The organism is Verrucomicrobiota bacterium (genome assembly GCA_027622555.1).
Classification (GTDB): Bacteria; Verrucomicrobiota; Verrucomicrobiia; order Opitutales; family UBA2995; genus UBA2995.
The window spans coordinates 1-57671 of record JAQBYJ010000014.1 but is presented as its reverse complement, the minus strand read 5'-3'; the positions used below and the strand labels follow the sequence as shown (position 1 = coordinate 57671).

Genomic DNA, 57671 nt, shown 5'->3' with positions numbered 1-57671 from the left:
ATCTTTACCGCTACCTATAACAAAGTGGTAGGCCAGCCCGTTTTCCATGCCATGGGTACGATCCACTTTATCGTAGGAAGAGGCATTACCGTACGGGGTGGCGCTGTGATGGGCAATGATGTATTTCCACTTCGGACGGTTCAATTGAAGTTTGGTCGTTTGCGCTCTAACTCCCTCCAGAAATTGATGACCAGACGGAATCTTTAATTTTTGCCCAACAACGATTAGATCTTTTGTCAGGCCATTGTAACTTTTGAGTTGTTTTACCGTCATCCCTTGCTTTTGAGCGATTTGACTTAGAGTATCACCTTTACGAACCGTGTAAGTATGCTCAGAAACAGCAGCGCGAAGGATAGTAGGACCAGCCAGGATCATAGCTGCACTTCTAAGGAGGAATTTCTGCCGGTTCATTGGCCGTAAGGGTTATACAGGTTTAAGGATTTGAAAGGGGATAAGCGGTAAATTGCAGATTCTTATAACAATTAGGAGGTATATAAAGTTCCTCAAGCTAGTCAGTCAAGTAACCAACCTCAGAAAGACGCGCTCTTTACAATAAAGACAAATAACCAATAAAGTCATGGTATTGGAGGCCTGTATTGCTTTTCGCCATGGCATCCGGGAGAAATTGAGTTTCTCTAAATAGCAAAGCATCCAAAAGCAGGTTAAATTCGTAGTTGATCGAAGACAGCTAACACTATTCAGTGACACGCTTTTTCTAATTCCCGAAGCTATTTAACTCAAAGAAAGCATGTATCATAGGTTGAACGACGAGATGAGAGGTCAAGAATCCGAAGAGCCTCGAAACAAAGGACTAAATACTGTGTCCACGTTTTTTGGATTCTCCAGATATGCTGAAGAGTTAAACTTCCTGGGAAACTCCACCAATTTTGCATGTTAAAGCCAGCAAGACTTACCGACTTGATCACCGGTATCAACTGTGCTAGCAACCACGATTACTCATTTTTATGAAGCGTTTTATTTCTTGTGTCTGTTTCCTCATTAGCACCGCCTTTCAACTATCGGCATTCACTCCTAGTAGTGAAGGTATCTACGGAGTTATTGAAGTAACATACCGAGATCCTGACCCAGGTGAACAAGCTCAGGTGACTGAAGAGATTGTTTTTCAGTTCTTTTTTGCCGAGGCGCCAGTCACTTCAGCCAACTTTATCGGGCTAGCGGAGGGAAAGATCAAATGGTACGATTTTGAAACCCAAACGATTCGCGGAGGTCCAGATAACCCGGAACCCTACTTTGATGGTTTGATTTTTCACCGAATCGTACCGAATTTTGTGATTCAAACCGGTTCAAGAAACGGTTCGGGAAGCGATGGCCCTGGATGGCAAATTCCAGACGAAGTTTCCCCGGTACTCAATCATACCGGGGGCGGAGTCGTTTCCATGGCCAATTCTGCAAATGGTGCAATCAATCGAAATTCCGGTGGAAGCCAGTTTTTTATAACTATGGCTCAGTTTCCAGAAGGGCAACCACGTCTGGATAATTTAAATGGAAACCACTCAATTTTTGGTCAGATAGTAGAAGGACAACTTGTCGCGCAGAGAATTGCGCGAGCGCCATCATCAGGCAGCTTCCCCATTGAAGCCTGGACAGCGACCATTCAATCAGTGAAAATCATCCGTGAAGGTGCAGTAGCCAACAATTGGGATCCTTCAAAGTATTGGCCTCAGCCAACTTTTCGTTCTCCGCATCCAACTCTTTCAAATAATTTAGAAGATACGGATTCCAATCCCGATACACCCAAAACTCGTGTTTTGAAGGCCGTTTGGCTGCGCAATAGAAATAGCCAATACTTATTGGAAGATAGTAACGACCTGGAGTCCTGGAGAAAGACGGACTTCTTTGATCGAGGATTTAGTCCGGACAACGATAACTTGGAGGTAGGCGAGGAACCAACCTACATACAGAGATTTCCATCCTCGGATATTTCATCTGACAGACGTCATTTCTACAGAATGCTGGAGACAGTGTTCCCTGCAACTCCATCCCTAAGTGGCAAAAGACTCATTTTGAATTTTGATCCTAAAGAGCTTACGGAGAACGAACAATTATTTATCACCTTCCTTCCTGAACAACTCACTGTCGATTTCTACGATGAATTGACCGGAGGGGTGCAATTTACCCGCTCAGATCAAGCCAACATGAAACCATTCGGAACTGTGTTCGGCTACCAGAACTTCGATCTCGGCCCCGGGGAAATGGACCGAGATCAAGCGTTTATAACCTCAGACATATTCTCGCCTGTTCAAGCCTACCTGTCCTACGAAACAACAAGCTCAGGGTCGGCATACTTTTACTATCCAACGGGCAGACCTGAAGGTTTCACAGCGACTGGCACCTTTTCATTCGAAGATGGCCAACCAGAGCCCGTAAGAGAAAATAAAGATCTAACGAGGTTAACAATAATCACAACATTTGTCCCAACCAATACTAGCCAAGAGTCGGTTATTTCAACCTACAGAATCGATTTATTCGGACTTTTTGATTCAACTGATCAAACCCTTAGCAGATTACATGAAGGAAACTACAGACTCAGTCGTAATAATACTGAATTTATTCAAACGGGCGGGGTCCTGTACAGGTGGCAGGTTGTTAACGGGCAAACTTACGTTACTCTGGATTTTGATCAAATTGCGGATATACAAGTTTTGCTGGAGGGCGAAACCACTGGAAACGCTAAAGTATTCTTTCTAAACAATCGTCAATTCCAGGACGGTACATTTAAAATCGAGCCTGGTGAACCAAAGCCTCCGGCTTTAGATAAAGAAGGCGATAAGCTCATCCTGGTATTGGATGTATCGAATCCGGATCTGTCCACCATAGTTCAATCTACGATCAATATAGACTTCTACGACAATTTCGAAGGAGGTTACGAAACAACTAGAACGGATTCAGATGTTAATCAATTTGGCAACATAGTTGAATATGCCTGGATAAAAACAACAGATGAAACTCGGGTGGATATTGTATACGATGACAATGGGATACCCCCAATGCAGGTATATCTGACACCTCAACCCAATGGCGCCTCTTCCATGGGAACGGCGAAAGTTCATTTTCCATTCGCAGGCGCTGTCGGAGATGCCACTTATGAATACATTGTAGGGGGAGGGAATCCAAGGCTTGAAACAGTTGATAAAACCGGAACGCAATTGGTCTTAGCACTTGGGGGCCAGACCATTGATACGCTTACCATAGATATTTTTGATAACCTTTCAGGTGTTTACAGTTCTACACAGGCAAGCTCTATCGCCAAACCAACAGGAGTATTAAATCTCTACAATTGGTTCGAAAGACCGGACGGAACAGACCTAATGGCTTTCAGCTTCTCAAACATCTCACCCATACAGGTCATTCTTACGTATACGGGCACGGGAAAAACAACAGGAATGGCTGAAGTACTCTTTCTTGATAGCGGTAACGTTAGCACGGTTTCCTTCCAAATCGGAACAGCAAGCCCACCACGTGAATCTGTAAACAAGACAGGCGTAAAGTTGATTATCGATTTGGAGCTAGCCAATGGAAATTCTTTAATTGACAAAGAAGAGTTTACTTTTCTCACGAGTCGCACAGGAACGTATTCACGTTTCTTTCCGGACAATGCCACGCCAACTAATGGTTTGGTAACGGATTATCAGTGGTTTGAAAATATCGGCGGTGGGATTGACCAGGTAATCACTACGAACGACTTCCTCCTCGATCAGCAAATATTCCTAAAGTACAACACAGCTACTTCTGGAACAGTCGCCGTCTTCTTTCCTACAGCTCGAAATACGGTCAATGGTACATTCACTATAACAGGTCCATAAGAACCATAGCATACGGGATTTGCGTCACTGGAAATTACCCATCTCCAGCAAGTCCTCGCGAACATTAGCCAAACGTCCATCGAAGACCGGGAAACCTCTTCTTAATCTTTCGCCCTAATTCTCAGGAAACAGGGGAAGGTGTTGATAGCCGAATCCGAAACCAGGACCAACATGGTTGCGCTATCCGTGGTGGGGGTGGTTGGCAACGGATCCCATGTCTTCATATCTGTCGATTTCTCAATCGACAAAGTCACATCGGCGGACTTAGCAAATCGACTGATTGTAAATACCGCTCTCCCTAAAGAGTTAAAGGATAGTTCAGGAGCGTCAGGAACCGAGTCACCATCATTGGGAAGACTGCCCACAGCCCACTCAAAGAAATTATTCGCCCAGTCTCCGTCTGGATTGTCTGAGGCAACAGTTTCATCACCTACTTCGAAGCCATCAATCCAGGCGGCAAACCCCTCTAAAGCCTTGGTGTATGTCCGTGAAGCTGTGACACTCGGGTCGAGTTCGCTTTTAAAGACTTTGGCTTTTACGGTTGTGGTTTCGGTAATAGTGATGGCACCGGAATAGAGGGTTGAACTCGCTGTCGGTTCCGATCCATTCAAGGTGTACCTTATCTGAGCACCTTCGGCATCCGTGGTGATCGTTACATCAACAGAATCGCTGAATCCTCCAAAGGAAGGAGAAATAATCGGAGCAGCCAGCACTTCATCAGCAGCCTCCACAAGACCGGACTGCTTGATAAAGCCATCATCCTCATTATTAAAACGCCCTCCACCAGCAATGATGAATGAGTTGTTGAAAAAGATGACCGCATTTCCTTCTTCAGTCGCCTCGGCCTCGACTTCTTCCCATATCTTTCCGTCGCTGGATACCAAGTTCACCGTGGCATCCGCATTGTCCTCGTCTTCACCGATCGCGTAAAAAACCCCGGCTCCGAATCCAAAGGCGTGCACATCGTGTCGGTTTCCTTGCTGTAAAGTCTGCCAACTGATGCCACCATTTTCTGAAAATACGACTCGGGAGTTGAATCCGCTCCCGATAAAGATGTCATTAAAGTGGGCAATCGTATCTAACCCGGCATTCGAGTTCAGATCGCTATTGTCTTCCAGATCCGTCCAATTAACTCCATCGGAAGTACGGAATAGGTACAGTCCTTCCAGTTGATTGGTGAAATCGAACCCACCGACCACAAATACGCCTCCGCCGAATCCTATACCCAGTCTTGTGGAAACACTCAATCCAAGATCCACTGCGGTCCAGTCGCCTCCATCTTCCTGCTTGTATACCAGGTCTCGGTCTCCGACCAGAATGATCAAGCTGCCTTCTTCATTGCAGGCAACATCTACAAACCCGTTACTGGCCCCTCCTGCCAACGCTGAAGCCTCAAAATCTCGAGTCCAGGTCTCGCCATCCGACGAAGTGTAAATCACGCCCTGCCATCCATTCACATCGAAGTCATAGTCTTGGCCAACGGCCACAAACTCGGACCCGGTCCAGCAAATACTGTTAATGGAAACATTTAACATACCGCTTGGGCTCACATTGGTCCATGTCTCACCGTCAGTCGATCGGAGTAGAGTCGACTTCCCACCAGCCACAACATGAGTGCCATTTTTGGCCAGAGAAAACATATCTTTTGTAGAGCCAAAGCTTCGGTCTGTCCAGGTGTTCAATGGATCTGAAATGGTAATCTGCTCAGAGGCTGTCATGGTTCCGCCCTTCATATCACTTACAGTGACTGATACCGTATAAGTACCTCCTACCGTAAAAGACGCGTTGATAGAATCGGAACTTTCGTATACTTCTCCATTTCCGAGATCCCAGGAATAGGCAAGGGTATCGCCATTGGTGTCGTTACCCGTGGCAGAAAAAGCGATAGAAGCTCGCGCATCTCCAGTAGCCGGCGCGGTGATCGAAACGGTTGGGGCACTATTTCCAGTGAAGGCCCCTACATTTACCACGACATCCAGATACTCATTTGGTGAACTACCACCGACCGCGATGGGGGTGATGTGCACTTGAGCTGTCGTATCTGAATAGGTCCGACCGAGAGAAATCCCAGCATCCTGACGTTCCCCTTCCGACCCGGGAGTTGTATCAATAATCCAACCCTGGTTTCTATCAGTCCCGGATGGAGGTCGCTCCCACAAAATGTATGCCCCTCGATAATAATTGGCGTTCGATTCAAAAGCTCGACGGAAACCTACCCAGTAATTTTCGTTGTTGGTTTTTTTGATTTCCAGGCCCTGCAATCCGTCAGACTTGGCGTTCTCATGGTCGAAGCGAAAAATTGTGCGTTCATATGTCCCATCACTGTCGATGGTTTCAACCTGACTTTCCCCCAACCAACTTAGATAACGCTTCGCAGCCATATGGAAGTGCCCACGTGTGGAATCTCCATCACCCATAACATCCCAGAAGTCGCCGTATTCTTCATTCGCCCCAGAGGTATCGACTGGGTTAGTAGAGGCAGTATTTGTGCTGTTAAATACCCAGTAGTTTGAATGACTGAGTCCATAATTATGGCCAAACTCATGGATGATCGTTTCCGAGCTGGCTACGCCATTCAGCCAGTGGCGAGAATCGGCGCCACCGACGGTTCCCAGCCCAGCCCAGCCTACTCCATCAATTTTTGGGAAAACAACCCCTACGATATCATAAGTATTATACGGATCTCCGGGTACATCTACCTGATATAATGCGACAGCCTCATCGAACAGATCCGACTCATCGACACTATCACCACCTCCAGTGAAGGCATATTCCGTACTAACCATGCTCACCTCATAAATCGCCTCTGTAACGGTCGCCGTCATCGACGTTTGGTCGTAGGAGTAATTCACAAGTGCATCCGAAACAGGTCCATTAATCTGAGTTTCCAAATCCGACTTGCTGATCGGAGCATCGGGTTTGTCCGAGAAAACGACCCGGATAAACAGCGAGGTTTTATCCCCGGTCGTATCGTTTATGGAGAGTTGCAATTGACTATCCTGAATTTGTTTAATTGGAAATCCTTTTGCCTGAACATTCTGAACCTCCTCTGAATAGATGACCGAACTTCCTGTATATTTTCCAGGCAACTGATCAAACCCATGCACCAATTGCTCCAACTCAGCCAAAGTCTCTTCATTTGAGAAAAAGAAAACAAATCCACCGGCTACCGTGGTAACCGGGTTTGGTCCAAGCTCCTCTCCGGTTAAGAAGTCCAACTCAGGATCCGGATTCCCGATGGGTAAGGTTTCGTGAGCCCAATCTGCATCTTCCCCGTCCACGACATCAAATACTTTGGAATCGAGAACTGCCCAACCATCCAACTCTATTCCCTGGATGGGGACATCCAATTTGGAGAGACCGGTACGAGCCTCGTACTCGTCTCCAATTCGAAGCCGAGTTTTATCCTCGAGGTAAACACTCACATGATATTGAGGGGTATGGTCCTCATGGTCACAAATGGCAGTTACTTGAACATCGCCCGTTGTAGTAAACGGTTCTTCAACCATAGCCTTAATGTTTTGGGGCAGCGCAGCATAATCAGCATAGCCTATGGCGGCTCCCAATGCGGCAGCACTATTGGTTTGAATTAATTGAAGCATGGGAGACCGCCGTGCCTCGGCGATTTGCAACCCTTGCTGCAAGAATCCGTCCTCTCGATTACCTCCACGAAATTCAGACATCCAAGACTGAAAATCCAGGATTTCTTTAGTATCGATCGCTAAGCCTGCTGCCGGTGTTGAATCAGTGTTTCGGGCAACGCTTTCAACCGATTGGTTTGAAGCAGAATCCTGCTGCTCCACTACCGGCTGGAATCGAAGCCAAACCACTGAAGACAAAATTATTATTAAAAGAAACGAGAGAGAGAAACGTGTACTAAGGCGCATATCAGCTGAATAGAGTTTTGGTCGATTTCGTGGAAGTCAATCTGAGAGCTTTCCCATAATTTAGACAAGGAGCCGATTCCTTCTGAGTGGGTAATATTCATCCAAAACAAATGTAGGACCGACTTTAGTCGGGAAGCCGGGATTCACGAATCGCGGTTTCCATCCGTCGCCTAAGGGCAATGGCAAAACACGTTGGCGGACTGAAGAAAATTGTTTGTGCTCAAGACTGGAAAGAAGTGCAGTAAAATACAGCACAGACTTCCTAACCAGATCTTTATACCCCATTTTGCGGCGGATCAAAAATCCAACCCTATGATTTTGTTAACAATGATTCTGTCTCTTTTTTTAACAGAATAATGGGTACAGAATCATAGTTGTTTTGATCCCTTTGAAGGGGTGGCAGGTCGAATCCGATTCTTTCCAGGGGGTAGGCTGCCGAGTTCTATTCTCCAGACGGAGGTGAGAAATTGAATTTCTCTATGGGTGAAGGCGTGTTAGCTTCCTTCATTAAAGATTCGAGTTCAGCGATCACCTTTGGAAAACGAGCGGCCACATTGGTTTGCTCATACGGATCCTTGGACAAATCATAAAGCTCCAAAGCCGCACGTGGGACTTTGTCTATGTCGTACTTCACGCCCTTCCAATTACCTTTTAGAATCCCCTGACGACCGCCTCTTTCGTGGAACTCCCAGTACAAGTATTCATGTTCAAATTGCTCGCCATTTCCGGTCAGGGTTGGCAGAAATGAGATGCCATCGATTGATGCAGGTGAAGCAACTCCAGCTACCTCAGCCACGGTCGGGAATACATCCCAGAAAGCAGATTTGTGATCCGATTCTGACCCTGCTTCAACCACTCCTTTCCAGCTGGCAATCATCGGCACGCGAATTCCGCCTTCGTAAAGATCGCGCTTAACACCACGCAATCCACCATTGCTGTTGAAATAGGCGGGGTCGTGGCCGGCCTCCTGGTGTGGTCCGTTGTCTGATGTGAAAATAATGAGGGTGTTCTCCTCCAGCCCCAGCTCTTTGACCTTGGCAACAATTTGACCCACGTGCTCATCGAGCATGGTAACCATGGCGGCAAAAGCCGCATGTCCTTCTTTTTGTGAACCGTAGGAACCCACGCGATACATCGGGTGGCCTTCATCGGCCCCTTCGTACGATTTTTCTGGAGGAAATTTTCCGCGAAAACGAGCCATGTATTCCTCAGGAGCAAACATTTCGGCGTGTGGCACCACATGAGGCACATAACAGAAAAAAGGCTGATCCTTGTTTGCTTCAATAAACTCGAGTGTTTTTTCCTGAATCAATACCGGCGCGTAAACACCTTCGGCAGTTCCTGTATTTTCCGTCAGTTCAACCCGCTGCTCATTATGCCATAGATGATACGGATAATAATTATGGGCGAAGCGCTGACAGTTATAGCCGAAAAATTCATCAAAGCCCTGCTTTATTGGATCCCCTTCACTTCCGGGGAAACCAAGTCCCCATTTACCAAAGGCACCTGTGGCATAGCCTTGTTCTTTAAGAACTTCTGCCAGAGTCACCGTCTCGTCAGGTAAAGGTTCCTGCCCTTCCGGTTGAATTTCTTTATTTCCGCGGATGGGTGTATGCCCGGTGTGCAGCCCCGTCATAAGACAGGAGCGTGACGGCGCACAAACGGTACTTCCAGAATAGTGCCTGGTAAAACGCATGCCGCTAGCTCCCAACGCATCCAGATTCGGCGTCTTGAAATGCGTCTGGCCCCAGCTGCTCAAATCACCGTAACCGAGATCGTCCGCTAAAATATAGATTATATTGGTCGGTCGACTCTCGGCGAGGTCGGAGCTGGGCGAACAACCCACGAAAAAAAATACCGCGCAAAGCAGCAACAAACTATAGGGTAAACGATTGAACATGAGGACAGAGCGAATCCGGCTCCAAGAAACGAGTCAACCCTCCGCCAACAAATTTGGTTTAATAATTCGCTGAATTCTCGACAGGCTTGTATCTGCTTTTAAATTCTGGTTGCTTTTGCATATTCGTCTTCGATTCGGAGCTTTTCCGAAACGACTCAATTACCCTATGAGATTTATGACCCGATTCCTTTCACTTCTCTTAATCTGTTCAACCTTAGTAGGTCTTAGCGGCCAAGAACGGCCACCTGTGGTGAGCTCGTCGAAGCCAAACGTCTTGTTCATACTGGCCGACGACCTCGGCTGGAAGGATACAGGCTTTATGGGGTCTACTTATTTTGAGACGCCGAATCTTGATAAATTGGCTGCACAAAGCATGGTCTTTACCCAAGCCTATGCAGGGGCTGCAAATTGCGCACCATCGAGAGCCTGCCTCATGTCGGGACAAGCTTCACCACGACACGGCATTTACACGGTGAGTCCATCGGACAGGGGAAACGCGGTCACCAGAAAACTGATACCTACAAAAAACGTCGACCACCTTTACGACGAAGCCGTAACGCTCGCAGAGGTACTGCGTGGGCTGGGCTATCAAACCTGTCAGGCAGGAAAATGGCACTTGGGCGACGACTCGCGCACCCAGGGGTTCGACCGCAACATTGGTGGCTGGACAGTGGGAAGTCCGAAAGGAGGCTACTTCGCACCCTGGGAAAATCCATTCCTCGAAAGCGGACCTGATGGCGAATACCTGACCGACCGGATTACCACTGAGGCATTAGGATGGCTTGAAGAAAGAGACAGGAATCGGCCTTTCTTTCTCTACCTCCCCTACTACGCCGTCCACACGCCCTTGCAGGCTAAACCCGAGTTGATAGAAAAGTACGAAAAGAAAGGACCTCAAGGTGGTGTCGACAATCCGGTTTATGCAGGGATGGTGGATAATATGGACACTCAAATCGGACGCGTCCTCAGCTACCTCGAAAGTGAAGACTTAAAGAAAGACACCTTAATCGTCTTTTCCTCAGACAATGGAGGTATTCGTGCGATCGCACCTCAGGACCCCTTACGCGCAGGAAAAGGATCCTATTACGAAGGCGGTATCCGGGTTCCTATGACGGTATCCTGGCCAGGACATATTCAACCGGGCACCCAATCAGATGCACAAGTCACCTTTGTGGATTGGATGCCAACATTCGCCACTCTCTTGGGAGCAAGTTTACCAAATCAACCGTTGGACGGTATCGATTTTTCTCCCGTACTGTTGGGCAAAGGGAAAATGCCGGAACGCTCTTTGTATTTTCATTTCCCTATTTATCTGCAAACTTACCATCCCAACAAGGATGACGGACGAGATCCTCTTTTCAGAACACGACCCGGTTCTATAATCAGGAAGGGGGACTGGAAACTCCACGAATACTTTGAGGACGGAGCCCTGGAACTCTACAACCTCGCCACGGATCTCGGAGAAACCAACAACGTTATAAAATCTCATCCCAAGGTGGCGAAGGAGCTCTATGAAGAATTGAAAGCCTGGCGCAACCGTGTAAACGCCCAGGTTCCCACAGATCCCAATCCTGAATACCATCCAGTTTTGGCAGCCGATTTCTTGATCAAAAGTTTAAACAACAACGGAAGATAATCCCAATATGAAATATTTCACCATTCTCATACTAGCGCTCTCATTAGGCTTCACAGGCTGTAACAAGCAAAAAGAGGCAAGCACTCCTAAAAATGTTATCGTACTATTAGTTGATGACCTCGGCTGGGCGGACCTCGGCTGTTACGGAAGCACCTTCTATGAATCTCCACGAATCGACGCCTTCGCCAAAGAGTCAGCTCGCTTCACCAACGCGTATACCCCCAACCCTGTTTGCTCCCCTACCCGCGCAGCCATCATGACGGGCAAGTATCCCTCTCGTGTGAACATCACCGATTGGATTCCCGGAAAGGAAGAACCCGATGCACGGCTTGTAACTCCGGAAGATCGTTACAACCTGGCACTTGAAGAAGTCACCCTTGCGGAAGCACTCAAAGAACACGGCTACCAAACCTTCTATGCAGGCAAATGGCATTTGGGCGACGAGGGCCATTATCCACAAGACCAGGGATTTGACATCAACAAGGGCGGCCACGACAGGGGCAGTCCTCCTGGAGGCTATTATGCACCCTTCAACAATCCTCAATTGGAAGATAAACCCGATGACCGCTACCTCACGGATCGCTTGACCAACGAATGCATCGAATTCCTCGAAACGCGCGATGCCGAAAAACCATTTCTCATGTATATGGCTTACTATACCGTCCACACACCGATCCAGGGATGGGACGAATACGATGACTATTTCGAAGAGAAGAAGAAGGGTCTTCCCAATGGCGGTGAAATCGTCACACGCCAGGAGCACATGGGAGTTACCAGGCTCAACCAATCGGATCATAAATACGCCGCGATGATGAAAGCACTCGATAACAGTGTGGGACGAATCCTCGACGCGGTTAAGGCGATGAACCTCGAAGACGACACCATCATCCTATTCTCTTCGGACAACGGAGGATTATCCACTTTGGCGAGACCAGGCCCTACCTCAGACGTTCCACTACGAGCTGGCAAGGGCTGGTGTTACGAAGGCGGAATTCGAGTACCGCTAATCATTCGCGCACCAGGAATAAAGACCTCCAATAAAACCATTGATACACCAGCTATCAGCATGGATTTCTTTCCCACCTTACTCGACCTGGCCGGACTTCCTGCACGACCGGAACTACACAGGGACGGCATCAGCCTCAAACCTTTGATAGACGGAAAGTCGGTTAAGGACCGCTCCCTCTTCTGGCACTACCCCCATTATCATGGGTCAACCTGGACGCCGGGCGCTGCCATCCGGGACGGAGATTGGAAGCTCATTCAATTTTACGAATACGAAAAGGTGGAGCTGTATAACCTCAAGGACGACATCGGCGAAACCAACGATCTTTCCAAAACACGTCCGGAAAAAACAGCGGAACTGCTCGCCAAACTCAAGGCGTTGCAGGCGGAAACCGGCTCGCAGATTCCCTATCCGAGAATTTGAGTTTTTACCTTATTTGCAGGAGTAGCTTTCCTCAGGAATCCACAGCTATGGCGAAGGATGGAACGGGACCTTCTGCATCAGCTCACTTTGTGTGGTTTTTTAGCCGGAAAGGGTCAATGGTGCCAGGGGAATTTCAGCGTAGGTTGGTTGGTGTAACGATCGTGGTAGATGGTTAGCTCAGCGCCGGCCCCAGGTTCCAGGCGCACCACGAAATGGTTGTTATTAACCGCCAGGGATGTTTCCCCGGTTTCGACGCGCGTACACTGGTGTTCTCCATATCCACCGGTTTGCAAAACCACGTCGCGGGCTTCCACTTGGTTGATGTTAACCAGCGTGACCTTGGTCCAGTCCTCGTGCATGCCCGTGACCAGGGAGGCCACGTCTTCGGGCAGCCCGGCACGATACCCTGCCGGATCGAAATAACGCACGCGGCAGTGCAGCACATACATCTTCGCGGCGATGTAGCCGCCCTGCATCAGGCGGTTGAGTTCCATCATCGGTTCCAGAGGATTGTACTGGGCAGGCCAGTCAGCCAGCCGGGTATCTGCGGTGGTGGGATCATTACGCAATTCTTCCATGCTTTCGCGGATAATGGACAACTGTCTGCGTAGCGCCTGTTCCGGGTAGTCCGGTTCCTCGCCTTCCAGAAAACCAATCCAGCCTTTTTTCGGAATGCGCTCCAGATCCTTGCGGTTCATCGACCAGAGGTAAATTTCGGTCATGCGCGGCGTCCAGTAGCTTTCCGGCACGTAATGATACCACTTCGGCTCCTTGCCCCGTTCGTGTTCCAGATCCCACATGTGGCCTTCGGGCAGCGGGCCTTTGAGCGGCCTGGTCTTGTCGTAACCGATGCCGTATTGACGCGGGATCAGGGTTTGGCCGTTTTCCACTTTCTTTTCGGCATACAGATTGTCCATCTGACGCCGCAGGACGTCGATATAACGCTGGTCGCCGGTCAGCAGCAGGGCGTTGGCAAATCCGGGCCACATCCCGTGATGCACGTTGTTGTGATACTGTTGCTTGTTGTAGGCCGGTTCCCAGAATGAAAAATCCCAGCCATAGGTCCCGCCGTACCATTTGCCGCCGAACTCACCCCCGATGGAGCCGTCGAGTCCGATGTTGGAGGGAATATTGCCCCCGTTCCGCTCGATACGCTCCTTCCAGGCATTCACGTATTCCAGCAGCCAGTCCTTGTATTTCGGTTCGTGTTCCAGCATGTAGGCGTTCAGGGCCAGAATGGTGGTAACCAGGTTGAGCGGATTGTCGCCGGTGCTGTTGCCGAAGCCGTCAAAGTGGGAGAGCATCAGCTCGTAGTTTTCCATGAAGTCGAACATTTCACCGCCGCTGGTGTGGTTGAGGATAAAACGGCCTTCCACCGGGTCGCCCATCCAATCCTCCTGGGTGGCCATGCCGATGAGGGGTCCGTCACTGCCGTTGAAAATGCTCCGGATAATCTTCACTTCCGGATCGTAGTTTGGGGCGTGGGGATCCTCGTTCATGTAAAAACCGGCGAAGCGGCGGATGCGCTCCTGGAAAATGGCATCCTGAGGATCGAACAGGGGCTGAAAGAAGAAGCCGCGCAGGCCTTCCCCCTGGTGAAACCAGTCGGTCTGGCGACGGAAATCTTTGTAGTAATCGGAATTCCGGGCGATCTTGGTGGTTACCGAGGTGACTTCCTTGTATTGCCGCAGGTGTCCTTCCTGCCCTTTCAGAAAGAGCTGATAAATGTTTTTCGAAGCTCCCAGCGCGGGAAGCAGTGTCATGTTGGCAAAGGTCTCAATGGCATCGTCGGGTCCGTCCAGGCTGCAATTGCGCGGGGTGTGCAACAGGTAGCCCCGCTCGTCCAGGTAGACCCGGCAGAATTCTTCGATCGATGCCGTATTGGCCTTAAGAACTTCCCTCTCCAGGAGAGCCCAGTTCGGAGCCGGCATCGGCGTGGTGACGGTGAGGGTTTGCGCGGAGAGACAGGGTATCCACAAGAGCAGGATGCAGGTAAGTCCGGAGAGGTATGTATTAGAAACGGGTTTTTTCATGGGAAACTGATTCGTACTTAGGGTGGTCAATTAAATTTGATCCGAGCAACATAAAGAGCCCCGGACACAATGACAATCATAGTGTGTCCGGAATGGCCCACAATTCTTTGCAATCTGAGCAAATGCGGGGTTCAATTTTATCCACGGGGAGAATCCGGTTTCTCTGTCTACAGAACCACTCAATCCAATTTCCTTGCAACCGGGATGGGTAGGGCTACTGCGTCCCCGCAGTGCCGTGTATTTCCAGAACATTCGGCGGCGGTGCGGGGACGCACTCGCCCTACCTGTTTTACAACCCGAATCTGGAAACCAACTGCGGTAATGTTCCAACTCCCCGCACTTTTAATTACACCCTTGCACGTAACATATTCATAGAGAAAAAAGGACCCCATAAGCAGTATGAAGGAGACAAGTCACGGTTGTTTAGGGATCTTTCTTAGGAATGGGTGGTGGGATGGTTAAAAGGACAGGGAAATTCCCGATCTATTACAATGTGTAAAACGAAATCCTGACAAATCATTTCATCAATGATTCAATAGCCAGAATCGAAGAAAGGTAACGGTATATTTCTTGTGCGGGATTTTTTTTTACTCAATAACCAATAAACCAGCGGCCTTCTTCACTTGAAGCGTGTATTTCAGAAGGGAAACTGTGGCATTCTGCACTTGCTCCTCCTCTTCGCTCCACTTGCGTTCTTCGATGGCTTCGCGAATTCCTGGAAAGGATTTAACTCCATAACCGGTGTAAAATCCCGGTGCGTAAACCTGATGACGAAACCACGGACGTAGGGTAATCCTTCTTCACGTATCAAGGGCCAAGGGTATGGGGACGGACCTGGCCAAGGGTATGGGGACGGACCTAGTTGTTTAGTGTTTTATTGCGAATTTGCTCTTGATCTAAAACAGTTTGTGTTAGTGCCTTTTCCGAATTCTCAATCAATACTCTCATCCCGGATTTCAATTCCTCTTGTACCTGAAATCAAATTGCTCTAAACAACTTGGTTCGTTCCCATTTTTCGCCCCTTGCCGCACAGTCTGGTTCAGAGCAATGCAACAACTGGACTCCGTTTCAGGGCAAGTAGAACTTCGTCCAGGTACTTGAAATATTGCAACCTGATTGCAATATTTCAAGTACCTGTTAAATCGGAAAGCGTCAGGAAAAGGATGATGGGGGCTGACCGAGAGCAGTTTAATCATAAACTGTCTTATGTCTGAATTATTGGTAGGACCTGATCGCCACCCCGGGGAGCACCTCGACGACATCACCCACGAGCCGTTAAGATTCGGCGGGAAAAATTGGGGCCAACGCAATGTTGATGGCGTAATGGTAAATCGGGCAGGTTCCGTTTTCCGCCGGTTCCCAAATCAATACGGATTCTCCCAGCTCCACCGCAAAGTATTGATCCTTACCTTCGGTCACTTTCATGCCGAGATCATTGGCGTAACACGAGAACAAGGCATCCGGTTGCGATGTATACAAAGTCAGCTCGATAAATCGTGTCTCGGCTTCCTTGGCTTTGGGGCTGACGCCGTGCTCCATGCCGATGACGCCGTCCCAGCCATTTTGGTAAAGGTGGCGTCGGTATCATATAGACGGATCCAGCCAACTCAGTTGCTTGAATCGTGAAAAGCCCTGATCGAGGCTAACCAAAGTCGCCTGGTTTTCCATGGCAATAGCCGCCAACCACGCGTCGTTCACATCGTTTCCACTCAGTTCCAGCTGGCTTAGGAGCTTTGAAAAGATTTCGGAATGACGGGATCCAGGTGCCAAGCGGGAGACTCCTTTATATGACCACAGGTCTTCATTCCAGAACGCCAGGACATCACTTGACGGCATAGATAGAATTTTCGGGTGGGTTCCGATACGGAGAAGAGAGATTTCCACCACTTCGGTCAGTCCAATCGAATCACCCTGCCTGGCCCGCGCCTGCAACCAGGACCGACAAACTTTGTGGCAAGGCGCATCCTTCCGCAGTGCATTCAACAAGATATTGGCATCTGGAATGTAAAGTGCCATTCCTAGGCACTTCCCAATTTCTGCAAGTCGTCTTCCAGCAAAACCGCTTCAATGGACTTCTTCAAATCCTCGCCGGATGGATAGGGAGCCTTGCCTTCGCATACCCGGAGATTCCATTCGCCAGCCACGCTGGCCGAACCCTGGTCAAGTCGTCTACGAAGGCTGTCCTCAAGATATTTCGTTAAAGAAATACCTTCCCGTGCAGCTTCCATTTTAGCCTTGCGGTAAAGCTGGTCATCAATGCGCAAGGTTGTTTGCATGACAGAAATCTGTCACGTGACATACATATGTCAAGATTCTATATTTTACAGTGAAAAAAAGGGGGTTCTACGCAAAACATTAACATAATCGCTGGAATACCATTATTTTGGTTTGGATGTGGGTTAGCTTCAGGAAATAAGACGGAAAACAGGGACAGGTAGCTCCTAGTTTGCTTTGTATGTGAAGCTCGGCGTAACAAGGGAATTTTAGTCTTCTTCGTCCGGTTGTAGATCGATACAAATATACTAAAACCTGTCCCCGTCCTGCCATCCTTCCTCAACTTTTCGCCAAGGGAAGCAGGAAAAGTTTCTCGCCTTTCAATGTTTAAGTTTCTACCTTTGAATCAAATTCGCCTGCCGCCTTTTTGATCGGCTGATGTTTATTCACCTACCCGAAACAACCTAACCCCCAATTTTATGTCTTCTCATTTTTTACGAGTATTCTCTGTTGTTATTCCACTGGTTCTCTGCGGCAGTTCTTCTTTTTCCAAGAATGCCAAATTAAGCTTTGAGCATCCCAGGTATGAACTGCCGGAGTATTTGGCTGACCTGTTGAGCAAGGAAGACAGGGAGCTTTATACCCGTTTACTGAACATCAACATTGAGTCCGCCTGGGGTTATTTGAGGTCGCATGGCTATCCCTACTGTTTTACCAATGCGGTGGAACCGGTTGCCGATGATATGCGGCTGGTTGGCCGCGCACGCACGGGACGGTATTTGCCTTTCAGGCAGGACCTGGCGGATGAATACAAAGAGTTACAACTCAACTACCGCTCAGCGGAAGACGCGCAGCCAGGCGACGTGATTGTGTTTGATATGGGAGGAGATATTCTCGCCAGTCCGAGCGGCGATGTGACCTCCACCCGGGCCATGGTAAACGGCTGTTCCGGAATCATCGTTAACGGTGCGATGCGCGATGTCCCAGCCTTTATAACCATGGGCATGCCTTTGTTTACCAAAGACGGCAAAGGACACGCTGGTGCGGTCAAACCCCGAACCACTAGTTGGGATTATCAGGCACCGGTTCAGGTGGGGGAAGTGACCATCGTGCCCGGCGACTACATCGTGGGTGCCATTCACGGAATTTTGGTGATTCCCGCCCATATGGTCGAAGAGGTCCTGGCGGACGCCGAGCACCACACCTTTAGGGAAGACTTCCAGCGCCAACTGATACTGGAAGGAAGATCCATGATCGGTGTCTATCCACCCAATGAAGAGACCCTGAAAGCCTTCGAAGAACACCTGGAAAAAATGAAAAAGTAATTTGTTACCGCAGGTCGCTATGCTTTAATTTCTCAAGGCAGTTTAAGATCCTGCGCATGTTGTCCAATGTTAGAGAATCGATTGAAGTTTCTTTATCGATAGCACCCGTATCTTGTCGCTTTTGTCGCAATTCCTTTCACCGGGGTAAACGACATACAACAAATCCAGTTTTAGATCTTCCATCGCTATGCGCATCGAAGAACTATTTGTGTGATCGCCGGGAAAATAAGTGAAAGCAGCATCCAGCAGATTGTTCTTGGCTATTTTTTAAAGTAGCTGGATGCTGCATCCGTTTGGTCGAAAATCGTCGTTATACATCTTACAATCTAGCCCGATTATATAAGGACTGAACCGGAAAGCTAGAGACAGCTTAAATGACAAAAAAAGTCGTTCAATTTAGTATCTATCCGACAGTTATCATCGGTTGCTTTGCTGTTTATCACCTCTTAAGACTGACTGAATTACCTATCCAGTTGAGCACTTACATCGCAGTATTTCTGGGGGCCTTCCTTGTCACCGGCCTGGAATGCATTTTTCCACACCGCAATGAGTGGGCTCCAGGAAGGACCGATGTTGGAAGCGACTTCACTTTCATGGTCGTTGTTCAGATTGTTTTGCCGAAATTACTTTCATTTTTCGTTGCAATCACACTGCTAAGGCAATTGCCATCGATTGAATCCCTCAATGGCATCTGGCCGCATGGATGGCCATTGGCATTGCAAGCGGTGATCATGCTGGCCACGGCTGATTTATTCCGCTATCTGTTGCACCGGACTAGTCACGAATGGAGTGAACCCTTGTGGAGGTTGCATGCTGTGCACCATTCGCCGCACAAACTTTATTGGCTCAACGTGGGTCGCTTTCATCCCATCGAAAAATCGATCCAGTTTCTTCTGGATGCGCTTCCTTTTATTTTGCTGGGAGTGTCCGAGGAAGTCCTTGCGCTGTATTTTGTTTTTTATGCCGTCAATGGCTTCTTCCAACATTGCAATATTGATGTGAAACTGGGCCTCCTCAATTACTTGATCAGCGGTCCCGAACTCCACCGTTGGCATCACTCCAGGTTACCGCACGAATCTAATAAAAACTACGGAAACAACCTCATTATCTGGGACGTGCTTTTCCGGTCCCGTTACCTTCCAGCAGACCGGGAAGTTCAAACACTGGGACTGCTAAACCGGGACTATCCCTTGGATTTTCTGCACCAGATGCAAACGCCTTTTATCAAAGGTGCCGACCAACCGGGAATTCCTGAGGATTAACATGAACAGGCTAATTCTGTGGGTCATTCATTTGAAAATGCTTCTCATCCGTTTTTGCCTGTGGAAACCGTTCCTCAAGAAATTGTCCCAACCGGAAGCCAGCCAGAAAGTACTTCTTCGCAAAATACTGCAAACGAACAAAGATACCGAATTCGGCAGGCAATACGGGTTTGAGAGCATCCGGGAATTTTCCGAATACGCGGCGAAAGTACCGATCCATCAATACGAGGAATTGAGGCCCTACCTGGACCGGCAGGAATCGGGAAAAGTTCATGTACTCTGTTCAGAGCATCCTGTTATGTATGCTCAGACCAGCGGCACCACCTCAAGACCGAAACTAATCCCAATCCTGCCAAAAACCGTTTCCAACTACCAGGCCAGTCAGCAAATATTTTCCTACGCAAGCTATTCCACCATTCCAGGTCTCTACGACGGAAGAATTCTTGCCATTGTCAGCCCGGCCATCGAAGGGGTCCTGCCAACCGGGACACCCTATGGTTCCATGTCCGGTCTGATTTATGAAAGCATGCCTCGGCTGCTTCGCTCGAAATATATCCTTCCCGTCGAGGTATTTGCCATCGAAGACTACGCTACAAAATACTATATCCTTGCCGCTTTCGCTTTGTCGGTGAGAGACATTTCGTTCATTGCTTCTGCTAATCCCTCCACTTTTTTAAAAATCGCCAGTGTTATATGGAAGAACTCGGCCTCCCTGATTCACGATATTAGTACCGGTACCATCTCCGGCGTTGATACGCTGGACCCGGAAAAGAAGGATAAAATCAAAGCGGCATTCCACAAAAACGAGGCTCGTGCTCGCGAGCTGGATACGCTCTTTGGCCGACCTTTGCCACCGAAGTCCGATCAAGTCTGGCCCCAACTGAAGGCCATCTTCACTTGGCTAGGCGGCAGTTGCCACGTATATGTGCCCACTCTCAGAAACTTGCTCCATGAGGATGTCCGCATTATTGAAATGGGATACCTGGCCAGTGAATTCCGAGGCAGCATCACAGTGGATTCCCGCAACAACCACGCCGTTCCCGCCATCCACGAGAACTTCTATGAATTTGCCGATCGCTTGGAGTGGGAGTCCGGGAAGAAAGATACACAAACCATTGAGAAAGTTGTGCCAGGCAAGGAATACTATATCATTACCACCACCCAGTCCGGACTTTACCGGTATTTCATTAACGACGTGGTCGTTTTTGGAGAACTTTACCAGAAAACTCCAACCTTGAAGTTCCTGGAAAAAGGCTCCGGAGTCACCAACCTCACTGGAGAAAAACTACACGAAAACCAGGTCAATGAGGCCATGACACAAATCTTTCAATTCCATGGGATCAGCTATACGTTTTTTCTCTTACTCGCCTGCGAAGAAACCAGGAGGTATCACCTGTTCATTGAAGAACGGGCCGCTTTTATTTCCGATATAGCCTCCGAGCTCGATTCCATCCTTACCTATTCCAATATCGAGTACAAAAGCAAAAGAGCCAGTGGTCGCTTGCACGCTCCGGATCTAACTCTGTTGCGCAAGGGAACAGGAGACACCTACAAGAGACACTGCCTCCAGTCAGGTCAGCGGGAGGCTCAATTCAAATACCTCTGCCTCCAATACAAAAACAAGCAATCCTTTGACTTCACCCCTTATTTCCTATTATCCAGTGATCAATCATCTCTCCATTAAGGAAATCAATATTCCGTTCAACGTTAGCTTCAAGCATGCCTCAGCCGAAAGAACTTCCACCCAAAGTATCTGGATCACAGTTCGTTCTGATAGTGGACACATGGGTCATGGAGAATCCTGTCCCAGGGAATATGTCACTGGAGAATCTGTTGCCAGCGCCATTGAGTTTTTTGAGAGACACCACAACTCTATTTACCAGCTCAACAGTCTCGATGCATTAATATCCTGGATGTCCTCCAACAAGGCCCGGATCGACGAACAACCATCCGCCTGGTGTGCCATTGAACTCGCTTTGCTGGACCTCTTTGCACGCGAATCAAACCAAACGGTGGAAGCACTGCTAGGCTTGCCGCAGCTTGAGGGCGTCTTCAGATACAGCGCCATTCTTGGTATCGAAAAACCAGAAACTTTTCAAAAACAACTGCAGCAATACCTGCATTTAAAATTCAGCCAGTTTAAAGTGAAACTCTCCGGGAATCTGGAGGACGATCAAGCACGTTTCCAGATCCTCGGGGACCACTGGAGCGATGAGAATAGCCTGCGACTTGACGCAAACAACCTCTGGTCGAATCCGAAGGAAGCCAGTCGCTACTTAAACGCACTGGATAGCCCCTTCACGGCAGTTGAGGAACCTCTTCTAGCCGGTCGCTTCGAGGAAATGATGGAAGTCGCTCAGGAAACCGGCAAACGTATCATCCTGGACGAGAGCTTGGTCCGTCTCGAGCAGTTTGAAAATCTGCTTTCAAATCCAGAGTATTGGATCATCAACCTGCGGGTTTCAAAAATGGGCGGCATTCTGCGGTCTCTCGAAATAGCGGAAAAAGCGACCACACTAAAAATCCCTCTCATCATTGGAGCGCAAGTGGGTGAAACCAGCCTGCTTACCCGGGCCGCTTTGACTGTTGCCCACGCCCACCGAAACAATATTCTCTCCCAGGAAGGCGCGTTCGGAACCTATCTCCTTTCCAGGGACATCACTGAAAATCCACTTATGTTCGGAGAAAATGGCCACCTGAACCCAAAGGATTTCCTGACTCCTCAGGAATGCGGATTCGGGATCTCAATTTCCCACTTCTAATAGGTCATTTTTATTTTAGTGGAAGCTCTCACAGATCCAATGCCATGGGAAAAGAATTCTGGCATGGTGAGCAGCAGATGCATTACCCGTTACCAGAGCGGTAGCGGCCGCTGCGAATGGGCTGTCCTTAATAAATTGTCGACGATTCCTAGCGGGAATCGAAGATGAGTTTTCCTGTAAAAGCCCGATTGAAACTCGACGCTAAGGGCCTTGCAACAACGAACAAATGGCGAATCAATCTGGCAGGACTTTTGCGTTGCATTCAATAATCCGATGATAAGACTGCCCGCCCGCATAGGAAAAGCTTTCCGAAGCGGCTAAGTATTTGATCACCGTCGACATGGACACACCTGCATTTTCCGAACTGGGCCTCGAACCCGAATTAATTAAGGCCATCGATAAGCTCGGTTACGAGAGCCCATCTCCAATCCAAGCTTTGACCATACCGCTCCTATTGAGCGGAAAAGACGTGGTTGGCTTGTCCGAAACGGGTTCCGGAAAAACGGCTGCATTCGGACTTCCGGCACTGCAGATGATCGACACTTCCGTGAAAGCGACTCAAGTATTGATCCTGTGCCCCACACGCGAACTGACAGTTCAGGTGTGTGAGGAAATCCACAAGCTGGGGTCGCATGTTAAAAATCTGGCTGCTATCCCCGTGTATGGCGGAGCACCTATTGACCGGCAAATTCGTTATTTAAAACAAGGTTCCCACATCGTAGTCGGCACCCCGGGACGTCTCATGGATCACATGGAACGCGGCACTCTCGACTTGAGCCAGACTCGAATGATTATTCTCGATGAAGCGGACCGCATGTTGGACATGGGATTTCGCGACGATATGGAGCACATTCTTGGACAAGCACCCAAGGAACGACAAACGCTATTTTTCTCAGCAACGATGAACAAAGGCGTTGAACGCCTCATCGAACATTTCGGTAACGAGCCTGAGCAGGTGCGCATTCATCGGAAAACCCTGACAGTTTCCACCGTTGAGCAGTTTTACTTTGAAGTACGCAATCGTTCAAAAATTGAAGTCGTATCCCGACTCCTCGATATTGACCCGCCTAGACTGGCCATTATCTTTTGTAACACCAAACGCATGGTAGATGAATGCTGCGATGCACTGATCAACCGAGGCTATTCTGCGGACCGAATTCATGGTGATATTACCCAAATTGGCCGTGAAAGAGTGTTGAAAAAATTTAGAGGCGGACAGGTAGAGATTCTAGTAGCAACGGATGTGGCTGCCAGAGGTCTGGATATCGATGAAGTAGATGCCGTGTTTAACTACGACCTTCCTCAGGATCCCGAAGATTACGTTCATCGTATTGGTCGGACAGGGCGCGCGGGCCGTGAAGGGAAAGCCTACAGTTTTGTTTTCGGTAAAGACATTTACCGCCTAGGCTCAATCGAGCGTTACACCAAACACACCATTCAAAGATCGAAAATCCCATCCCAGGAAGACATCGAAGGGAAAAAGGCCGACGTGATCCTGGAACTGGTGAAGAGCAAATTGGAAGCCGGTGATTTTAAAAACTATGGCGATTGGATGGACAGGCTCCATGACCAGGGTCACACTACCACCGATATCGCCAGCGCGTTGCTTTCATTGTTAAGAGAACAAAAAGGACGCGACGGGGAAGCAATCGCCGAGGATACAGAACTCTTAAAACCCGAACGCAGTCGGTCGTCCTCATCCGGTAGACCTGAACAACGCAAACGCTCCTACTCCAGGGGAAAATCAGGAGGTGGAGGCTCCAGGTTTTCACGCGAGCGAGGAAGTGATTCTTCGGACCGACGTTCCTCAGACCGCCCTCGTTCGGATCGCCCTCGTCCAGATCGTTCCAAGTCAGAGCGTCCGGCCACAGACAGACCGCGTTTTGAACGCCCTTCGTCCGGCGGACCTCGTTCCGATGGACCTCGCACAGAACGGCCTCGCCCTGAAAGACCATCTTCTTCAGACAGACCAAAGCCAGCCTTTCGCCCAAAGACAGCCTTTCGCCCAAAGACAGATTCAGCGCCTAAACCCGGCGGTCATCCGTTCGGTGAGAGAAAAGTGGGTGATAAACGCACCAAGAAAAATCGCACCGACAAAGACAAAGGCAAACCGTCCTGGAGTAAGCGTACCAGTCGCTGAAACTTGGTGAGAATCAAAACCCTGTGGCAGTTACCGAGGCCTTGGCCGACAGCAAAGCGAACAACAACCACAGGGTATGAAATATAAGAACAAGCTCTTTTCTCTTTTGCTCGCAAGAATCCATCTGACATCGTTGGTATTCGATTCGCGACCAAGGTCACTCCTACAGCTACTTTCGCGTGTCAAAATGTAGGAGCCAGCTTGCTGGCGATCTCCGCGATTTCAAACTTTCCCTTCAGTCACCGACCCCGCAGCAAGACCACGGGGAATAACAAGTTTAAATCCTTCTGTCTTGCACCCGATCGAGACTCCTTTTCGAATTAGGTAACATAAGAAATCCACTCTAAGTTAACATTGTTAATATTGGACCGGTATTCCGAACTTCGATTGCGGGTTAAGAAACAAAAACACATCATCAGAAAATTATGGACATCACTGCGGAGAAGCCTTGTCAGGCAACTAGTAAAGTTTTACCTGTAGAGTCTTGAATACCAGAATTTCCATAAAGCATGGACTATTGCACTGCCTCTTTGGGTTGATGCTAATGGTGTCATTGGGCGAGCAAGGGTTAGAGGCCAGAGAAGATCTGATCCTTTCACTCAAAGAGGTTTTAGGTGAACCGCCGGTAAAATCGTCGAACTTTAAGATCAAACCGCGGGAAACTTTCTTCAGTGTGGTGAAGTCAGCTGACAATCCAGAGATGGAAAAACTCCTCCAAAAACAGCAGATTGGCATGTTCCTGACAGAAGATGAACAGGTGCTGATGGATGAATACACTTTGGGTGGAAATGTTTCAGGAGCCAACTCAGTCATGCGAAGGATTTACCCTCCGGTGCTCAGTTGGTCCGAGACGAATGTCAAAGCCGCCTCGGGCAATCGGTATCCTTTTATCTACTGTACTCCCAATGCCTCAGGTCCCTTTCCAACTGCATTGGTGCTTGATCCGGAAATTGCCCAGCAATTTGTGGCCGGGTTAGAAGAATATAATCAAGTGGTCCGGCGGATGCCAGTCGAAGCAGACCCTCCCTGGGAAGAGCCCTACCGCGGTCGTTACATCACTCACAGCCCAATCGGAAATCAATTAATGTGTCATGGCGTGAGTGTAATTATCCCCATTCGAGATTCTCTGGAAAAGGCCAATGAGATCGCGCTGGAGGATTGGAAGTCGATTCTTGAATACTACTCCAAGAAAAAGCAGCTGGATCCTCAAAGCCTGTTTCTTGTAGCGACCAAAGAGTTTGCAGGCTTGGCGATTCGCCTGGCTTCGTCCTATCCGTTCATAGGGCTCATGCTCGAAGAACCTGAGGAGGGAATATTTGAAACCCGATTCCCACAAGATCAGGGCGATGCAGTAAAAATGATGGCGCTTCAGGAAACCTATGAAGCAACACTAAAAGACCTTGAATGCCCTACCCTGATTTTCCGGCACAAACAAAATCCGGCTCTCAACATGAACGATGCACTCATTTTGAAACCACTCATGGGCTGGAAACGTCCTCTGTTCATGAGTTTGACAGATTACCCATTAAGACGTTTGGGCACTCAGGAAGGTGGTGACAGTGAAGCCTCGGAAAATCAGGAACCGGATCCACGATTTTCTTATGATGCAGATTCTGCGAAGAAAATAACCCAGCGCATGTTGTATTTCATTCAACAAAACGGAAAATCTGCTTTGAATCTATTACCCGAAGAATCTACGGAGCCAAGATCCCGAAACCAGTCGGATAGCCTCCTTAAACAGTTTGATCAAATGACAAGGCGGCTTACTGACCTAACGGAACAATACGCTGACGGCGGAAACACTGGCGACGAATTCGGCGACTCGGGAAATAATTTTGAAAATTGAGTTGAGCTACTAATTTTCACCGGATCAAACGACCCGTCTCTTCCAAGGAGGAGATAATCTCAGAAAGTTCATCGCTGGCATCGATGGATTGAGCCTGCCTCAGTTTTGCCAAGGCCTCTTCTCTTTGTTCCAGCCCAAGCAGTAGCTGCGCATGGGCATAGTATGCATTATAGCTGACTTCCGGATACATCTGGGCCAGTTCAAAATATATACCGGCCTGGTCGAAATCCCTTTGTTGAACTAAAATTTGTGCTAGAAACAAAAGTGCCCTGGGCTGCGCCGGATTCGCATTCAAGACTCGAAGAAAAATTGTTTCCGCCTGGTCCAATCGTCCATCTTCCATGTAGAACATGGCCTGGATCATATCAGTTGACTCCGGATCGATGACTAATCCAAGTTCCGTCCCTTTGTTGGTAAGCTTTCCAAACAAGCTCTGAGCTTCCTCTACAAAACCAAAATACAGCATGCCCTCACAAACCTCCAATACATCTTCCAGGTCAGCGGCCTCGCTGGCCAAGTCGATCATTACTTTGAACTCCAGGTTCGCCTGCTCAACCATCTCTCGATTAAAATACAGATTGCCCAGCAAACGATGAGTTCGATAACTGGAACCACCTAATTGATGAACCATTTCCACATGGGATATTACTTCATCCTCCCGGTTAAGCCGCATCAGCAAACTGGCCACATTTTGCCAATTAACAGGATTGTCCGGATCAAACAATAGTATCTCCTCCGCGACGCCCAGAGCACTGTCATTGCGGTTCAAATTGATAAGACTTTGAAATATCCCAAACCGCCAGGTATTGTTTCTAGGATTGAAAAGCATGGCCGATTCGAAGGCGGACAATGCACTTAAATACAATTCTTTATCGAGGTAGAGAAATCCGATCAACCCGTGAATCTGGGAATCATTACTCCCGAGCTCGAGTGCCTTGAGCAAAACAGGAAGTGCTTTTTCATTCTGGTCGTTCTGCATAAACGAGTACCCAAGATTTTCATACGCTCTCAGAAAATTCGGATGCTTATGGATCGCCAAAATATATTGCTCCTCCGCCAGATCATGCTCGTCACTTTCAAAGAAGAAATTCCCGAGCAAGAAGTGTAAGGAAGCACTGACTTCAATTCCCTGTTCCTCCAATGTCGCCATCGAGTTTGTGATGAAAGTAATCGCTCCCTCACTATTATCGAGAAACGCCAGCACGCCTTCATACACATTAAAATTATCGACATCCAACTCTGGCTCCAGGTAGGAATTGATCCCATAGCTGCCCTTAAATCGTTTCTCAAAGTCATCCTCTCTCCAACCATCAGGATCCGTGGGCAATATAAAAGGGAGCTCATCCAGTGCCAAAACCGGGAACTGGCACAGGCAGACCAAACAGATCCAGATGAGAAACTCTTTTATAATCGCTTTCATATGTCCCATGCAACTTTCATCAAGATTATCTCCGATTCGCCACGAAGGTAGCTCCTACACATCGGTTCGAATTTCCCTATACTCACATCCATCATTCCTGAACCTCTTGTGTAAGATTATCTCCATCAGGTCCGGAACGGAAATGGATCACGCTCTTGATTATGGTCCGTGTTGGTTTCCCATGTCGCTTGGGTCGACTATAAATCGCAGCATGAACTGACTCAACCACGGGATCAATGAGTTCCGGGTAATCGGCCTCAATCACCCGCCGAACCCGCCCGACACCTTGCTCACTTATTTCGATCAATAATAAGACATCACCCGAGAAAATACCCTGCTCTTTTAAAGATTTCGGGAATACATTACCCGGGATATAAATCGTCTTTGGAGCAGAATCCACGCCTTCCAGACGGACCGAACCAAAAGCGCCAAACAGATCACGCTGCTCCATCAGATACTCCAAGGTATCTCGCTCCTTTAACACCTGGGAAACGTCAACCTGCAGGTTCAAAGGCATCGGCTCGATAGTCCTGGAAGGGATTGTCCGGACGGGAGTGGGTAGTTTGGGAAGCGATGAGGGTTGAGAGGAAGAAGAATGAACGGCTTCCTCTGATTCATTTTCCGGGCTTTGAATCTGAACACTTCGAATATCGAGGCTTTCCAATTCGTTAGTCGGAGGCCGCTCCCGCTGCACAAACGACAACAGATACAATAACCCAAACAACATAAGTACACCTCCCAAGCCAGAGACACCGGTAACCGCGATAGGATTATTTTCTGCGACCGCATTCATGTTCGTTCAATGGTGGCCACATTCACCACTTCGATCCCAGCCCGTTTAATCTCGTCAATTACTTCCACAAGAAAACGGGTCGGCACACGCCCGTCCACCTGGATAATGACCGGTTGATCCTCCTCCGGGTGAAGACGCTCCAACGTGGGCACGATGCCTTGAAGACCAATCTCAGCTCCACCATAGTAAATCTTAAGATCTTCACTTACTGCCAGATAAATACTCTCACGATCGAGCGCAACTGACTGACTCGATTGAGGACGCTCAATTTCCACTCCCGTTTCCTGTACGAACACCGAAGTCACAATAAAGAAAAGTAACAAAATAAATACGATGTCGATGAGAGGAGATATATTGATACCTTCACCGCTCTCTTCTTCCAAATCGGATGACCAGGCTTTTTTCATCGAGCCCCTCCCGCTTGAAATCCTCGCAATCGATTCACAGTTCCTTTGTATTCACGCAGGAGGTACTTCTCATGAAAATGCCGGTAAAGCATGATGCCGGTTAATCCGATCACGCCGATGGACAATCCCATTTGCGTTGTTACCAACGCTTCAGAGATTCCAACTGCCACCAGGTTCTCTGTGTAGGAAATTCCTTTGCTCGCCAACCCACGAAACGTTTTCAACATACCGGCCACCGTTCCCAATAGCCCCAACAAAGGCGCAATCCCGGTCAGCACTTTCAGATACCTGAGGCGTCGCTCAAACGACACTTCATGTTCATTCCCAACGCTAAAGTGCAAGTAAAGCAATGCTCTCAACTGCATCGTAAACAGCAGCGCACCGAGAACCAGCAACGGGACCATCATCCAACCTCCTTTATCAATGTAATCTGTAATATTTTGAAATGCCATATTACCGCTTAAATAAATGAACACTGTGGTATATTTTACCGTCATTATGACACTTGCTGGCCTTAACTTGCCCGGTGCTGCGGGGACGCAGCTGCCCTACCACAAATTGCTGAATTGGTAGGGCAAGAGCGTCCCCGCTCTGCCGCATCCTTGCTTCAAAAATATCTATCTTCATTTGATAAGAAACTACCATTCAACTCCCCTACTCACCTGCTCCATTAAAGTGGCTGAACCAACCAGGATCTTTTTTACGCGTCGTTGCAAAAATGCGTGCAACACCAGGGCAGGAATCGCCACAACCAAACCAAACTCGGTAGTTATTAACGCTTCCGATATTCCACTGGAAAGTAGCTTTGCGTCTCCCGCACCAAACAAACTGATAAGCTGAAAAGTTTTAATCATCCCGGTTACGGTACCCAACAAACCCAACAAAGGAGAAACGCCAGCAGTCAGTGCAATGATCGGGAGCCATCGATTCATATTGAACTTAAATTCCTGGTAAGCCACATCCAGCTCAGCGGATTGAATATCCGGGGACACATCTTTTACCGCAATAAGGCTGGCGACCAACCGCCTGCTATCACTCTTATATTCGTTATTTAACTTATCCGGGGATAGGTTTCGCAATTCCTCAAACTCCAGAATACTTGGAAGCCTGACCCGCTGTATCGAGATCCATTTGAAGATGCTGGTTAAGAATGCAAGAAGCCCAAAAAGACAGATAGGAATCATCCAAAATCCACCCAAAGCCAGGTGCTCCATAAACGATACAGATTCCTGTTGAATCAAAGCGGCCTGACCCAAGGTAGGATCCACCGGGATCAGAACTTCATTACCTGCAAACAATCCGCGAACGGCTGCTTTATGGTTATCATCCAGGCTTCGTATCTGTGGTTGCAAACTCTCACTCGCCGCCAGGTTGCCAACCACATTATCGTTCGCTCCTTTGAAAAACACCAACGGTCCGAATTGTATTGCCGAACCTCCAACCAACACACCCGTATCTGAAACAGCTTCCGTTTCAAACTTCGTACCGCCAGGCAAACGATCCAGGCGATTCAAAGATGCTTCTATCACCTCCCATTGAGCCTCGGCATGCTTGATCGGAGAGGTCCCTGCTTGGGCTCCAGTCGACAATAAAGTATCCACATAGGAATACCGCTCACCCACAACCAGGTCCGATTCGAAGTTTTGTCGAAACCGAATTGCCTGGCTCCCCAGGTAACCCGCTAATTCCTTTGATGTGCTTTGCCTGGACTTTAGCTGGTCCAACTCAAAGTTTCCGCCTTCCTGCTGAGCATCCAGAAAGCGTTTATTTTTCTGTTCTTCTACCAGCTTCTCACGAATCTCCCGAAGTTCACGAGCAATCGGAAGCTTTTCATCAACGATCTTGTCACGCTGCTCCGACAATTCTTTTCGAACCGCCGTTAATTCTTCGCGACTCCAGGCAAGTGCTTCTTCAAGCGTTTCAGCTCCACTAAAAGCGGAAGAAACAATAAACAAAATGAAACAAGGGATTAGAGATCTCATTGAACACTCCCTTCTGTCGGCATGGGTAGTGCCAAATAGCGAGGTGCCTCCTGTCCGGATAGCACCGCGCCCAAACTAAGCAAATCGTCGAGCAGTTCATTATCCTCCACCCAATTCCAGTCGTTACCGTCCCGTAGGATGATCCCAGCCAAGCCTGATTTTTCGGAAAAATAATAACCTCCCGAAAGGCCAAGATAAACGACACTAAATTCTCTACGCTGACCGTCTCCCAAATCGTTTACTTCTGTTAGCAGGTGAATCGATTGATGGAATTCATTCGCCTCAGTAATAATATCCAGGCAAAGGTCGAACACCTGCTTTAGGTCAGCAGAATCTTTCGAATAATCCAGCGTCAGGACATCCCTTAAATTCGCATTGAGGTCGAGCTTGAGGCTTGGCGGAAATCCTGCAAACACGTTTGAAACGCGTTGTTTCAAAATCTCCAGTTTACCCGTCCAAAAATTAACTAATTCATCGGAGGCTTCCAGGTCAGTGGTTAAGCGAGTTGTTTCGGATTGGATGCTTTCCAACTGGGGCCTCAGTTCGTTAAGCGCTGCCTCCAGAATACTGAGTGCCTGGGTATCGAGTGCCAGTTGCCCTTCCATCAATTCCTTTTGCTCGCGCCAGGCTCGTTTCTCATTCGACAGCGATTCGCGCAGCCTGACCACCTCCAATAAATTCTCCCGCGTCTCGGCTATGTCCCCAACCGTATCGGCATATAGGAAACCCCCGAGGAGTGGAAAAACTAAAACGATCTGGAGTAATAGGGGTGGAAGACGAAAAAGAGGCATAGGTGAGCGTTCATTCAATGCGAGAGATTCCTTCGAACCAAGAAAATTTATTGGCTACTCAGCAAACTCAAAACACCCTAAATGGGTTACAGGAAAACCAGCCAGCGAATTAATCATAGACAAATGCATAAGTCTCTAGGAGAAATGATGCAACTGCGTTTCCAAATTCCCATGAAGAAGATTTTCAAAATAACCGGTCTCATCCTGCTAATCGTATTCCTCGGCATCCAATTCGTTCCTGTCGATCGCACGAATCCTCCGGAGATTGCCGATTCCGAAATTCCCGACGAAGTAAAAGCCATCCTCAAAGCCAAGTGCTACGACTGCCATTCGAACGAAGTTACCTGGCCCTGGTATTCTTACATTGCTCCCATTTCCTGGAAAGTAGCCGAACATGTCAAAGACGGCCGCGGCGAGGTGAACTACTCCAAATGGGATACCTATTCATCGGACAAGCAGGAAGAAAAAGCAGGTGAAACCTTTGATGAAGTGCTCGATGGGGACATGCCCATAGAAAGCTACCTTTGGATTCACCGAAATGCGAAAGTCACCGAAGAGGAAATCGATATCATCGACCTCTGGTCAGCGGGTGAATTGTAGGACGATTGGCAACAAGGACGACCTCCCGGCCCTTCCCATGTCGCCAGGCTATGAGGGACACGTCAGCTCTTGCCAAAAGGAGGCGAGGTCTGAAGGTTCAATCGGATCCGGAGAAGAGTCTTTGCCTGGACTGGGAGGAGCATTAATGTCCTTTGGAGTTAAAGGTGTCTAATCAACAACATGAAGTATTCGTATTAGACTTAAGTATGATTAAATAGGAGTAGGAGAGTTGAACATTCTCCCAGATTACTCCGGCCAAAGTTTAAACCGGGCGGCTGTGAAATGAGGATCAAATCCGAATACATGCTTCAATCCTTCGCGCTGCATTAATACAATGGAGATGCAATCCGTGAATGAGATTCCCTGATCAGCATACTTCTTCATTATTCGAAGGGCGTTCCGCAGATCCTCATCGGTAGTAGTCAACCAGTGAATTAATTGAGTATTAAGATAATTGACACCGCATTCAGCGGCAAAGGCATAAGAGTGGCGACGGCCTAACAAGCTTATGCATTCGTCGAAAACATGTTCGGAACTGTACAGTTGGCATGGGGAATCTGCCAGCTTAGTCCAGGCGCTCGAAGCCTTTTCGTGAAATTGATCACGCACCAATTCGCGGGCAATAAAACAACCGGTATCCAGGAACAGTTTTTCGGGAATCATTCTCCGTACAGGTATCGATCGTGATTAACCGACATATCGGAGGGAATATCCGCATCGGAAGGTTTCCAATTGCTGAATAGCGGGTCCTCACTTCGGATTTGAGTCGCACCTCCATCCTCCGTCACCGCTTGCTCCAATTGTTTTCGAATAAGCCCACTCAAAGTCGTCCCGTTTTTCTTAGCCAGACTCCGGGCTCGCTTCTGCAGGTCATCCGGCAACAATATGGTGGTTTTATTCATATGTATATGGCTATCATATTATCCATATCTTTCAATTCTTAATTCACCACTCAATCCAACAACGCATCAAAGCCCGGGATTCCCCCGCAACCGGCCTGTCCTGAGCTTTGTCGAAGGGTCGAAGATGAACCAGAGATCGAGCTCGCGGTTGAGAAATATATTGCAATATCAATGTTTTACTTTGAAATTGTAAAGATGTTTATCGAGCGAACACTGGGAAAGTACTTGGAAGAAAGTTTCCATCAGTTCCCTGTAATCACCATTACCGGTCCCCGGCAGTCAGGAAAAACAACCCTGTGCCGTCACGTCTTCAAAAAGTTGCCTTACGTCAATCTGGAACGTTTGTCGGAGCGGGAATTTGCCCGGGAAGATCCCGAGGGTTTTCTGCAACGATTTCCCGAAGGCGCCATTATCGACGAGATCCAGAATGTACCTGAAATCCTATCAGAGATTCAAGTCGTAGTCGACCAAGCCCAGCGAAATGGGATGTTTGTTTTGACCGGCAGCCAGCAATATTCATTGCGGGAAGCGCTCAGCCAATCACTCGCAGGACGAACCGCGTTGTTCCGCCTGCTGCCGTTCGCCTTGGAGGAGCTGGGAAAAAGCAGAACAAACCTTTCAATCGACCAACTGCTCTATACGGGTGGGTTTCCCCGTATCTACGAGCAGAACCTGTCACCAACGCAAGCGCTCGGCGATTACTTCGAAACCTATGTGCAAAGAGATTTGCTGCAGGTCAGCAGTATCAAAAACCTGGATGCGTTCGTGAGGTTAACTCGTCTTTGCGCCGGTCGTGTAGGACAGATGCTCAACATGCAAAGCCTGGGTAGTGAAGTGGGGGTTTCGCAGACAACGGTAAAAGAATGGATCAGCTTGCTGGAAAGCGGCTACATCCTGTTTCGTCTTTCGCCCTATCACGCCAATATAGGCAAGCGCTTGGTGAAAACTCCCAAACTCTATTTCCACGATGTGGGCTTAGTTTCCTACTTGCTGGGAATCGAAAATCCGCGGCATCTGGAATCGCATCCTCTTCGCGGGCAATTATTCGAAAATCTTGTGGTCAGTGAATTGGTAAAAAAGCGATACCACCGAGGTCAACGACCCGATTTGCATTTCTATCGGGACAACATTGGCAATGAAGTGGACGTCGTTTGGAAAGAAGATGAGTGGAACTTGCTGGAAATCAAATCCGCTCTCACAGTGACGAAGGAATTCAATAAAGGATTCAACGCGTGGGATCGTGCTCATAAAACAACTACACCAGAAAAGGTTTTGGTTACCGGAGGCGAACAAGATTACACCAGGAGCGGCATCCGTGTTGTCGGATACAGGAATTTCCTGGTTTAATCCTCCAACAATTTATCAAAGCGCGGATTCCCACGCAGCCGGTCGAAGATGAACCAGAGGTCGAGCTCGCGGTTGAGGAAGATAAGTCCCTTGAATTTGCTGGCCACAATCAAGTCATCGATTGCGGCCTCCTCGTCGCCGAGTAACAACAGTCCCATCGCTCTGTAGACATAGTGGTAGGGTTGATGACCACGACGATATTCCGCTTGATTCGATATACGTTCTTCCACCTGTTTGCTAATGGCAAAAAACTCTTCGCGGTTTCCTTCCAGAGCATAGCTAATCATCAGATTAGAATAGAAATCCAACCCAACAAGCGGACTCTTTTCAATGGAGCTTTCTAAATAAGTTTTAGCCTTGGACAGTTCGTCCCGAGATTTTACCTCGTCATCCAATTCACGCCACAAGATTGCGGAGAGCAAATGGTGGGGCATTAAGTATAATCCCGCGCTGCGAATATTAAGTTGGAAGCGCTTGGAACTCTCGGAACTACTGGAATCCATTTCTTCCAGATGAAGCAGGGCGTTTTGAAAGTCACGAGCCACCACGGCTTTCCAGGCTAAGCCTCCCGGTTCGTCTATAAACTCGGGGATTTCCTCCATTGCCCTGATATAAGCCTCCTTATTGCCGCTTTGCAGGTAATGGGTGTTTGCTTGCCTCATCTGCCAGGATGCCTTGTCATCGCTCCGGTTGAGATTGAGCTGAATTAGCTCATCCGCCTTTTCCCAAAGTCCCCGGTGTGCGTAGATATCCATGAGTCTTTCATTGGTTGCGGAATCTAATGGGTCGGAGCGAATAATGGATTCCAAATGGAATTGTGCGTCTGAGAAACGTCCCACGAGGATGTACCTAAATGCCAAATCCCGTCTTGCCGGGTGAAATCCCGGATCGATCACCAAGGCCTCCAACAGAGAATCTGTTTCAGCTTTCCAATCCAAATTCTCCAATTCTTCAAAACAGGATTTAACCCAGGGAATATCAGGTAATTCAGGTCCAAACCGCTTGGCTAGTTCGAAGGCAAAATGGGCTTCAGCCAATAGTTTGGAATCATTCCGACGTCTCTGAAAGGCCCATAGCCTGCAGCGCTCCCGGGCAAGTAAGGCCCAGGCTTCGGCAAACTGAGGGTCGAGCACTACGGACTTTTCTAATAGATTAATGGCCTCTTCTCCACTTTGCAATCGAGCCTGCACAAAGGCATCGTAGGCCTGCTGGTTTTCAGTGGGACGGTATTCGATCTTTACGATTTCCTCAGGCAAAATGGCCGCTTTGAGTTGCCGTGCGATTGCCTTGGCCACCTCTGCCTGGATGGCGAAGATGTCGTCGAGCGACCGATTGTATTGCTCCGCCCAGAGGTGGGCGTCGGTTTGGGTGTCAATCAACTGAGCGGTCACCAGGACCTGATTGCCGGCACGCCTGACAGAGCCTTCAACCAAGTATCTGACCCCCAGTTCCTCGCCGATCTCTTTAAGCTTCTTGGTCGTGCCTTTGTATCCGAGCGTTGAAGTGCGGGAGATGACCAGAAGCTTTTCGATCTTCGACAGGTTAGTCAAAATATCCTCCTGCACTCCATCAGCAAAAAAAGCATTTTCAGGATCGGGACTCATGTTGGCGAGGGGGAGGACGGCAATCGATTTGTCCAAGTCTGTGACTTGGAGGGGCGATGGAGAGAGGCGAGGGGCGATCCGCCTCCTGAGACATCCGGCGAGACAGGGGGACCTGATCGAGTCGAGTAGAAATAAATGGCCAGGGCTCCAAAAATGAGGGTGGGAATGGCTGCTCCGAATAAAAAGGTGAACCGGTTTCGTTTGCGTTCCTGCTTTTCCGATAGGGGAACTTCGCCCTGTTCTTCCCGGGCGTGTTTGGTCGTTTTGATCCCATCCGGCGTCAGCTCAAACGCCCAGGCGATGATCAGGGAAACAGGAAATCCCAAAAGAACCATAAGCACCACAAAACGAAACGCCCAATCCGGTATACCGAAGCCTTCAAAGGTCGTTGCGGCTATCTGGATGATCAACCATGCCACCACCGCGTAGACGGTTCCCACCCGCACGACATGACGCCGCTTCAGCTCTTGCCAGAATGCGGCGAGGGCCACTTTTCTTGAGCCTGTCGAAGAGGAGGGCTTGGATGAGTCAGTAGAAGAATCTTTATCCATTAGGAAGAGAAATGGCTAGGAGAATACGAGTAGACCCTTGAAAGTACTATATATTTCAATCGAAGACTCAAGCATCGATATTGAAGGAAACGCACTGAATCCCCAGCTAACAGCAACTTAGGCACTTTTAGATAATAGGCTTGTTATCATAAGCGGCTTATGTTGTTGTATTCCCAATGGTTAACAAAGAAATATCGGCTTATATGGCTAAGATTGGTCGGTCTGGAGGGAGAAAAAGCAAACGCGCTCTGGCTTCCACAAATGCCAAGCAAATGGTCCGCGTTCGAGAAGCGCGGAAGGCCTTCCGTGATTTTCATGACACTTGCTTCTGGAGTAGCCCGCCCAACTTCCAGGTAAGCATGACCGATATAGACTGGGTGGTTGAACAATTGAAACGGCATGGTGGGCAAGCAGGCTGGGAACGAGCAGAACGATTATGCCGTTAAGCGATATTCAGTCTCGGGTATTGAAATTAATCGCTGTCAATCGATCTCCTGTTAGCAGTTTCGTAGAATCTGAAACGCTTCGTTCATCCATCGAAACTTTTTTTCATCGAAAGATAACTGAATAGTGGACTTCTGCTTTCAACTTATCGTTGCCATTCAGAAGGACTGAATCCGATTGGCGAATGGTCAGGCATGTGCTAGGGACTGTTTCCATACTACCCAATGATCAAGATATCCCCGAATTGTATTATTAAACTCACCCGCTGCACCGCGCTGGGGAGCCTGCTGTTTGCTATTCATGGCCCAGTGACGGCCAAGGTGGATTTCAACAGGGATATTCGGCCGATTCTTTCTGAAAATTGTTATACCTGTCATGGTCCGGATGAAGAGGCTCGAAAAGGAGGTTCCAAAAAAACAGGGCGGCTCCGCCTCGACACTCAGGACGGTTCACGCATGGATTTGGGCGACTACGCGGCGGTAGTTCCTGGAAAGCCCGAGGAGAGTGAACTGATTTATTTAATCACCACGGAGGATGAGGACGATCGTATGCCTCCAAAGAAAGAGGGTGAGCCTTTGGACGAAAGTAAAATTGCCTTGCTTAAGCAGTGGATTGAGGAAGGAGGAAAGTACGATGTCCATTGGGCCTACAAAAAGCCGGAACGTCCAAAAGTCCCAAAAGTAAAAGCAAAAGGTCTAAAAAATACAATCGATCATTTCATAGCAAAACAACTTGTATCCGAAAACCTGGCACTCTCAGCCGAAGCCGATCGAAACGCACTGGCTCGGCGAGCGGCATTTGATCTCACGGGCCTCCCACCGACTCCTGAAGAAGTTGAGGCATTCCTCGCCGACAAAAAAAACGGCGCCTACGAACGCTATGTGGAACGATTATTGGAGAAGCCTGCCTACGGAGAACACTGGGCGCGGATGTGGTTGGATCTGGCACGTTATGCTGACTCAGCTGGATATGCGGATGACCCGCTGCGTACCATCTGGGCATTTCGAGATTACGTCATCCGCTCCTTCAACGAAAACAAACCCTTCGATCAATTTACCATCGAACAAATCGCTGGTGACCTGTTGCCAAATCCCGGTGTCGACCAACTTGTGGCCACCGCCTTTCATCGCAATACCAAGACGAACAGCGAGGGAGGCACGGACGATGAGGAATTTCGTAACGAGGCAGTGGTGGATCGAGTCAACACCACCATGGCTGTTTGGATGGGCACGACGATCGATTGCGCGCAATGCCACACCCACAAATACGATCCGATAACGCAGACGGAATATTTCAACATGTTCGCGATTTTTAACAATACGGCTGACGAAGATCGCAAGGATGAGCGACCTCTCTTGCCTATTTACACAAACACACAAATCGAAGAACGAGAGGAGCTACAAGCTGAGTTAGTTACTCTTAAACAAGAGCTGAGGAACAAGCTAAGGAATCAGAATCAACATAAACACAGAGGCGAGTGGGAAAAGGCACTGACTAAAGGAGGCAGTTGGCAAACCCTACGGCCTTCTCCAACAGAAATGAAGGCCAGCTCAAAGGCACCACTCACCATCGATGAGCAGGGAATCATTGAAGTAACTGACAACCCCGCACCACAAGAGCATCTGACGATTACCACAGCAGCCCCCGAAGGACAGGGTCAGATCACAGGAATCAAACTGGAAGTGCAGGCGCATGAGAAAGTCTGGGTGCTGAACGAGTTCGAGGTTCGATTGGTTGAGTTTGGACAAGAGGAAACAGAATCTGAGGGAGAGGAGGAAGAGTCAGAAGAAACGGAAGAGGCAGAGACCAAGAAAAAGAGAGTTCCAAGACTCAAGTTCACTAATCCCACCGCCAGCTTCGAGCAGGAATGGTATGTAGCCAAGGACCTGTTGGATGGAAATTCGAGTGACCGGTTTACCGGTTGGGCGGTGGATGGAAATTTGAATGCGGTTAACGAAGCCGTGTTCGAATTGGAAACACCTTTAACCATTCCGGAGGACGCAAAACTGGAATTTATTTTCCGACAAAACTTCCCCAACAAAAAGTTAAAACGCTTCAGGTTATTCGTAAGCTATGAGGATGCACCGATGCCGGCCATTCCCCAGGAGCTGGAATCCGCTTTAAGAACACAAGCGAAGCAACGAACGGCAGAAGAGGAAGCTCAGTTGTTTGAATTCTTTGCCCAACATGACCCAGGCTCCAAGGCTGAACTTAAAAAGATCGCGAGCATTGAAAAAGCCTTGGAGGCGATTAAACCGGAGACCGAAGTTCCTGTGATGCGTGAAGTGGCCAAGGGCCACCAACGCCAAACCTTTCTCCAATATCGTGGAAGCTATACGGATATTGGACCCGAAGTATCCCCAGGAATCCCAGGAGCATTTCATGCATTAGCTGGTGAACAGAAACCCAACCGGTTGAGCTTAGCCTATTGGCTGACAGACAAGAACAACCCACTCACAGCCCGGGTCGTTGCCAACCGCTATTGGGAAGCCATTTTTGGAATTGGACTAGTCGCCACCTCAGAAGATTTTGGCTCGCAAGGAGAAGTGCCCTCTCATCCCGAGTTATTGGATTGGCTGGCAGTCGAGCTGATTGAAAGTGGATGGGACATAAAACATCTTTTGAATTTGATGGTAAGCTCCGCAACCTATCGGCAAACGTCCAAAGTCACTCCCGAACACTACGTCCGAGATCCGGATAACCGACTGCTGGCTCGTGGACCTCGATTCCGCCTCTCGGCGGAGATGATTCGCGACCAGGCACTCGCAGTCAGTGGACTGCTTAGCCCAACGATGTTTGGCCCATCTGTTCGACCGCTACAGCCTGAAATGGGGCTGACAGCCGCATTTGGAGGGAAGACCGACTGGAAAACCAGTGAGGGGGAGGACAAACATCGACGCGGGATTTATACCACCTGGAGAAGGTCCAACCCCTACCCTTCCATGACTGCGTTCGATGCCCCCAATCGCGAGATATGCACTATCCGTCGAGCCAATACCAACACTCCACTTCAGGCTCTCGTCACGTTAAATGATCCCGTTTACATCGAAGCTGCTCAAGGTCTCGGTCGACGTATGGCTGCTTTCGACGGTGGTGTTGAAGCGAAGATAGCTCACGGCTTTCAACTGAGTCTGGTCAGGGCACCCTCATCGAAGGAAACAGCCGCTCTCGTCAAACTGTTTCATGCCACCAAACAGCACTACTCCAATAATCAAGAGAATGCGGTAATCATGGCAACGGATCCTATTGGTGATTTACCTGACCACGCCGATGCCGCAGCATTTGCAGCATGGACGCTAGTGGGGAATGCACTCTTGAACCTTGATGAAATGTTTTTGAAACGATGAATCCCTATCTCGAACAGATCCAGCAAACCACCAGGCGGCATTTTTTAAAACAGACCTTCGCCGGACTGGGTGGCGTTGCGCTAGGTTCACTCATGAGCCCCGATGCCTTTGCCAAATCGGTCGATCCTCTTGCACCGAAAATTGCTCACTTTCCTGCAAAGGCAAAACAGGTCATCTACCTTCACCTTACCGGTTCACCACCCAACCTGGACTTGTATGACTACAAGCCGGAATTGATCAAGCGAGACGGTCAAGATTGCCCGGCAGAATTTTTAAAGGGCAAAAAATTCGCATTCACATCAGGCACGCCGAAGTTACTCGGGACCAGACAGACTTTCAATCAATATGGTAAAGGAGGTCTCTGGATGTCCAACGCGATTCCGCATCTGCAAGAAGTGGCCGATGAGTTGTGCATGATCCATTCCTTGAATACAGATCAATTCAACCATGCTCCGGCAGAATTGTTTACCTTGACCGGATCTCCCCGACCAGGGCGACCTTCTTTTGGATCCTGGGTTACCTATGGTCTCGGAACCGAGAACAGCGATTTACCGGGTTTCATCGTACTCATCTCAAGCGGCTCCCAACCCAACGGCGGAAAAAATTCTTTTAACAACGGATTCCTGCCTCCGGTTTACCAGGGGGTACAATGCCGATCCAGTGGCGACCCCGTACTCTATGTGTCCGACCCCAATGGTATGGATCGCGAAACTCGTCGCCGCAGCCTAGATGCCATTCACGAAATCAACGAGCTTCAAGCCGAAGAATACGGACACCCGGAAACACGAACCCGCATTTCCCAATACGAACTCGCCTACCGGATGCAAATGTCCGTCCCCGAGGTTATGGACATCAAAGCCGAGTCTCAACAGACCATCGAGGCTTATGGGGCCGAACCCGGCGCATCCAGTTTTGCCAACAACTGTTTGCTCGCGCGCAGGTTAGTCGAAAAAGGAGTACGTTTCGTTCAACTCTTCGATTGGGGTTGGGACTTTCACGGCACCAAGGCTGAAACAGGAGTTGGCCAAGGTTTGGTCGACAAGGCCGCCACGGTAGACAAACCGATCGCAGCCCTGATCAAGGACCTCAAGGAACGAGGTATGCTCAATGAGACGCTGATTATTTGTGGCGGAGAATTTGGCCGCACTCCCTTCCGGGAAGGTCGCACTTCTGCATCCGCCGTTCTTGGTCGAGACCACTACCCGGATTGTTTCACCATGTGGATGGCTGGTGGTGGCGTTAAAGGTGGCTACTCCTATGGCGCAACCGATGAGCTCGGATTCGCTGTCACTGAAAACAAAGTCCACATCCACGATTTCCAGGCAACGATCATGCACCTCCTCGGCTTCGACCACGAACGACTCACTTACCGCTTCCAGGGCCGGGATTACCGACTGACCGATGTGCACGGCAAAGTGGTGCAGGATGTGATTGCTTAAGCATAAGTTATTGAACCACCGGCTTCGCTAGAGATAACGGAGGAAACGGAGACGAATGAAAATTTTGTTTGAGGGTGTCAGTAAATGTGCGGTGAGCATCTGGCCCTCTTTTAGACGGATAAGTTGAAGAAAGTTCCCTTGCGACCAAACTGGGTAAGGCGATTGTTGGTGTAGTCTCTTCGTTCCTCGAAACCGTCGAATCTTAGACGGCTCGCTCGGCGATCGAGCCCTACCAACAATCGAGATTTACGACTATTTTTGGTTAATTTGCGTCCAGTTGTTTCAGCAATTCCTCAACCGCGCGTTTGACCTGCGGATCCACGCCACGGGCTTTGTAGGCCGGAGGATTCTCTACCAGGATATCCGGAACGGCCGGGTGATGCTCCATACCGGTCTCGGTTCCTTTTACGAACCAACCACGTCCAGGCATCCGAACAGCGGAGCCGTCGACCAACTCATAGCTACCAGTTGAAATAACCGCGCCAAAAGTGGGTTGACCGACCAGGGTTCCAAGGCCCAGTGCTTTATAAGCATGAGAAAATATTTCGGCATTGCTGTAGCTGGACTCATTGCAAAGCGCGATCGATGGCTTGGTTGAGTAGGCCATCGGAAGTCGTTCACTGAATGGATAGCTGTCCTTAAAATTGAGATGTTCCTGCTCGAGGTTGGAGGCTGCTCCCCGGGGAATGGTGTAGGAATGTTGTTTCACGTTCAGTACCGCCATCAGATAATCCGTAGTCCAACCGCCGCCATTGTAGCGCACATCGATCACGATGCCTTCCTTTCCGTAACCCGCTGCCACCAATTCGGTTTCAAAACGTTCGAAACTTTCCCAGCCCATAGCGCGGATGTGCAGGTAACCCAAACGATTGTTGGAGTATTGATTTACCAGCTCCCGTCGGTCTTCCACCCAGGCATCGTAGTTCTCCGAGTCCAAGGAACCCGTCGGCCAGACGATACTCTCAAAAGTCTCATCACCGCGCTTCACTGCCAATAAAACCGAGTCATTCACCTGGTCGGTTAATAGTGAGAAAAAGTTGGTTTCGATATTAACGGGCTCCCGGTCCACAGAGACAATAATGTCATCCACCTGAACGGGCTTGGATGCTTTAACCAGAGGACTGTTGGGAACGACCACCGTCACTTTAAATCCTGCTTCGGTATTCATACCCTCGATGCCCAGGAGGCCTGACTTTTGGGACTGTGTGTCTTTAGGGTTATCAACCCCGCGCATGCCCATGTGACTGGCGTTCAATTGTCCCAACATCAGATTGAAGGTGTATTGAAAATCCTCCGTCGTGGAGGCTACCTTAGCCAGGGGCAGGTATTTGTCCCTCAAGGCCTCAAAATCGTGACCATGAAAATGGGGATCATAAAATCCACGATCCAGAGCGCGCCACGCGTCGTGGTATATTTGTTCCTTCTCTCCAATACTATCTATATGCGTCTTGGATGAGACGGACAGCTTTTCGACCTTATCGTCTTTGGTGACGATACGTCTTAGTAACCCACCCTTGGTCAGCGCGAAAATATAGTCTGCCTTCTTTGAGAGATGTAATTGTCCTGGTGAGCTATCATCTCCTATGAGCTCTTTCTGCTCCTCTCCATCCCAACGAATTTTATAGAGGTTTCGTTTGGTCTTATAATTTTGTCTACCGGGATTATCGATCGTGAAGAAAACCATTTCCCCGTCTTTATCGAAAACGAATTCGCCCTCGTTTCCTGGCATGGCCGTGACTTGTTCCACTCTTAGATAAATTCTGTCAAAATCGATCTCGAGCGCAGGAACCTCTTCCTCCTCATCGCTTTTCTTTTCGTCTTTCTCTTCCTCTTCGTCTGCCTTGGATTCTTCAGAAACTTCTTTCGGCTCCTCGCTCTTCTTCTTTTCGGGCTCCTTCTTCTCGTCTTTCTTGTCGTCCTTTTGTTTACGCTCTCGTTCCCATTGCTCGTCCGACTTCTCCCAATCTGCTTTTTTGAGCCAGGCAAACCACACATCAGCATCTCCATTATTCCTCTCAGAAACAAACCCCAGCTTGCTTCCATCGCGACTCCACACCGGGTTTGTATCCGCCCCTGGATGCATGGACACATTGACCGGCGTGGAAGAATTATTAACGGGGTGAATAAAGACTTCTGAATTAAAATTCAGGTCGCTCAAATCATAGGCGATCCACTTACTATCCGGTGACCAGCTAATTCCCCCAGGTCTTGCCCAGCCATCGAGCAAGGTGATCGGGTTGGATATCGAACCGGCCTTATCGATGTCTGCTGCAATCAGCTTGCTGTTGCCTACCAGGTAGAGAAGCTGTTTTCCATTCGGAGCAAGGATGGGTTGAAACTCATCCTCAGGAGTCTCCGTGAGTCGAAGCGTTTTGGTTTTGAGCGTATTGAACAGGTCCTTTTCTTCATCGTCATCGGACTGGGTGATGTAGAGTTCATTCTGCCCCTCCATGTCCGAAACATAAAGGATCGCCCCGTCATTCAACCAAATAACATCCCTTTCCCGGGAGGCGCTTTTTGTGATCCTCACGCTGCGGTCATCTTCCTTATCATTCCGTGTAACGAAGATATCACCGCGAATGGTATAAGCAGATAATTTTCCATTGGGCGAAACGGCGTATTCATCGATCTTGTCTTTGACCGTTTCTGAAACAACCGGGTCGAATCTGAAATCAGCCGACAACTCGATCTCCATAGGCGTACTTGTTTTCTTGCTTATCAATTGAATGGAGACTTCGGCTCCGTGCTGATAGACGATTGTCTTCCTGGCAGCACTCAGGTCGAAACTGTTAACCCCAAACGCTTCCTCAAAAGTAATTTGTTTAACGGATCCGCCAAGACTGTTTTGAAACACGTTATACTTCCCCTCGCGTGAGGAAATGAAAAGCACGGTGGAGTCATTCAGCCACTTAGGCGAAAAGTCATTTCCATCAAAGTCCGTTAACTGAGTATACTCTTCGCTTGATAGGTCATAGATCCAGATATCACGATTGGCCGGACCTCGGTAGGCTTCCCGTTCGATTCGACAAGTGCCGCGAACGAAAGCGATCTTCGAGCCATCGGGCGACACCACCGGATCAAAACCCAGAGCATCCATGAAACGACGAGGTGTGCCCGTAGCTTGATCGGCTCGATAGATTTCATACTCCCGTTCCACTTGTGCATAAACGCGTCTGGTCAGAAAAAGGATGGACCCATCCGGGCTATAACTGGATAGAAGATCATTGGCAGAATGATGCGTATGACGCGCCGGCACCCCACCCTGACTGGGCATGGAAAAAATATCGTCGTTTCCAAAACGATCACTTTGAAAGGCCAGGCGTTTCCCATCCACACTCCAACGAGGATTCGAGTCATAGCCTTCGTGCACCGTGAGTCGATACGGACGACCTCCCTCTGATGACACGGTCCAGATATCCCCCTGATAGCAGAATGCCACCTGCTTACCATCCGGACTCAGGGCAGGTTGAAGCACATAGCCGCACGCAATGCTTTTTGTTAACAGGAGAAAGAAGCCGAGACGAAGGAGTTTTGTCATAAATAAAATAGGGAGTGTGAAGGCCGAACTGTGACAGCGCGATCTGAGATTGGAATCAGGGGGCGAACAGTTCCGCTAAAGATTCTAAAATAACATTTTGAGTGTGTTTGGAAAGTTTTCCTAACTTCTTCACAAAGCGGACCTTGTCCACAGTGCGAATCTGGTCTAAAACAACCTGACCTTGGATCCCCTGAAAAGTGCACTTCACCCTCGTAGGATAATTCCGTCCCCGAGAGGTCATGGGAGCAACAATTACGGTTGAAATATGAGGGTTCATTTCATTCGGAGAAATAACCACACAGGGTCGAGTTTTTCTGATTTCGTGACCTTTGGCAGGATTCAGTGATATCAGAAAGACATCAAAGCGATTTACTTCCATTCCCATTCCATATCATCCCAAGTTGAAGAAATTTCTTCCAGTTCTTCGGGCATTTTGTCGTCGCCTGACTTGGCCATCGATTGGAATGCTTCATCCCATCCCTGCCGGGTCTGGTGAGGAGAGCTGATGATAAGCGTATTCTCATGGATGTGCATTTCCACTTCATGGTCAAATCCACATTGCTCAAAAACGGGCTTCGGGATACGTATGCCCCGCGAGTTTCCTACTTTTACAATGGTCGCTTTCATAATAGTTACAATGTAATTACAGATACCCCTTATTCAAGTCCTAAATAAAGATTCAATTACATGCCCATGCTGTCGGCTGATCAGCTTCCGTTATAACTCAACCCAAACGTTTGTGCGCCTTGCTTCGATCGGTCCACAAAGGTTTGGGTTTATCTTTTAAAACCTGGGGTAACTCCCAACTGAATCACAATGTGCTTTGAGTCTAGGTCTTCCAATGATATTTTCACTTGTGGGTTCTTTAAATTTAATACCCGTTCTACTAACTCACAAAAGGATTGATCACCTGAATTCCTTCGTAGTCCTGGCCATGATTTAAATCCTCAGTCAGAAGGATGTTTGCTCCACTGAACTTTGCAGCGGAAAGTATCATACCATCCCAAAGTGAAATTTGGAACCGTCTACATATCTCTAAGCCCTGACCAAATCTTTCCAATGAATTATCTACCACCGGCCATTGTGAAAGGTCTTCAATGACCTGGCAGGTCGCTTCGTGGGTTTGGCCAGATCGTATGAAATTTACATAGAACTCCTGAAGCACCTGGACGCTGATCGCCATACATCCGGGACGCGTCCAGCCTTCCTCAATAATCGTTAGAACAATTTCCCTTTTTCTGCCTGCGGCAAGATCATACCCGTACAATAGGATATTGGTATCGATGAAACGCTCAACGGGCATGAATTTCGTCGCGGCTGAGGGGTTTATTTCCCAGGTCGTAACCGCGCTTCAGACGCTTCAATGCATTGGTTGACGACGGAACATTATCCTCTGCTGAGATCACTTTCTCAAGGCCTTCGATAACGAGTTTCTTGAAGCTGGTCCGTCGTTTTGCCGCCGTAATTTTAGACCTCTCCAACAATTCGTCCGGCAGATCAATCGTGGTTTTCATAAAAGCAATAAATATTGCTATATGGGTATTGGTCAAGGAAACAAATTAGACTTTCTATCGAACTTTTTGACAATCTCGGTCTTCGGTCCACTCGTAGCCATCAGTCTTTCAACAACGCATCAAACCGCGGATTCCCCAGCAGTCGGTCGAAGAAGAGCCAGAGGTCGAGCTCGCGGTTGATAGATTTCAGAACTGGACCCATTCGGCAACTCGTTCTTACTCCTTAAATGCATCCGATACGACTGCCGACATGGAAACTCCACGATTCCGCGCCAGACGACTGATTTTATCACGAGTGCTTTTGCTAACCAGAACTTGCATGCGCACATGCCCTTTGGATTTACGCCCGGCTCCCGGACGCTTTCCTCCACGACGCGGCTTCAGGGTGACTTGGTTCTTTCCCTCGGTGCGTTCCCATTCAAGTCCTGCAGTGCCTTCAGGCGGCTGCAGTCCCAACGCCTTTTCCTCATCCCGAGTCATGATTTGAGCAGTATCAGTGAGCTCCAAACCGTCCCGGGGTTCCTTGGTATACTTAGGTTGCTTTGCTTTGCTTTTCATAAATCCGCTTTTGCTTTCTCCAATAGCCCGCTCCAATGACTCGGATGTTTCCCGACCGCATAGTGAAACGCACAGTAAGAATTCCGGTTCCATCGAATCCTGTAAATTGATAGCGAAGTTCGTCACGCGTCATGCCAGGGTTTCGGAAAATCAACCGGTCTGGATCACTCCAAGCCTCACCCACAGTCGAAAAATCAACTCCGTGTTTGGCCAGATTTTCCTTTTCCTTGGCAAGATCCCATTCGAACCACACTTAATTAAGAAAGCTGAAGGATTTATGAATTTCAACACATTTATTCAAAATGTGCACGGAGCCCGTAGCTCTCAATCCTCCAGCAACTTATCAAAGCGCGGATTCCCCTGCAGTCGGTCGAAGATGAACCAGAGGTCCAATTCGCGGTTCACGAAGAGAGGGCCGTCCATTTTGCTGGCGGCTTCCAGGATTTAGGCGGCTTTTCATAGTCTCACGACTCTGGCTAATTTTGAATTCTTTTGTTGGAAGATCTCCCTGGCCCATGGGAAGAGAGAGCGAACTGGCCGTTCAGTCAGTAAGAACGTTCAATCCATACTCAAGCGTGATATTGCACGTGGCAATTTGTATGAGGCGTATTTATCAAACTTGAAGTCAGATATTGCCGCGAATCTACCGATCCTGTTTAGTGCCAAAAATGCCCACAGTTCTCACCCTTGGCCCCTATCGGTTTCACTTTTTCTCAGACGAAGGAAATGAGCCTCCGCATATCCACATTCGATTCGACGGGAATGATTGCAAATTTTGGTTAATACCTGTTGCCTTAGCTTCCAATCGTGGAATCCCAACCCATCGTTTGAACGAAATCGAACGTTTGGTTCACGAACACAGAAACCTATTTATAGAAAAATACAATGAGCACAGAGACCGTCAGCACTGAGCCATTAGCCATCCGAGCGTGGGCAGAAAAACGCCACATTTATCTGGAACTTGCCGATCAGCGAATTTTTGGATTTCCAGCTAGCCGATTCAGTCTGCTGAAGGATGCGACGGATGAGCAACTCGCCGCCGTTACTATAGAAGTTAATGGCTTTGCCCTGCGATGGGAGGAACTCGACGAAGATTTAACTGTTCCAGGAGTTGTTGCTGGTCACTTTCAACTACCACCGGAACCTGGCTCAAATGACTAGCAGTCGGCCCAATTAATTGAGGGCACTGATATTCCGGACTAATCCACCAACAACTTATCAAACCGAGGATCCCCTCGGAGCCGGTCGAAGATGAACCAGAGGTCGAGTTCGCGGTTGAGGAAGATGGGGCCGTCCATCTTGCTGGCGGCTTCCAAGGTTTCGATGGCTTTGTCGTTATCGCCGAAGACGAGGTAACAGATGACGATGTGCATCTCGGTTAGATCTCCGCGCCGGTAACGCCAATTTGGCGAGCTGGTCCGTTTCCGGACTTCAGCTATAGTTTGCTCCATCAGGTCCCGTTCACCGGTCAGCGCATGGCAGATCGCCAAGTTTGACCAAAAGTCAGGATCAGCAATCGGATCCATTGCCACGATATCCTTAAAACCGACCTTAGCTTTTTCTGCTGCGATCTGCCATTGCTCTCGATTCCCAAGCTCGAACCAGATCAGCGCCTTCATGCTTTCTCGAGAACGGAGCGAGAATTTAAAATCAAAATAATGGGCCAAGCTTAGATCGTAAGTATTTTTAGCGGGGGAATCATCGACTAATTCCAAAGCTCGACTCAGGTCCCGTGATATCGTTGCCACTACGGCTTCGATATAGCTATTTCCCTCATCGCTTCCTCGAAGGGATTTCAGGCCTTCAACATAGGCATCACGATCGCCAGTCTGAAGATAGTTATGAGACGCCAACAACGTGCTCCAAAAAATGAGGTCAGGCCGCCGTTCCAAGTTTCTCTGAATCTGAGCCCGCCCTTTCTCCCACATGCCTAGCCTTTGATAGCATGAGACAGTCCTGAAGATGATCGGAAAATCTAAAGGATCAGCGCGAATGGCGGCTTCAAGGAAGGGCAGCGCTTCTAGCATTTTCCCCATTTCCATATATCTCCAAGCCAAAGTGGCCTGGGCCTCGTAATCGTCCGGGTTCTGGGCGGCCTTCAGCAGAAGCCCGATCGACCCCTCCATATCGTTACGCTCGTTGTAGACCAACACCGCCTGGGCGTGGAGATACATTGAAGGATTTGGAGCCGTTCTTTTGATCTGGGAAAGAGCGTAGCGGGTCTTGGCCAGTAGCGCCTGATCGATTCTCTGATTATATCGAAACGCCATAGCGCCATCAACCAATAAACGATGCCATGCTTCATAGAAATCGGGATCGAGTTCAACCGCCTTCTCTAATAGCGTGAACCTCTCCGCGCTTCTAGAATCAGCCTGAAGCCCCTTGAGATATAAATCGTAAGCTTCCTGGTTTTGAGTGGGGCGGCGCTCGATTCCGGCAATTTCTTCCGGAGACAAGACGGTTTGAAGCTCCCCGGATATTTCCTTGGAAATGGAACTGATGATGGCAAAAAAGTCGTCGAGTTTGCGGGTGTAGCTTTGCGCCCAGATGTGTCCTTCGGATTCGGTTTCGATCAACTGGACCGTTACCCGAACCTGGTCGCCGGCTCGCTGAACGGAGCCCTCCAGCAGATATTTCACACCCAGTTCACTTCCGATTTGTTTAAGCGGTTTGACCGTATCGCGGTACTGGAGAGTCGATGTGCGTCCTATGACCAGCAATTTCCTGATCTTCGCCAGGTTGGTCAGAATCTCCTCGTGCACCCCGTCCGCAAAGAAGGCATTGTCCGGATCGGGAGACATGTTGGTGAGAGGGAGTACGGCGATGGATTTGTCGTTATCTGTAGATGGGAGTTGGGAGATCGAAGATGGAAGGGGTTCTTGTGCGGGCTTTGCCTGGAAGTAAAAGAACAAAGCCAGGGCGCCGAAGATGAGGGTGGGTATCAAGGCGCCTACCAGATACGCCATCCAGTTGCGTTTCTTCTGCTGTCCTTCAGACAGGGGCTTTGTGCCCTGCTTTTCCCGGGCGTGTTTGGTCGTCTTGATCCCGTCCGGTGTCAGCTCGAAGGCCCAGGTGATGATCAACGCCACCGGCAGGCCCAGTACCAGCATGATCACTACAAAGCGAAAAGCCCATTCGGGAATCCCGAAGCTTGCAAATGTTGTCGCCGCCACCTGAATGATGATCCACGCCACCACCGCATAGGTAATCCCCACCCGCATCACCTTGCGCCGTTTCAGCTCGGTCCAGAAAGTGGACGTTTTTTCTTCAGGGCCAGATGGGGTTGGTTTGTCGATCATTTTGCAGTGTTCTTGAGCTCCGCGTACTCCGGAATACGTTCCGCCAGGTAGTGGGTCCATTTACCGTCCTGAAACAAGGCATCTTTAACCGCTGGTTCCTGGAGAAGCGGATAAAAAATCAGGAAATCCGCTGCCACATAGTCGATCAACTTTAGAGAAGGATTATTCTCCAGATATTCAAACAATAGTTTTGAGGCTTTATCCGAGTCGGCCCATGTCCAGGCAATAAGAGGAGGTATCAAGCTATCTTCGTCGGATTCTTCAGTGACTAACGCAGATCGTTTTTCAGCAATTTCTACCGCCCTTGCCTCATTGCCCAGGATGGAATAAGCCATACTCAGAGATACCTCTGAAATGTCTAAGACAAACGGCGCATTCTCTTTCACGTTTTCTATAGCCTGTATTTGGAAATCAGCTGCAATGATTCTTTGGGCATAGTTGCGGGCTTCTTCTGGCTCTTCCCTAATATAATGTGCGACCATGGCTGTGGAAGTAATCATACAATAGTCTGCGAGTTCCCCAGGGCAGGTCTCCTCTGAGAAACTATCTGGAATCGGCAACTGATTCGATATCTGCACTAAACCATCCAGGTTGTTGTCATACTCCAGTAACGTTGCCTTTCTACTATGGTATGAATGGGTGTGATTGAAGTTATCCACTCCGATTTTTTCGAAACTGGTGCGATATTGTTCCATCAAGGTCTCATCCGCCGAATCGACAAAGGCTTCGAACAAATTACCCAGGCGCATATATAACGATAGGGAGTTGAGTCGTCGCTGTTCCAAGTCTTGAGGCAGTATCTGTTCAAGCCGTTCGTCCAGAAATTCAGTCGACCAATCGTTGATGCGATAGAACGTCTTTACTATTTCCAGAATGCGTACGTTGAATGGATCCATTTCCAGTGCTTTGTCGAAATATCGTTTTCCGGCCTCAGGATCGCGCGGGGTGATATGGATGTGCCACCAACCATAATTAATCAAAGTCATGGCATGGTTAGGATGCTCGGCGAGAATACGTTCAAAGATCTCCTTTCTTTCCGCCAGCACTTCGGGAGGTTGAGGCTCGATATGATTGATGATACTGGCAAGCAGGGCCTCCGGGTTGTTGGGATCCAGAATCATGGCTTTGGATAGCGCCCGTGCTGATTTGGAACTGAAGTCTTTCTCCACTTCCTTGCGCTCCTCAGGTGTATCATAAAACCAGGCTCGTTCGGGTATACGCTTGTTAAGCATGAGGTCATAATCGCGTTTCAGGATACCCCAGGCTTCGACAAATCCTGGATCCGCTGCGACAGCTCGCTCCAATAAGTCCAGACGCCTTCGCATGGAGTCCTCCGTCTCGCCTTCCGACTTATCGATGCTCTGAGCTTTTAAATAAAGATCATAGGCCAGGGGATTTTTGGATAAGGTTCCCTCAAGTTCCTGAACCGTCTCGGGCTGGATCTCCAGGTGAATGGAGTTGCTGATCTCCTTGGCCAGCTCGCTCTGCACGGCAAAAACATCCACGAGTTCACGATCAAAATTGCTGGCCCAGATATGGTGATCGTTAATCGCATCGATGAGCTGAATGGTGATGCGTACGTGATTCCCGATCTTTCGAACCGAGCCTTCGACTACGTACTGGGAGTTCAGGGCTTTTCCGATTTCAGACAGGGTTAGATCGGAGACCGCATAACGCAGCATGGTCGTACGTGATATCACCTTGAAGCCCTCAAGGCCGGTGAGGCCCGTGAGGATGTCTTCGTGGACGCCATCCGCAAAGTAGCGGTTGTCGTCCTCGGCGCTCATGTTGATAAGGGGCAGGACGGCAATGGACTTGTCCAAGTCTTCGACTTGAAGCCCATTCGACAAGCTCAGGGCAGGGGGCGATCCGCCTTCTCCTTGATCCGGCGTGACAGGGGGGTTGGCCCGGAAGTAAAAGAAGATGGCCAGGGCGCCGAAGATCAGAGTGGGCACGGCAGCTCCGAATAAAAAGGTGAACCGGTTTCGTTTGCGTTCCTGGTTTTCCGATAGGGGAACTTCGCCCTGTTCTTCCCGGGCGTGTTTGGTCGTTTTGATCCCATCCGGCGTCAGTTCAAACGCCCAAGCCAGAATGACCGCGACCGGGAAGAAAATGCAAAGCATGATCACCACAAAGCGGAAAGCCCACTCCGGAATACCGAAGCTCGCAAACGTTGTCGCCGCCACCTGCATAATCACCCACGCCACCACCGCGTAGGTGATCGCCACCCGCATAACCTTGCGGCGCTTTAGCTCGGCCCAGAAGGAAGTGGGGCCGGAAGGTTTGGGAGTTTCTGATTGAGGATCTTCGGTCATGGCATCCCTAGCCTGAGGGCTCCCCATTTCATTTTTGTCAGACGCCGATCAAAACTAAAAAAATCGGTTACCTCAGGAGGACAGGAGACGACGTGAAGGGCATCCGCAAAATCCCACCCTGATTGATGAAGGGTCAATGCCTCTGTTACTTGCGAAATATTCTCTACCTGCACGCCCTCCATCTGACTCAAGGTCGCCAGCGCCTTGTTCACGCTCTTTCGATCGAGTTTATAGGCTCCCCGAAGCACCCACTCGGTTTCCAGAAAAACGGTTCGGGACAACCAGACCTCATTATCCTTGAACAGAGTACGGCTCTTTTTCGCCTGCTGAGCATCGTCCGCTGTTAAAAATCGAACGACCACATTGGTATCAACGGCAATCATGCGCGCGATCTCTGGGCAAGCTCCTCAATAATGGCATCCATTTCTTTCAACGTCACCCTCCGAGACACCTTCCCTTTTAGGCAGCCGAAGACCTCATCCTGAGAAATGCAGGAATCAGTGACAGGACTCAGCACAACGCCATGGTCGGTTTCTTCAATATTCAACACCGTTCCCGGCTTCCACTGATAATGGTTTCTCACCGATTTAGGTATCACAACTTGACCCTTGCTGGAAACTTTAGTCCTCATGGGGCTCAAAAGTAAGACGCAAGTAAGATTTGTAAAGAACTAAGGGTTCTGTCTGTTCACTCACTCCCAAGTTCCACGCTCTCCAATTTCCCCAGATCGCCACCCGCATGACCTTGCGGCGCTTCCCACGTCGCTCGATGAGCTGTGAGGGACACGTCAGCTCGGTCCATAAACCCGTCCACCCCGAGATGTGTCGAGGGGCCAAGCCATCCGATTGCGGGGCAACATCGTCCGATGACGGTGAATCATCCTGCTTGCCTCGCCGTTGCGGTCGAGCAGAGGCGGGAACTTGCCGAACGGGCTTGTCTCTGTTGTCTTTATTCATCCTTCAGGATCCGAGCAGAGTTCGAAGTTGATTGGTTGTCTCCTCGCGGTCAATGGCACTGCTCGCAACCGCTAGTGTCAGTTCCTCCCATTGAGAGCTGTCGGGCGGCGTTTCGACATCATTTAAGCGCAGAAAAACGATACAGGCACCCAAAGCGGTTCGTTTATTTCCATCAAGAAAGGGATGGTTTTTGCACAGATAAAATAAATAGGCAGCCGCAACTTCTGCCAAATCGGCGAATGGGGATTTTCCACCAAAGCTGGCCTGGGGCGCGGCTACTGCGGATTCGAGCATGTTGAGATCACGATCCCCTTCTGAACCACCAAACCTCGCAATGGCTTGCCTATGAATTTCCCGGACAATTTCCACCGAGAGGTGGAAGCAGTCTTCCGGAGTTTTGCTCATGACAATTTCTTCATTGTTTCCGCATAATCCTCCATCGTGCTTTCGATGGTCTTTTTGATTGCTTCATCGGACGGCTGGGAACGAATCGGAGTCAGCGTAATGGTTCCTCCGTTGTGAATTTCCACGTTCAATTCATCTCCGACCTTAAGGTGCGCCATCTCCATCAATGCCGCGTCAAAGACGACTCCCTGGGAATTTCCGACTTTAGAGATCTTCTTTATCATGACGTAAAACTATGTATTACATGGAGTCTGTCAAGAATCCTCTGGGAGAGCGAACCCCTCCGCGCCTTACAAAAACCATCGCTATCCATTTGCCCAATGCCATCATCTCCACCTTTGCTGCTAATCCTCCAATAATGCATCGAAACGTGGATTCCCCCGCAGTCGGTCGAAGATAAACCAAAGGTCGAGCTCGCGATTGATGAAGCCCGCGCCTTTCGTATTGCTGGCAGCCTCCAGAATTTCGAGGGCCTTGTCGTTATTGCCAAGAACGAGATAACAAATGGCGATGTACATCTCGCATTCTTCCTGTCTCAGGTATTTCCAATAGGGCTTCGCAGTTATTTCCCGAATACGACTGACTTCTTGTTCCACGCGGTCGGGTTCATTCATAAGGGCAAACCAAATAGCCCGTTCGCCATGGCCTCGGGGATCTTCGAAATCTTCTGTTTCAATTACCCGCTTGGACGAGTCGATTAATGATGTGATCTCATCCATTTCTCCCAGCTCAAAGTGTATGAGGGCCATCAATAGCTCCCGACGTATGGACAATACGCCTTCTCCGTTCAGGAAGAATCGAAATCGACTGAATTGCCAGTCGTCATAGCCGGATTTGGCGATATCGAGATCACGATTCACGAGTGCCTGAATTACTTGGACCCAGGAATTGTCGATCGAATCACGCGGGTTGGGTGTTGAATTATACTCACTGTATTCAAGAAATGCCTTTCTGCTCCCGTATTGCAGGTAATCGACCAGGAGTGCTCCCGCTTTTTCGTCATGTTTATTAAAGAACTGGCGGGCTCGATCCCACATGCCCAGCCCGATATGATTCATCATCAGTTGTGTCTCGGTCAACTTGTCCAAGGGATCTGATCGGAGGATGGTTTCCGCCAGGAAAATAGCCTCTTCCAACCTGCCTGCGACGTAATAGAGCCTGCAAAGGTAGCGTTTGGCTTCGTAGGCCGAAGGATCGATGCTCAAGGCGTTCAGCAGCAGTTTTATTGCGCCTTCCAGATTTTGGTTTTCAATATCTTCAAAGCACGCTTGAGCGTATTTTAGTGGGGCCGAATCGGGGATTAAAGTCTGGGTTTTCGCCAACGCTTCGTGAGCCTTGTTCAACGAATCAGCAGGATTTCTTCGGGACCTTTGGGACCTGACGAGATAGTCGGCCGCCAGATTGGCCCAGGCCTCTCCAAAGGCGGGGTCCAGGGCCACCGCTTTCTCTAATAAAGGGATCTTTTCCTCCAGGTCGAATCGGGTGGTTTTCCAGGACAATCGATACTTGAGGAATAAATCGTAAGCATCCTGGTTTTCGGTGGGCCGGTATTCGATCTTCTCGATTTCCTCAGGGGAAAGGACCGCTTTTAATTGACCGGCAATGGCCTTGGCCACCTCGGCCTGGATGGCGAAGATGTCGTCCAGCTCCCGGCTGTAGTTCTCGGCCCAGAGGTGGCCCTCGGTTTGGGCATCAATGAGCTGCACGGTCACCAGCACATGATTGCGGGCCCGGCGCACTGAACCCTCCACCAGGTAGCGCACGCCCAGCTCTTCACCAATCTGCTGTAAGGTCTTGACCGTGTCCCGGTACTGAAGTGTCGAGGTCCGGCCGATGACCAGCAGGTCCTTGATGCGGGACAGGTTGGTCAGCACATCCTCGTGCACGCCGTCGGCGAAGAAGGCGTTCTCCGGATCAGGTGACATGTTGGCGAGGGGAAGGACTGCAATCGACTTTTCAGTCGATTGGGTTATTAAGTTATTGGTTAATGGTTCCTGGGGTTCTTGCTCAGGCTTGGCCTGGAAATAAAAGACGAGGGCCAGGGTGCCGAAGATGAGGGTGGGTATCAAGGCGCCTACCAGATACGCCATCCAGTTGCGTTTCTTCTGTTGTCCGGCAGACAGGGGTATTGCGCCCTGCTCTTCGCGGGCATGCCGGGTGGTCTTGATACCATCGGGCGTCAGCTCAAATGCCCAGGCCAGGATGATGGCCACCGGGAAGCCCAACAACACGCACATGATAACCAGACTCAAGGCCCACTGGGGAATATAGAGGCTGGGAAACGTGGAAACCGCAATCTGTATCACCAACCACGCCACCACCGCATAGGTAATCGCCACCCGCATAACCTTGCGGCGCTTCAGCTCGGCCCAGAAGGCGGCGAGGCCTAAAGGAGGCTTATCCTCTGAATCTGATGGTCTATGTTTTTCTTCGGGCATGTTCTATTAAAAGCCTAACAACGTTCGTTGCGCGCACTGGATCCCGTTTCACGGGAACAGGATATCCTTCTGGGAAGGATAACAGGATTTGAATGGTTTCCTGTTGGCGTCAGCCATCCTGTTACCGCAACGCGGTATTCAGCGACTATCAGGAGTGATGTTAAAATAGGTATCATTTAAAGAAGCTTAAGCTATAGCTTATCCGGGGGCAAAGGTTGGCTATTCGCCGGGTCATTGAGGATGGCCTGGAAGCCGGGATGGTCTCGCAAGGGCCAGAAGTCCAGGCAGTGACGCATGAAGTGGACATTGAGCATGGAGGGCTCCTTGATGAGGCGGTCCAGTTCCGCAACCGCTTCGTCCTTCTTCCCCAGCCAAGCCATGGCAATGGCCCGGTCGACTTCAATATCCAGTTTATAGTCTGGTCTTCCTCCAGTCTGACCTTGCAGCAATTCGTCGAAAATCTCCGCGGACTTATCCTCATCTCCCAATGCGGCATAGGTTATTGCAAGTTGGCTTTCGTTATAGTTGTTAAAATTGAACCTCCGAACGCCTGCCAGATACTGGTCTCTCAATTCAGTCAGTAATTTTCGGGCGTTGTCCTCGTCTCCCGTCACTTTGTAGGCTAAAGCATTGGCCCAGCGGGCAGTTGTAGCCCTTAGGTACATGGAGGATTGCGAATTGATGCTTTCCGGAGTCGGGTGCAGGACAAATTCTTTCCGTATCGCTGAAACCCTTTATTTTGGGCTTGAAAGTGTCTAGCTAC

The 57671-nt window shown here is 49.1% G+C and carries 49 protein-coding genes and 1 pseudogene (1 of these 50 running past the window's edge); 16 read left to right on the top strand and 34 right to left on the bottom strand.

Features of this window, described 5'->3' with window-relative positions; translation table 11 throughout:
- On the bottom strand, positions 1–411 hold the 5' portion of the coding sequence (locus tag O3C43_05935; protein ID MDA1066024.1) for an N-acetylmuramoyl-L-alanine amidase. It extends 291 nt beyond the left edge of the window; only the first 411 of its 702 coding nucleotides appear in the window; the start codon lies at positions 409–411; the stop codon falls past the left edge of the window.
- Between the two features lie 554 nt (positions 412–965).
- Between O3C43_05935 and O3C43_05930 the strand changes: the two genes are divergently transcribed.
- Positions 966–3824, top strand: coding sequence for a peptidylprolyl isomerase (locus O3C43_05930; GenBank protein MDA1066023.1), 2859 nt, complete (start codon positions 966–968; stop codon positions 3822–3824).
- A gap of 101 nt (positions 3825–3925) precedes the next feature.
- On the opposite strand, the gene O3C43_05925 is transcribed toward O3C43_05930, so the two are convergent.
- On the bottom strand, positions 3926–7654 hold the full coding sequence (locus tag O3C43_05925; protein ID MDA1066022.1) for a chitobiase/beta-hexosaminidase C-terminal domain-containing protein: 3729 nt from the start codon (positions 7652–7654) through the stop codon (positions 3926–3928).
- A 499-nt stretch (positions 7655–8153) separates the two neighbouring features.
- Positions 8154–9611, bottom strand: a complete 1458-nt coding sequence (locus O3C43_05920) for an arylsulfatase (GenBank protein MDA1066021.1) — start codon at positions 9609–9611, stop codon at positions 8154–8156.
- 175 nt (positions 9612–9786) lie between these two features.
- Here O3C43_05920 and O3C43_05915 point away from each other — a divergent pair, with 175 nt between their 5' ends.
- On the top strand, positions 9787–11247 hold the full coding sequence (locus O3C43_05915; protein MDA1066020.1) for a sulfatase: 1461 nt from the start codon (positions 9787–9789) through the stop codon (positions 11245–11247).
- A gap of 7 nt (positions 11248–11254) precedes the next feature.
- A complete protein-coding gene (locus tag O3C43_05910; protein MDA1066019.1) occupies positions 11255–12676 on the top strand; it encodes a sulfatase in 1422 nt (473 codons plus the stop codon).
- Between the two features lie 113 nt (positions 12677–12789).
- Here the strand turns inward: O3C43_05910 and O3C43_05905 are convergent, their stop codons facing one another.
- The 5 genes and pseudogenes from O3C43_05905 to O3C43_05885 form a co-directional block, all read right to left on the bottom strand.
- Positions 12790–14709: a hypothetical protein gene (locus O3C43_05905; GenBank protein MDA1066018.1), complete on the bottom strand. Its 1920-nt coding sequence runs from the start codon at positions 14707–14709 to the stop codon at positions 12790–12792.
- 587 nt (positions 14710–15296) lie between these two features.
- Positions 15297–15494, bottom strand: a pseudogene (locus O3C43_05900) (hypothetical protein).
- 490 nt (positions 15495–15984) lie between these two features.
- Positions 15985–16248 (bottom strand): hypothetical protein, encoded by a 264-nt coding sequence (locus O3C43_05895; protein MDA1066017.1) that lies wholly within the window; start codon positions 16246–16248, stop codon positions 15985–15987.
- A gap of 45 nt (positions 16249–16293) precedes the next feature.
- The gene (locus O3C43_05890; protein ID MDA1066016.1) at positions 16294–16725 is read right to left on the bottom strand and encodes a PIN domain-containing protein; all 432 of its coding nucleotides are present in this window, start codon (positions 16723–16725) and stop codon (positions 16294–16296) included.
- Between the two features lie 2 nt (positions 16726–16727).
- Complete coding sequence (locus O3C43_05885) at positions 16728–16985, bottom strand: CopG family transcriptional regulator (protein MDA1066015.1); 258 nt, start codon at positions 16983–16985, stop codon at positions 16728–16730.
- Positions 16986–17402: 417 nt separating this feature from the next.
- Here O3C43_05885 and O3C43_05880 point away from each other — a divergent pair, with 417 nt between their 5' ends.
- From O3C43_05880 to O3C43_05855, 6 genes are all read left to right on the top strand, one after another.
- Positions 17403–18248, top strand: coding sequence for a hypothetical protein (locus O3C43_05880; protein ID MDA1066014.1), 846 nt, complete (start codon positions 17403–17405; stop codon positions 18246–18248).
- 374 nt (positions 18249–18622) lie between these two features.
- The gene (locus O3C43_05875) at positions 18623–19510 is read left to right on the top strand and encodes a sterol desaturase family protein (GenBank protein MDA1066013.1); all 888 of its coding nucleotides are present in this window, start codon (positions 18623–18625) and stop codon (positions 19508–19510) included.
- 1 nt (position 19511) lies between these two features.
- Positions 19512–21194 carry a GH3 auxin-responsive promoter family protein gene (locus O3C43_05870; protein ID MDA1066012.1) on the top strand — a complete coding sequence of 561 codons (1683 nt, stop codon included), beginning with the start codon at positions 19512–19514 and terminating at the stop codon, positions 21192–21194.
- On the top strand, positions 21172–22272 hold the full coding sequence (locus tag O3C43_05865; protein MDA1066011.1) for a hypothetical protein: 1101 nt from the start codon (positions 21172–21174) through the stop codon (positions 22270–22272). The genes O3C43_05870 and O3C43_05865 overlap by 23 nt, the downstream gene beginning before the upstream one ends.
- 340 nt (positions 22273–22612) lie before the next feature.
- A complete protein-coding gene (locus O3C43_05860) occupies positions 22613–24412 on the top strand; it encodes a DEAD/DEAH box helicase (GenBank protein ID MDA1066010.1) in 1800 nt (599 codons plus the stop codon).
- 484 nt (positions 24413–24896) lie between these two features.
- Complete coding sequence (locus O3C43_05855; GenBank protein MDA1066009.1) at positions 24897–26258, top strand: hypothetical protein; 1362 nt, start codon at positions 24897–24899, stop codon at positions 26256–26258.
- 16 nt (positions 26259–26274) lie between these two features.
- On the opposite strand, the gene O3C43_05850 is transcribed toward O3C43_05855, so the two are convergent.
- From O3C43_05850 to O3C43_05825, 6 genes are all read right to left on the bottom strand, one after another.
- Complete coding sequence (locus O3C43_05850; GenBank protein MDA1066008.1) at positions 26275–27678, bottom strand: tetratricopeptide repeat protein; 1404 nt, start codon at positions 27676–27678, stop codon at positions 26275–26277.
- 91 nt (positions 27679–27769) lie between these two features.
- Positions 27770–28471 (bottom strand): hypothetical protein, encoded by a 702-nt coding sequence (locus O3C43_05845; protein ID MDA1066007.1) that lies wholly within the window; start codon positions 28469–28471, stop codon positions 27770–27772.
- Positions 28468–28878, bottom strand: a complete 411-nt coding sequence (locus O3C43_05840) for a biopolymer transporter ExbD (GenBank protein ID MDA1066006.1) — start codon at positions 28876–28878, stop codon at positions 28468–28470. Before O3C43_05840 ends, O3C43_05845 begins: the two co-directional genes overlap by 4 nt.
- Positions 28875–29330, bottom strand: a complete 456-nt coding sequence (locus O3C43_05835; GenBank protein ID MDA1066005.1) for a MotA/TolQ/ExbB proton channel family protein — start codon at positions 29328–29330, stop codon at positions 28875–28877. The genes O3C43_05840 and O3C43_05835 overlap by 4 nt, the downstream gene beginning before the upstream one ends.
- A gap of 186 nt (positions 29331–29516) precedes the next feature.
- Positions 29517–30860: a MotA/TolQ/ExbB proton channel family protein gene (locus O3C43_05830; protein MDA1066004.1), complete on the bottom strand. Its 1344-nt coding sequence runs from the start codon at positions 30858–30860 to the stop codon at positions 29517–29519.
- Entirely contained in the window at positions 30857–31651 is a 795-nt protein-coding gene (locus O3C43_05825; protein MDA1066003.1) for a DUF3450 family protein, read from the bottom strand. Before O3C43_05825 ends, O3C43_05830 begins: the two co-directional genes overlap by 4 nt.
- A 123-nt stretch (positions 31652–31774) precedes the next feature.
- On the opposite strand from O3C43_05825, the gene O3C43_05820 reads away from it, so the two are divergent.
- Positions 31775–32251: a heme-binding domain-containing protein gene (locus O3C43_05820; protein ID MDA1066002.1), complete on the top strand. Its 477-nt coding sequence runs from the start codon at positions 31775–31777 to the stop codon at positions 32249–32251.
- Positions 32252–32497: 246 nt separating this feature from the next.
- On the opposite strand, the gene O3C43_05815 is transcribed toward O3C43_05820, so the two are convergent.
- Positions 32498–32914: a PIN domain-containing protein gene (locus tag O3C43_05815; GenBank protein ID MDA1066001.1), complete on the bottom strand. Its 417-nt coding sequence runs from the start codon at positions 32912–32914 to the stop codon at positions 32498–32500.
- The gene (locus tag O3C43_05810; GenBank protein ID MDA1066000.1) at positions 32911–33153 is read right to left on the bottom strand and encodes a ribbon-helix-helix domain-containing protein; all 243 of its coding nucleotides are present in this window, start codon (positions 33151–33153) and stop codon (positions 32911–32913) included. The genes O3C43_05815 and O3C43_05810 overlap by 4 nt, the downstream gene beginning before the upstream one ends.
- Before the next feature lie 195 nt (positions 33154–33348).
- Here O3C43_05810 and O3C43_05805 point away from each other — a divergent pair, with 195 nt between their 5' ends.
- Positions 33349–34500 (top strand): ATP-binding protein, encoded by a 1152-nt coding sequence (locus tag O3C43_05805; GenBank protein ID MDA1065999.1) that lies wholly within the window; start codon positions 33349–33351, stop codon positions 34498–34500.
- Here O3C43_05805 and O3C43_05800 read toward each other — a convergent pair.
- A complete protein-coding gene (locus tag O3C43_05800; protein MDA1065998.1) occupies positions 34497–36104 on the bottom strand; it encodes a hypothetical protein in 1608 nt (535 codons plus the stop codon). The two genes, O3C43_05805 and O3C43_05800, sit on opposite strands and share 4 nt — an antisense overlap.
- Entirely contained in the window at positions 36101–36655 is a 555-nt protein-coding gene (locus O3C43_05795; protein ID MDA1065997.1) for a hypothetical protein, read from the bottom strand. Before O3C43_05795 ends, O3C43_05800 begins: the two co-directional genes overlap by 4 nt.
- Positions 36656–36831: 176 nt before the next feature.
- On the opposite strand from O3C43_05795, the gene O3C43_05790 reads away from it, so the two are divergent.
- The 3 genes from O3C43_05790 to O3C43_05780 all read left to right on the top strand — a co-directional run bounded on the left by O3C43_05790 (position 36832) and on the right by O3C43_05780 (position 41885).
- Positions 36832–37101 carry a hypothetical protein gene (locus tag O3C43_05790; GenBank protein MDA1065996.1) on the top strand — a complete coding sequence of 90 codons (270 nt, stop codon included), beginning with the start codon at positions 36832–36834 and terminating at the stop codon, positions 37099–37101.
- A gap of 222 nt (positions 37102–37323) precedes the next feature.
- Positions 37324–40446 (top strand): PSD1 and planctomycete cytochrome C domain-containing protein, encoded by a 3123-nt coding sequence (locus O3C43_05785; GenBank protein MDA1065995.1) that lies wholly within the window; start codon positions 37324–37326, stop codon positions 40444–40446.
- A complete protein-coding gene (locus O3C43_05780) occupies positions 40443–41885 on the top strand; it encodes a DUF1501 domain-containing protein (GenBank protein MDA1065994.1) in 1443 nt (480 codons plus the stop codon). The genes O3C43_05785 and O3C43_05780 overlap by 4 nt, the downstream gene beginning before the upstream one ends.
- A 262-nt stretch (positions 41886–42147) precedes the next feature.
- Here the strand turns inward: O3C43_05780 and O3C43_05775 are convergent, their stop codons facing one another.
- From O3C43_05775 to O3C43_05745, 7 genes are all read right to left on the bottom strand, one after another.
- A complete protein-coding gene (locus tag O3C43_05775) occupies positions 42148–45423 on the bottom strand; it encodes a S41 family peptidase (GenBank protein MDA1065993.1) in 3276 nt (1091 codons plus the stop codon).
- Positions 45424–45478: 55 nt separating this feature from the next.
- On the bottom strand, positions 45479–45808 hold the full coding sequence (locus tag O3C43_05770) for a type II toxin-antitoxin system PemK/MazF family toxin (GenBank protein ID MDA1065992.1): 330 nt from the start codon (positions 45806–45808) through the stop codon (positions 45479–45481).
- A complete protein-coding gene (locus O3C43_05765; GenBank protein MDA1065991.1) occupies positions 45793–46050 on the bottom strand; it encodes an AbrB/MazE/SpoVT family DNA-binding domain-containing protein in 258 nt (85 codons plus the stop codon). The genes O3C43_05770 and O3C43_05765 overlap by 16 nt, the downstream gene beginning before the upstream one ends.
- A gap of 259 nt (positions 46051–46309) precedes the next feature.
- On the bottom strand, positions 46310–46726 hold the full coding sequence (locus O3C43_05760) for a PIN domain-containing protein (GenBank protein MDA1065990.1): 417 nt from the start codon (positions 46724–46726) through the stop codon (positions 46310–46312).
- Positions 46716–46937 carry a hypothetical protein gene (locus O3C43_05755; GenBank protein MDA1065989.1) on the bottom strand — a complete coding sequence of 74 codons (222 nt, stop codon included), beginning with the start codon at positions 46935–46937 and terminating at the stop codon, positions 46716–46718. The genes O3C43_05760 and O3C43_05755 overlap by 11 nt, the downstream gene beginning before the upstream one ends.
- Before the next feature lie 216 nt (positions 46938–47153).
- The gene (locus O3C43_05750; GenBank protein ID MDA1065988.1) at positions 47154–47495 is read right to left on the bottom strand and encodes a hypothetical protein; all 342 of its coding nucleotides are present in this window, start codon (positions 47493–47495) and stop codon (positions 47154–47156) included.
- Positions 47470–47748, bottom strand: coding sequence for a BrnT family toxin (locus tag O3C43_05745; protein ID MDA1065987.1), 279 nt, complete (start codon positions 47746–47748; stop codon positions 47470–47472). The genes O3C43_05750 and O3C43_05745 overlap by 26 nt, the downstream gene beginning before the upstream one ends.
- A gap of 415 nt (positions 47749–48163) precedes the next feature.
- Here O3C43_05745 and O3C43_05740 point away from each other — a divergent pair, with 415 nt between their 5' ends.
- Both O3C43_05740 and O3C43_05735 read left to right on the top strand, forming a co-directional pair.
- Entirely contained in the window at positions 48164–48406 is a 243-nt protein-coding gene (locus O3C43_05740) for a DUF4160 domain-containing protein (GenBank protein ID MDA1065986.1), read from the top strand.
- Positions 48381–48656 carry a DUF2442 domain-containing protein gene (locus tag O3C43_05735; protein MDA1065985.1) on the top strand — a complete coding sequence of 92 codons (276 nt, stop codon included), beginning with the start codon at positions 48381–48383 and terminating at the stop codon, positions 48654–48656. Before O3C43_05740 ends, O3C43_05735 begins: the two co-directional genes overlap by 26 nt.
- 38 nt (positions 48657–48694) lie before the next feature.
- Here O3C43_05735 and O3C43_05730 read toward each other — a convergent pair whose 3' ends face one another.
- From O3C43_05730 to O3C43_05690, 9 genes are all read right to left on the bottom strand, one after another.
- Positions 48695–50854: a hypothetical protein gene (locus O3C43_05730; GenBank protein MDA1065984.1), complete on the bottom strand. Its 2160-nt coding sequence runs from the start codon at positions 50852–50854 to the stop codon at positions 48695–48697.
- Complete coding sequence (locus tag O3C43_05725) at positions 50791–53109, bottom strand: hypothetical protein (protein MDA1065983.1); 2319 nt, start codon at positions 53107–53109, stop codon at positions 50791–50793. Before O3C43_05725 ends, O3C43_05730 begins: the two co-directional genes overlap by 64 nt.
- The gene (locus O3C43_05720) at positions 53106–53492 is read right to left on the bottom strand and encodes a type II toxin-antitoxin system VapC family toxin (protein MDA1065982.1); all 387 of its coding nucleotides are present in this window, start codon (positions 53490–53492) and stop codon (positions 53106–53108) included. The genes O3C43_05725 and O3C43_05720 overlap by 4 nt, the downstream gene beginning before the upstream one ends.
- The gene (locus tag O3C43_05715) at positions 53489–53740 is read right to left on the bottom strand and encodes an AbrB/MazE/SpoVT family DNA-binding domain-containing protein (protein ID MDA1065981.1); all 252 of its coding nucleotides are present in this window, start codon (positions 53738–53740) and stop codon (positions 53489–53491) included. The genes O3C43_05720 and O3C43_05715 overlap by 4 nt, the downstream gene beginning before the upstream one ends.
- Complete coding sequence (locus tag O3C43_05710) at positions 53730–54065, bottom strand: hypothetical protein (GenBank protein MDA1065980.1); 336 nt, start codon at positions 54063–54065, stop codon at positions 53730–53732. The genes O3C43_05715 and O3C43_05710 overlap by 11 nt, the downstream gene beginning before the upstream one ends.
- Before the next feature lie 3 nt (positions 54066–54068).
- Positions 54069–54470 (bottom strand): type II toxin-antitoxin system death-on-curing family toxin, encoded by a 402-nt coding sequence (locus O3C43_05705; GenBank protein MDA1065979.1) that lies wholly within the window; start codon positions 54468–54470, stop codon positions 54069–54071.
- Entirely contained in the window at positions 54467–54694 is a 228-nt protein-coding gene (locus tag O3C43_05700; GenBank protein ID MDA1065978.1) for a hypothetical protein, read from the bottom strand. Before O3C43_05700 ends, O3C43_05705 begins: the two co-directional genes overlap by 4 nt.
- A 120-nt stretch (positions 54695–54814) precedes the next feature.
- Entirely contained in the window at positions 54815–56908 is a 2094-nt protein-coding gene (locus O3C43_05695; GenBank protein MDA1065977.1) for a tetratricopeptide repeat protein, read from the bottom strand.
- 191 nt (positions 56909–57099) lie between these two features.
- Positions 57100–57573 carry a hypothetical protein gene (locus O3C43_05690; protein ID MDA1065976.1) on the bottom strand — a complete coding sequence of 158 codons (474 nt, stop codon included), beginning with the start codon at positions 57571–57573 and terminating at the stop codon, positions 57100–57102.
- Positions 57574–57671: the final 98 nt, after the last annotated feature.

Coding starts and splice junctions, on each gene's coding strand:
- O3C43_05870 (MDA1066012.1), top strand. CDS start 19,512: ATGAACAGGCTAATTCTGTGGGTCATTCATTTGAAAATGCTTCTCATC.
- O3C43_05825 (MDA1066003.1), bottom strand. CDS start 31,651: ATGCCTCTTTTTCGTCTTCCACCCCTATTACTCCAGATCGTTTTAGTT.
- O3C43_05775 (MDA1065993.1), bottom strand. CDS start 45,423: ATGACAAAACTCCTTCGTCTCGGCTTCTTTCTCCTGTTAACAAAAAGC.
- O3C43_05815 (MDA1066001.1), bottom strand. CDS start 32,914: ATGATTCCCGAAAAACTGTTCCTGGATACCGGTTGTTTTATTGCCCGC.
- O3C43_05790 (MDA1065996.1), top strand. CDS start 36,832: ATGGTTAACAAAGAAATATCGGCTTATATGGCTAAGATTGGTCGGTCT.
- O3C43_05730 (MDA1065984.1), bottom strand. CDS start 50,854: ATGGACCCACTACCTGGCGGAACGTATTCCGGAGTACGCGGAGCTCAA.
- O3C43_05810 (MDA1066000.1), bottom strand. CDS start 33,153: ATGAATAAAACCACCATATTGTTGCCGGATGACCTGCAGAAGCGAGCC.
- O3C43_05695 (MDA1065977.1), bottom strand. CDS start 56,908: ATGCCCGAAGAAAAACATAGACCATCAGATTCAGAGGATAAGCCTCCT.
- O3C43_05780 (MDA1065994.1), top strand. CDS start 40,443: ATGAATCCCTATCTCGAACAGATCCAGCAAACCACCAGGCGGCATTTT.
- O3C43_05875 (MDA1066013.1), top strand. CDS start 18,623: ATGACAAAAAAAGTCGTTCAATTTAGTATCTATCCGACAGTTATCATC.
- O3C43_05840 (MDA1066006.1), bottom strand. CDS start 28,878: ATGAAAAAAGCCTGGTCATCCGATTTGGAAGAAGAGAGCGGTGAAGGT.
- O3C43_05705 (MDA1065979.1), bottom strand. CDS start 54,470: ATGAGCAAAACTCCGGAAGACTGCTTCCACCTCTCGGTGGAAATTGTC.
- O3C43_05690 (MDA1065976.1), bottom strand. CDS start 57,573: ATGTACCTAAGGGCTACAACTGCCCGCTGGGCCAATGCTTTAGCCTAC.
- O3C43_05755 (MDA1065989.1), bottom strand. CDS start 46,937: ATGAAAACCACGATTGATCTGCCGGACGAATTGTTGGAGAGGTCTAAA.
- O3C43_05880 (MDA1066014.1), top strand. CDS start 17,403: ATGTCTTCTCATTTTTTACGAGTATTCTCTGTTGTTATTCCACTGGTT.
- O3C43_05895 (MDA1066017.1), bottom strand. CDS start 16,248: ATGGAGCACGGCGTCAGCCCCAAAGCCAAGGAAGCCGAGACACGATTT.
- O3C43_05740 (MDA1065986.1), top strand. CDS start 48,164: ATGCCCACAGTTCTCACCCTTGGCCCCTATCGGTTTCACTTTTTCTCA.
- O3C43_05850 (MDA1066008.1), bottom strand. CDS start 27,678: ATGAAAGCGATTATAAAAGAGTTTCTCATCTGGATCTGTTTGGTCTGC.
- O3C43_05885 (MDA1066015.1), bottom strand. CDS start 16,985: ATGCAAACAACCTTGCGCATTGATGACCAGCTTTACCGCAAGGCTAAA.
- O3C43_05915 (MDA1066020.1), top strand. CDS start 9,787: ATGACCCGATTCCTTTCACTTCTCTTAATCTGTTCAACCTTAGTAGGT.
- O3C43_05845 (MDA1066007.1), bottom strand. CDS start 28,471: ATGAATGCGGTCGCAGAAAATAATCCTATCGCGGTTACCGGTGTCTCT.
- O3C43_05785 (MDA1065995.1), top strand. CDS start 37,324: ATGATCAAGATATCCCCGAATTGTATTATTAAACTCACCCGCTGCACC.
- O3C43_05750 (MDA1065988.1), bottom strand. CDS start 47,495: ATGAAAAGCAAAGCAAAGCAACCTAAGTATACCAAGGAACCCCGGGAC.
- O3C43_05860 (MDA1066010.1), top strand. CDS start 22,613: ATGGACACACCTGCATTTTCCGAACTGGGCCTCGAACCCGAATTAATT.
- O3C43_05830 (MDA1066004.1), bottom strand. CDS start 30,860: ATGAGATCTCTAATCCCTTGTTTCATTTTGTTTATTGTTTCTTCCGCT.
- O3C43_05920 (MDA1066021.1), bottom strand. CDS start 9,611: ATGTTCAATCGTTTACCCTATAGTTTGTTGCTGCTTTGCGCGGTATTT.
- O3C43_05760 (MDA1065990.1), bottom strand. CDS start 46,726: ATGCCCGTTGAGCGTTTCATCGATACCAATATCCTATTGTACGGGTAT.
- O3C43_05905 (MDA1066018.1), bottom strand. CDS start 14,709: ATGAAAAAACCCGTTTCTAATACATACCTCTCCGGACTTACCTGCATC.
- O3C43_05710 (MDA1065980.1), bottom strand. CDS start 54,065: ATGAATAAAGACAACAGAGACAAGCCCGTTCGGCAAGTTCCCGCCTCT.
- O3C43_05930 (MDA1066023.1), top strand. CDS start 966: ATGAAGCGTTTTATTTCTTGTGTCTGTTTCCTCATTAGCACCGCCTTT.
- O3C43_05700 (MDA1065978.1), bottom strand. CDS start 54,694: ATGATAAAGAAGATCTCTAAAGTCGGAAATTCCCAGGGAGTCGTCTTT.
- O3C43_05725 (MDA1065983.1), bottom strand. CDS start 53,109: ATGACCGAAGATCCTCAATCAGAAACTCCCAAACCTTCCGGCCCCACT.
- O3C43_05765 (MDA1065991.1), bottom strand. CDS start 46,050: ATGAAAGCGACCATTGTAAAAGTAGGAAACTCGCGGGGCATACGTATC.
- O3C43_05795 (MDA1065997.1), bottom strand. CDS start 36,655: ATGGATAAAGATTCTTCTACTGACTCATCCAAGCCCTCCTCTTCGACA.
- O3C43_05770 (MDA1065992.1), bottom strand. CDS start 45,808: ATGGGAATGGAAGTAAATCGCTTTGATGTCTTTCTGATATCACTGAAT.
- O3C43_05890 (MDA1066016.1), bottom strand. CDS start 16,725: ATGGCACTTTACATTCCAGATGCCAATATCTTGTTGAATGCACTGCGG.
- O3C43_05715 (MDA1065981.1), bottom strand. CDS start 53,740: ATGAGGACTAAAGTTTCCAGCAAGGGTCAAGTTGTGATACCTAAATCG.
- O3C43_05720 (MDA1065982.1), bottom strand. CDS start 53,492: ATGATTGCCGTTGATACCAATGTGGTCGTTCGATTTTTAACAGCGGAC.
- O3C43_05910 (MDA1066019.1), top strand. CDS start 11,255: ATGAAATATTTCACCATTCTCATACTAGCGCTCTCATTAGGCTTCACA.
- O3C43_05800 (MDA1065998.1), bottom strand. CDS start 36,104: ATGAGTCCCGATCCTGAAAATGCTTTTTTTGCTGATGGAGTGCAGGAG.
- O3C43_05835 (MDA1066005.1), bottom strand. CDS start 29,330: ATGGCATTTCAAAATATTACAGATTACATTGATAAAGGAGGTTGGATG.
- O3C43_05805 (MDA1065999.1), top strand. CDS start 33,349: ATGTTTATCGAGCGAACACTGGGAAAGTACTTGGAAGAAAGTTTCCAT.
- O3C43_05735 (MDA1065985.1), top strand. CDS start 48,381: ATGAGCACAGAGACCGTCAGCACTGAGCCATTAGCCATCCGAGCGTGG.
- O3C43_05820 (MDA1066002.1), top strand. CDS start 31,775: ATGCATAAGTCTCTAGGAGAAATGATGCAACTGCGTTTCCAAATTCCC.